The sequence below is a fragment of the Streptomyces sp. CAI-85 genome (assembly GCF_013363615.1).
Classification (GTDB): Bacteria; Actinomycetota; Actinomycetes; order Streptomycetales; family Streptomycetaceae; genus Streptomyces; species Streptomyces antibioticus_B.
On the sequence record NZ_JAANNX010000009.1, the window covers coordinates 1 to 57,671 of the forward strand.

Consider the following 57,671-nt stretch of genomic DNA (forward strand, 5'->3'; position numbering starts at 1 on the left):
GCGAGGGCTCCGGCTTCCAGTCGGCGATGTACCGGCGGATGGAGTTCCTGCTCGGCGAGAAGTCCGCGTCCATGCTCGTACCGCACCGCGGCGCGCCCCGGGTCCACGCGGAGCTGGAGAAGGCCCTGCACGAGCCCAGCCTCTACGACGAGGTGCTGCGGCTGCTGGCCCGCCGCGGGTCGGAGATCCCGTCGTCCGTCCTGGAGCGGGACGTCTCCCGGCGCTACGAGCCCTCGCCCGAGGTCGAGCGCGCGTGGACGGCCGTCTACTCCGGTGACGCGGACAGCGAGGTCGCCCGTCTCGGCGAGGCGCTGACCGACGTCGCCGAGCTGGTGTGGCGCTGGCGCAACGACCACCTCGTCGCCACGCGGCGTGCGATGGGCGCGAAGACCGGCACGGGCGGCTCCGCCGGGGTGGCCTGGCTGGAGAAGCGCGCGCGGAACAACGTCTTCCCCGAGCTGTGGACGGCGCGGTCCTATGTCTGACACCCCGCCCATCGTCTCTGTCACGTCTGCGTCCGATGCCGCGGACTTCGCCTTCAAGGCGCGCGAGCTGGACGCCGGTGACGCGCTGGCCGCCAAGCGCGCGGAGTTCCTCCTCGACGAGACCGTGTACCTCGACGGCAACTCGCTGGGCGCGCTGCCCGCCGCCGTCCCCGGCCGGATCGAGGACGTCGTCCGCCGCCAGTGGGGCGAGCTGCGCATCCGTTCCTGGACCGAGAGCGGCTGGTGGACGGCGCCCGAGCGGATCGGCGACCGGATCGCCCCGCTGGTGGGCGCCGGGGCCGGGCAGATCGTGGTCGGCGACTCCACGAGCGTCAACGTCTTCAAGGCGCTCGTGGGCGCGGTGCGCCTCGCGGACGCCGGCCGGGACGAGATCCTCGTCGACGCGACGACCTTCCCCACCGACGGGTACATCGCCGAGTCGGCGGCCCGGATGACCGGCCGTACGGTACGTCCGGTGACCCCGGCGGAGGTGCCCGCGGCGCTGTCCGACCGTACGGCGGCCGTGCTGCTCAACCACGTCGACTACCGCACCGGGCGGCTGCACGACCTGCCCGGCCTCACCGCCGCCGCGCACGAGGCGGGCGCCCTCGCCGTCTGGGACCTCTGCCACAGCGCGGGCGCGCTGCCCGTCGGCCTCGACGCGCACGGCGTGGACCTCGCGGTCGGCTGCACCTACAAGTACCTGAACGGCGGCCCGGGTTCACCGGCGTACCTGTATGTGCGCCGCGAGTTGCAGGACCGTTTCGACTCCCCGCTGCCCGGCTGGAACTCGCACGCCGAACCCTTCGGCATGCGGCCCGCCTTCCGGCCCGCCGAGGGCGCCCTGCGCGGCCGGGTCGGCACGCCGGACATCCTGTCGATGCTCGCCCTGGAGGCGGCGCTCGACGTCTGGGACGGGGTCTCCGTCGACACGGTCCGTGCCAAGTCCCTCGCGCTGACGGACTTCTTCCTGGAGTGCGTGGCCGCGTACGTCCCCGAGGGCCGCGTCGAGTCGCTCACCCCGGTACGGCACGAGGAGCGCGGCAGCCAGGTGGCGCTTCGCTGCGCGGACGCACGGGACGTCATGGAGCGGCTGATCGCGCGCGGGGTGGTCGGGGACTTCCGCCACCCGGACGTGCTGCGGTTCGGGTTCACGCCGCTGTACGTCGGTTTCGGGGACGTGGAGCGGGCGGCGCGGACGCTGGCGGCTGTGCTGTAGGCGGTGGAGGGGGAGTTGGGGGAGGGGGAGTTGGGGGGAGGGGGAGACGTTTCTGCCTGGTCGGGTCGACAAATCGGCAGAGCCGTCTCCCCTTCACCGTGCGTGACATCCGCATGTCCGCGCACGTCACGGGCCTGATACCGTCCCGGCCAACGGCCGGATCCGTACCCGGTCCGCCACCCCCGTCCCGTCCAAATCCGTTGAACCGCTGAGAGGTTGGAGCATGCCGGACGACGCCGTCGCTGCCCGGGCCACCGCCGAGGAGGAGTCGGCCTTCTCGCACCCGCCGGTCGGCCCCGACGCCACCGCCCCGTACGGCGACCACCCCGACCAGGTGATCGACTTCTACGCCCCGAAGGCCGAGGCCGGTCCGGGCGGTGCCGCGCCGCTCGTCGTCGTCCTGCACGGCGGGGCCTGGCGCGCGCCGTACGACCGGCGGCACGTCAGCCCGTTCGCGGACTTCCTCGCGCGGCGCGGGTTCGCCGTGGCCAACGTGGAGTACCGGCGCGGCCCGGCCGACGCAGCGCCCGCCGTCGCCGGGCGCTGGCCGGACACCTTCGACGACGTCGCCGCCGCTCTCGACGCGGTTCCGGCGCTGGTGGCGAAGGTCCTGCCCCAGGCCGACGCCCGGCGCGTGGTCGTCACCGGCCACTCGGCGGGCGGCCACCTCGCCCTGTGGGCGGCGGCCCGGCATGTGCTGCCGGCCGGTTCGGCCTGGCGGACCGACGGCCCCGTCCCCCTGCGGGGCGTGGTCGCCCTCGCCCCGATCGCGGACTTCGAGGTCGCGGAGAAACTGGACGTCTGCGGCGGCGCGGCCCGCCAACTCCTGGGCGGCGAGCAGCACTTCGAGGAACGCCGGCCGTACGCCGACCCCGCGCTGCTGCTCCCGACGGGCATCGCCACGACCCTGGTCCAGGGACGCACCGACCTGGTCGTACCGCAGGCGGTCGCCGAGGCGTACGCGGACGCGGCGGCGAAGGCGGGCGAGGTGGTCGGCCTGACCCTCCTGGAGGACGTCGGCCACTTCCCGCTGATCGACCCGGCGGCGGACGCGTGTGCGGTGGTGGCGGAGGAGATCGCGCAGTTGGCTTGGTGAGGGCGGCGGCAGGGGCCCGCGGACCCGGCCGAAGGGCGGGGGTCTGCGGGCTGTCCGTCGATGGTGTTCAGCGGCGGCTGTGCCGCCACGATTCCCAGAGCGGGCCGACGCCCACGGAAAGCAGTCCCACGCCGGCTGCGACCAACACGGAGCGGATGGTGACTGTCTGCTCGAAGGCGAACTGAACGGCGAGCAGGACCGCAACAACACTGATGAACGTGACGACTGCGTTTCGAGCCGTGCTCACGGGGTCTCCTTGCGTTTGGCTCGTCGGCGTCAGCATGCGACATTCTTCCACTCGGGCCATCCGATCACGACGCCGATCGGGGCGTAGGGGAGCCGGATCTGGACACAGCGGTTCTGGCTCGCGGCGCTCTTGAAGGTCTTCCGCACACTCTGGGCGCCGGCGCCCAGCGTCCCTCGGCAGATGGTGCGCACGGGCATGTTCCTGACCCGCTCCGGGACCTTCTGGCATGCTGCGACGACTGCGGACGCGGCGTCACTGTACGGAGCCACGGATGCCGTTTCCGAGCGGTTGAACTTCACATAGATGCCGCGGCCGAAGGAGACACTGGGGTCGGCGACCACAGGGAAGACGGTGTCGGCGGTGGTGTGGATCCGCTGGACCAGCGAGTTGCCGTCCAGTCGGTAGTCGGTGGGTACGTCCTTTCCGGCGGCGTCCTTCGCCCACGGTGCGGCGATGGCGCCGATGGCGACACTCGAGTCGGCATCGATCCGCTCGATGATCTCGTAACCGCCGTCGGCGGCCGGAACCAGTTCGGTTCCGGCCGGCAGGTTCAGGTCGAAGCGCTGGCTGGTGGAGGCGCCGGCATCCTTGAGGGTCACCAGGCTGCGGACGGCTCCGTTCACAGTGGGCTGGACCGCGAGGTCGGTGGACGGTGCGGCATCCGGGTACACGACGGTGCCGGCGCCGCTTTCGATGCCGGCGACGCTCCGGGTCGTCGGAAGCCCCACACCGAACGTGGTCCCGTCCGGCGCGGTCGCCTCGACCGTGCCGTCGGAGGCTGCCGGAACGGCGATCACGACGCGGCCGTCCGGCGTATTCGTGACGGTTCTGCCCGCCTCGTGCTCACGGCCGGCGACGGGTGCCGCCAGGTCGTGGGTACCGGTGATGCGTTCGACGATCGCAGCGGCCTGCACGGAGTCCGTGCTGTCTGCGGTGGCCGTCGTTGTCGTGCCCAGCACCAGCCATCCGCTTGCCGCAAGGGCAAGGCAACTCGTGGCTATTCGCTGATGTTTTTTCATAAAGGCCCCGATTTTGGACAGTTCGAAGACGCCGGGGCCGTCGGTATCCGCTTCCCGCGCGGGCTCGGGCTCCTGGCGTCCGGCCGTCACGTCTCCTGGTCAGAGAGAACGCACGGCTCTATTGATCATGGTCGATGTGATCAGATGCGTGCTGCGGTCGCTATGACGGAAGCCATAGTTCCGCCCGGACTTTCAGAAACCGGCCCACATCGCCCTGAGCCCTCGTCGCCGTCAGCCCCGTAGTACTTGAGGTGGACGCCGTGGAACCCCTCTCACTGGTGACGACCGCGGTACCCTCCTCCGCCTACCGTTTTCACCGTGACCGAGACGACGCAGACGCACATGACGCGACAGGACGACCCGTACGGCGCCTATCAGCCGAGGAGCCCGGAGAGCCGGGCGGCCATGGACGCCCTGCGCGGTATGCGACAGGACCTCTTCCTCGACGCCTTCGCCTACCGCCCGCTGCCCCGCAGGGAGCCCAAGGGCCCGGTCAGCGGCCGGCTCAAGGGCCGTAAGCGGGAGTACGCGACCTGGTCGCGGCACGCGCTGGTGGTGGCGGGCGCGCTGCTGACGATGATGGTCGCCTGGGGGGACGGCGGGGGCACCGGCTTCTCCACCATCATCGGTCTGGTCGCGGTGGCGCCGGTGCTGCTGACGCTGGTGCGGCCGGTGGGCGCGTTCTGGCTGTCGCTGGTGTCGACCGTGGTCGTCGCCGCCGTCGGCAGCTCGTACGGCGACTACCCCTGGCCGCCGCCGAGCTTCGTCTCGCATCTGCTGGTGCTCACGGTCGTCGCGATACGCACCCGGCCGCGCACGGCGGCCTGGATGTGGGTGCTGACCGCGTTCTACGGCTTCGTCGCCGAGACGGCGTTCAACAGCTACTACGGGTCGAACGCCGCGCCGATGCTGGTGCTCTCCGCGATCCTCCTGCTGGCGGTCACCGTGTGGCACATCCGGCGGCAGGCCGAGGAGGACGTGTCGGCCCAGCAGACGGTGACCGCGGTGGAGCGTTCGCGGCGGACGCTGCTGGAGGAGCGCACCACCATCGCCCGTGAGCTGCACGACGTGGTCGCGCACCACATGTCGGTGGTCGCCATCCAGGCCGAGGCCGCCCCCTACCGGGTGGAGAACCCGCCGGAGGAGCTGGAGCGGGCGTTCGCCATCATCCGGGAGAACGCGGTGGCGGCCCTCACCGAACTGCGCCGGGTCCTGGGCGTGGTCCGCGCCGAGGACTACGAGGCGCCGGACACCCCGCAGCCCACCCTGGCCGACCTGGAGGGCCTGCTCTCCAACGTCCGGGAGACGGGCCTGGCCGTGGAGAAGACGGTCACCGGGGCGGTCCGTGAGCTTCCCCAGGGTGTGGAGCTGTCGGCGTACCGGATCGTGCAGGAGGCCCTCAGCAACAGCCTGCGGCACGCGCCCGGAGCGGGGGCCCGGGTCGAGATCGGCTATGTGCTGGGCGGGCTGGGGCTGCGGATAGTCAACGATCCGCCGCCCAACCCGTCCCTGGTCAAGCCGTCGCCCGGCGCGGGGCACGGCATCACGGGGATGCGCGAGCGGGTCACCATGCTGAACGGCGAGATGACGGCGGAACCGACCCCGGCGGGCGGTTACGAGGTGACGGTGTTCCTGCCGGTTCCTCCCGTGAGCGAGGGTGGGGCATGACGATCCGGGTACTGATCGCGGACGACCAGATGATGGTGCGCGAGGGCTTCTCCGTCCTGCTGAACGCGATGCCGGACATCGAGGTCGTCGGCGAGGCGGTCAACGGCCGTGAGGCGGTGGAGCGGGTCCGGGAACTCTCCCCGGACGTGGTCCTGATGGACATCCGGATGCCGGAGCTGAACGGCATCGAGGCGACCCGGGAGATCGTGGCGGCGGACGGCGCGGCGAAGGTCCTGGTGCTGACCACCTTCGACCTCGACGAGTACGTCTACCAGGCGCTGCGGGCGGGCGCCTCCGGCTTCCTCCTCAAGGACGCCTCGGCCCGCCAACTGGCGGACGGAGTAAGGGTGGTGGCGTCCGGCGAGGCCCTCCTCGCGCCCTCCGTCACCCGGCGTCTGATCACCGAGTTCTCCAAGCTCGCGGAGGTCCCCCGGCTCGCCCCCGCCCAGGCGTCCTACGGCGACCTCACCGAACGCGAGACGGAGGTGCTGGTCCTGATCGCCCACGGCCTGTCGAACGTCGAGATCGCGGGCCGGCTGGTCGTCGCGGAGTCCACCATCAAGACCCACGTCAGCCGGATCCTGGTGAAACTGGGCCTGCGCGACCGCACCCAGGCAGCCGTCTTCGCCTACGAGGCCCGCCTGGTGACCCCGGGCTAGGTCGTGTCCGTCCCCCCGCCGGAGCCCGAGTGGTCCGGGGGCCTGCCCAGGTCGGGGGCGTTCCGGGCGTAGTCGTCGCCGTACAGCGCGCCCATCGCCCAGTGCCACGCCGAGTCGTGGAAGACGAGTCCGCGGCAGGTGGCGCCGGGGGGTTCGTACGGGTACCACTCCAGTGCCGCCGCCCGGGACTCGGACGGGGACATCCCGCCGTACCGGCCCATGATCCAGGCGTAGTCCCGGCGCTCGGCCTCCAACAGGGCCAGATACTCGCCCTCGTCCCACTCCCACCCCGTCATACGGACAGTGTGACAACGGGCGGTGCGGCGGGCGGGACCACCCTGGTCAGCGGGCCGTCGAGCGGCTAGCGTCCGGGCATGGCAGCAGTCGACGAGCTTCGTTTCGATCCCTGGGACCCGGCGTTCGTGGCCGACCCGTATCCGGCCTACGCCGAGCTGCGGGAGCGCGGGCGGGTGATCCGGTACGGGCCGACGGACCAGTGGCTGGTGCCGCATCACGCGGACGTGTCGGCGCTGCTGCGGGACCGGCGGCTGGGCCGGACCTATCAGCACCGGTTCACGCACGAGGACTTCGGACGGACCGCGCCGCCCGCCGAGCACGAGCCGTTCCACACGCTGAACGACCACGGGATGCTCGACCTGGAGCCCCCGGACCACACCCGGATCCGGCGGCTGGTGTCGAAGGCGTTCACGCCCCGTACGGTCGAGCGGCTCAAGCCGTATGTGGCCGGGCTCGCCGGGGACCTGGTCGACCGGCTGGTGGAGGCGGGCGGCGGCGATCTGCTCGCCGACGTCGCCGAGCCGCTGCCGGTCGCGGTGATCGCCGAGATGCTGGGCATCCCGGAGTCGGACCGGGCACCCCTGCGGCCCTGGTCGGCGGACATCTGCGGGATGTACGAGCTGAACCCCTCGGAGGAGACGGCGGCGCGGGCGGTGCGGGCGTCGGTCGAGTTCTCGGACTATCTGCGCGAGCTGATCGCGGCCCGCCGCAAGGAGCCGGGCGACGATCTGATGTCGGGCCTGATCGAGGCGCACGACGAGGGCGACCGGCTCACCGAGCAGGAGCTGATCTCCACGGCCGTGCTGCTGCTGAACGCGGGGCACGAGGCGACGGTCAACGCCACCGTCAACGGCTGGTGGGCGCTCTTCCGCAACCCCGACCAGCTCGCCGCCCTGCGCGCCGACCACACGCTGGTCCCCTCCGCCGTGGAGGAGCTGATGCGCTACGACACCCCGCTCCAGCTCTTCGAGCGCTGGGTGCTGGACGACATCGAGATCGACGGCACGACGATCCCGAGGGGCGCGGAGATCGCGATGCTCTTCGGGTCGGCCAACCACGACCCGGCCGTCTTCGACCGTCCCGAGCGGCTGGACCTCACCCGCGCCGACAACCCGCACATCTCCTTCAGCGCCGGTATCCACTACTGCATCGGCGCCCCGCTGGCCCGGATCGAGCTGGCCGCCTCGATGACGGCCCTCCTGGAGCGCGCCCCGGCCCTCGCCCTCGCCTCCGAACCCCTCCGCAAGCCGAACTTCGTGATCCGGGGACTGGAGGGCCTCGACGTCACCGTGTGAGCCAGGAAAGACCGTGTGAGCCAGGAAAAGAGCGAGGGCGGGCCTCAGGTCGTCATGTCCCGCCTCCGCAGGCCCGCCAGTCCGCCCGCCACCAGCAGCACCGCGAGCCCCGTCAGGACCAGCACCGGCGGCCATTCCATCGTCCCGCCGGGCAGTTTGGGCAGATGGCCGAAGGGTGACAGGTCCAGCACCGCCTGCGGGGCGTCCAGGGCCGGGCCGACCCAGCCGATCAGCAGGACCGCGCCCGCCACGCCCCACGCGGCGGGCGCGAGCCGCGGGACGGCCCCGTAGAGCAGGACCGTGACTCCGCCGATCACCCACACCGCGGGGAGCTGCACCAGACAGGCGCCCAGGACCGGGCCCGCCCGGTCGCCGAGGTCCCCGACCAGGCCGAGGCCGGTCAGGAAGCCGAGGCCGGCGAGCAGCATGATCAGGGCCGCGCCGCCGAAGGCGATCAGCAGATGGCCGGCGGCCCAGCGCAGCCGTCCGACCGCGTTCGCCAGCACCGGTTCGGCCCGCCCCGAGGTCTCCTCGCCGTGCAGCCGCAGCACCGAGCCCACGATGTAGAGCGCGGCGACGAGACCGAGCATGCCGATCATCGAGGCGAGGAAGGTGTCCGTGAGCCCCGCCTTCCCGCCCATCCGCTCGAAGATCTCGCGGGCCTTGTCGTTGTCGCGGACCAGGTCGGCGGCGCCGTCCGTGAGTCCGCCGTAGACCACGCCGGCCAGCAGGAAGCCGACGCTCCAGCCGGTCACCGCGCCCCGCTGGAGCCGCCAGGCGAGGGCGCCCGCCGAGCCCAGCCGGCCGGACGCCGGGCCCGGCCGGGTCGGCAGGAAGCTCATGCCGACGTCCCGGCGTCCGGCCAGCACATAGGCGACGGCGGCCTGGAGGGCGATGACGGCGGCGAACAGGCCCAGCACCCACCAGCGTTCGCCGGCGTAGGGCCGCAGGTTCTCCAGCCAGCCGAGCGGGGACAGCCAGGTCAGCGGCGAGGAGCCGTCCGCCCGCGCCGAGTCGCCCGCCGCGCGCAGCACGAACGCCGCGCCGAGCACCGCCGCCGTCAGCCCCCGGGCGAGCCGCGCGCTCTCGGTGAGCTGCGCGGCGATCGCGGCGGTCGTCGCGAACAGCACCCCCACCCCGGCGAGCCCCAGCCCGAACGCCGCCGCCCCCGCCGCACCCCGGCCGGCCAGACCCGCCGTCACCAGCAGCGCGAGCACGCCGTTCGCGACACCGGCCGCGAGCAGCGCCGCCGTCAACGAGGCCCTACGGCCGACCACACCGGAGGCGATCAGCTCCGCCCGGCCGCTCTCCTCCTCGTCCCGGGTGTGCCGTACGACGACCAGCAGGCCGGTCACGGCGGCCAGCGCGCCCGCGTACACCCCGACCCGCCAGGCGGTGAGCGCGCCCACGGAGTCGCCGAAGACCGGTCCGATCAGCGCGCGCAGGGAGGCGTTGGTGTCCATCTGGCGCAGCAGGTCCGCGCGGTCGGCGGGGCTGTCGTAGAGGCTCTCCAGGGTGCCCGGCATGGAGAGGACCATCAGGGCGTTGACCGCCACCCAGACCGGGATCATCAGCCGGTCGCGGCGGAGCGCGAAGCGCAGCAGGGTGCCGGTGCCGGTGAGCGCGGTCATCGGGCCGTCACCTCGTCGTCCCGGTAGTGGCGCAGGAAGAGTTCCTCCAGCGTCGGCGGGGTCGAGGTCAGCGACCGCACGCCGGAGGCGGTCAACGACCGCAGTACGGCGTCCAGTCGGTCGGTGTCGACCTGCAACCGCACCCGCTTTCCCTGGACGTCGAGGTCGTGCACCCCGGGCAGGTCGGTCAACCCGTTGGGTTCATGGGCGAGTTCGGCGGTCACGCTGGTCCGGGTGAGATGGCGCAGGTCGGCCAGGGAGCCCGTCTCGACGGTGCGGCCGTTGCGGATGATGCTGACCCGGTCGCACAACTCCTCGACCTCGCTGAGGATGTGGGAGGAGAGCAGCACCGTGCGCCCCTTCGCCCGCTCCTCCTCGACGCACGTCCGGAAGACCTCCTCCATCAACGGGTCGAGGCCCGAGGTCGGTTCGTCCAGGACGATCAGGTCGACGTCCGAGGCGAACGCGGCGACCAGCGCGACCTTCTGCCGGTTGCCCTTGGAGTAGGCGCGGCCCTTCTTCGTCGGGTCCAGCTCGAAGCGGGCGGTCAGTTCGGCGCGGCGGGCCGGGTCCAGGCCCCCGTGCAGCCTGCCGTACAGGTCGATGACCTCACCGCCGGAGAGGTTGCGCCACAGGGTGACGTCGCCGGGCACGTAGGCGATACGGCGGTGCAGGTCGACCGCGTCGGCCCAGGGGTCGCGGCCGAGGACCCGGGCGGTGCCGGCGTCGGCCCGCAGCAGGCCGAGCAGCACCCGGATGGCGGTGGACTTGCCGGCGCCGTTGGGTCCCAGGAAGCCGTGCACCTCACCGGCGGCGACCTCCAGGTCGAGGCCGTCGAGGGCGTGGGTGCGGCCGAAGGACTTGTGCAGTCCGGAGACGGTGATGGCCTTCGTCATGCTCCGAACGTACGCTTCTTTCAGAAAATTGTGAAGTTAAGGAAGTGCGTGAATCGAAGTTAGGATGAGGCGTATGAGCGAGAGCGGGCGGGACACGGAGGCGGTGTCGAGGTTCGTCGAGGGCTTCGCGGCCCAGCTCGTCGAGGCCGGGATGCAGCGGATGCCCGCCCGGGTGTTCGCCGCGCTGCTCTCCTCCGACGAGGGCGTGCTCAGCTCCGCCGAACTCGGCGAACAGTTGCGGATCAGCCCCGCGGCCGTCTCGGGCGCGGTGCGCTACCTCGCCCAGACCCACATGGTCTCCCGCGAGCGGGAACCCGGCTCCCGCCGTGAGCGCTACCGGGTGCGCGGCGACCAGTGGTACGAGGCCCTGACCAACCGTGAGGCGGTCATCAAGCGCTGGGAGGCCGCCCTGCGCGAGGGCGTGACCAGCCTCGGCCCCGAGACCCCCGCGGGCCGCCGGATGGCCGAGACGCTCGCCTTCTTCGAGTTCGTCGAGGGCGAGGTCGCGGCCATGATGGAACGCTGGCGCACCCACCGCGAGCAGCTCTTCGGCGAGGGCCAGGACGAGCCTGAGGGCCAGGACACGCCCTGAGGGCCAGGACGCGCCCTGAGGGCCAGGACGCGCCCTGAGGGCCAAGACGCGCCCTGAGAGCCAGGACGAGCCTTGAGGGCCAGGGGCTCACCGCCCCGGCAGCATCAGCCCCAGCGCCCCCTCCCGGACCGTCCACGTCCGTCGTCGTACCGGACCCGCCACCGACGCGTCCGCGTGGTAGCGGAAGTCCGCCCCGGAGACCGTCACGATGCGGCCCCTGGCCTCGATCGGGGCCGCGTCCGCGCCCAGCGACAGCGGCCGGACGATCACCTCCGCCGTGCCCGAGGCGCCCGGTGTCACCGAGACGGCCTCCACCGGCTGGTCCAGGTCGACCAGCGTCTCGCCGTCCACCTCGACCCGCAGCCGGGCGGGGCCGGGCGACGGCGGGGCCGCGGCGAGCCGCGACGGCCGGGCGGTCCGGGGGTGCGCGAGGGTGCGGACCAGGGAGTGCAGCCAGGGCCGCCCGTGCGGCCCGCCGCCGGAGAACGGGGAGCCGGAGGACGGGGAACCGGAGGACGCGGCGCCGGAGGAACCGGCGCCGGACGGATCCGCCACCGAGGCATCCGCCGGCAGCGGCGGGATCCGCAGCGCGCCGAGGACCACCCCGTCGCTGTCGTCCACCAGCACGTCGAGACGCCGCTCGGTGCCGTCCAGGACGGCCCGGGCCGCCGCCACCGCGCCCGTGGGCACCCCCAGCGCGTGCGCCACGCCCAGCACCGGGCCCACCGGCACCACCGACAGCACGCATCCGGCCAGTTCCCGCCGCCGGTGCAGCAGGGCGACCGTCCGCACCAGCGCACGGTCGTCACCGATCAGTACCGGCCGCCGCGAGCCCCGCCGCTGGAGCATCCGGGCGAACTCCTCGGGGCTCTCCGGCAGACACACCTTCGTACTCGCCGCACCCGCGCCGAGCACGTCTTTCGCGATCCGTACGGACTCCCCGTCCGTGCTCCGGGCGACCGGATCGATGATCACCAGTAGCTGGTCCGGCGTCGCGAAAGTCGCCACCTCGGTCCTGCCTCGCTTCCTCGGGTAGCATCTTTGTGCAAGAGCCCCTTGCGCTATTGCGCCAGGGGCTTCGTCTATTCCGGGGCATCCGGGTCCGACGGTGTGCGGCCGGCGACGGTCGCGGTGCGGCCAACGACGGTCGCCGAACTGCGGCCAACGACGGTCGCGGTGCACGCGGTGGTGTGAAAAGCCTCCGCGTACGCCCCTGACCTTGGACATGCCCCACCCGGAAGGGGTGTACGCGCGTGCCCGCACTTGTGCTGCTCGGTGCTCAGTGGGGTGACGAAGGCAAGGGAAAGGCCACCGATCTGCTCGGTGGCTCGGTGGACTACGTAGTGCGCTACCAGGGCGGCAACAACGCCGGCCACACGGTCGTCGTCGGTGACCAGAAGTACGCACTCCACCTCCTCCCTTCCGGGATCCTCTCCCCCGGCTGTACGCCGGTCATCGGAAACGGCGTCGTCGTCGACCCGTCGGTCCTGCTCTCCGAGCTGAGCGGTCTGAACGAGCGCGGAGTCGACACGTCGAAGCTGCTCATCAGCGGCAACGCGCACATCATCACGCCCTACAACGTCACTGTCGACAAGGTGACGGAACGCTTCCTCGGAAAGCGCAAGATCGGCACCACCGGCCGCGGCATCGGCCCGACCTACGCCGACAAGATCAACCGCGTCGGCATCCGGGTCCAGGACCTCTACGACGAGTCGATCCTGACCCAGAAGGTCGAGGCCGCGCTCGACGGCAAGAACCAGCTCCTGACCAAGCTGTACAACCGGCGCGCGATCGCCGTCGACCAGGTCGTCGAGGAACTGCTCGGTTACGCGGAGAAGCTCGCTCCGTACGTCACCGACACGGTCCTGGTCCTCAACCAGGCGCTGGACGACGACAAGGTCGTCCTCTTCGAGGGCGGTCAGGGCACGCTCCTCGACATCGACCACGGCACGTACCCCTTCGTCACCTCCTCGAACCCGACCGCGGGCGGCGCCTGCACGGGCGCGGGCGTGGGCCCGACGAAGATCAGCCGGGTCATCGGCATCCTGAAGGCGTACACGACCCGTGTCGGCTCGGGCCCGTTCCCGACCGAGCTGTTCGACGAGGACGGCGAGGCGCTGCGCCGCATCGGCGGCGAGCGGGGCGTCACCACCGGCCGGGACCGGCGCTGCGGCTGGTTCGACGCGGTCATCGCCCGCTACGCGACCCGGGTGAACGGCCTGACGGACTTCTTCCTCACCAAGCTCGACGTCCTCACCGGCTGGGAGCAGATCCCGGTCTGCGTGGCGTACGAGATCGACGGCAGGCGCGTCGAGGAACTCCCGTACTCGCAGTCCGACTTCCACCACGCGAAGCCGGTCTACGAGACCCTGCCGGGCTGGTCCGAGGACATCACGAAGGCGAAGTCGTTCTCCGACCTGCCGAAGAACGCGCAGAACTACGTCAAGGCACTGGAGGAGATGTCCGGCGCCCCGATCTCCGCGATCGGCGTGGGCCCGGGCCGGGACGAGACGATCGAGATCAACTCGTTCCTGTAGGGGGCCTGTAGGGGTGTGGCTGAGCCCGGCGGCGGTCCACGTCGCCGGGCTCAGCCATGAGTCGGGATCCCGCGTGCGGGCGGCACGAACGCACCGTGCCGTCCACACGAGCCGCAGTCGACTCTTGCCCTTCGTACGTCCGGAGACCGCGCGGTACCGTCGACGGCACAGCGAACGTCCACCGACCGGGAGCACACCGTGACCGCCCTGCCCGCGGACCCTCAGGCCGACGAGCCGCTCATTCCCATGCCCGCGCTCACCCCTGGCGCCCTGCGCACCGCTGTCGAGAGCCTGACTCCGAGCCGGATGCCGGCCTTTGTGAGTGATCTTGTCGATGCGACCACCAGCGCCCAGCAGCTTCAGTCGTTCGCACCGCTGCGCACGTTCGTCCACACCTGGGGTGTCTTCGTGGCGATCCAGCGGCGTCCCGCGCGCGCTGCCCGCCTGCGTCACCTGGAGGAGGTGGTCAGTGCCGGGCTGGAGGACCCGGCCGACGCCATCGCCGAGATCAGGAAGATCCATGCGGACGCCCGGGCCGAGGCCGGCCTGTGACCGACTGGAAGTGGGACTACAACCCGAGCGAGGAATACCTGACCGACGGCCTGCCCGTCGGTGTGATCGCCGAAGTGGAGCGGATCGCCATCGAACTGGCCGCGCTCGGCCGTGATGCCGAGACGGCTGGAAGCAGGCCCGAGGACAAGCCCGGAGGACTGCGGAACTTTCCCCTCTTCGGCGGACGTGGCTTCATCCAGTTCCTCGCGGTTCCCCGGCACGAGTGTGTGTACGTCTGCAACATCGTCTGGAACGGGTGAAGGAGATCAGGCCGGCCTCCACGAGCCCCGGCGCTGATCGAGAACGGTGTGGACGGGGGGCCTCTGCCCGGCGACCCGCGCCCGGCTTCCGCGTCCCCGGCGCAGGACAATCGAAAGATGAGCGTCCACCGGAACGCCCGATGCCGCGGTCCGTACGGCGGTGACGGTGACCAGGCCGACGGCACCGGCTGTGACGACCCCGCCGTCTTCGAGGTCGCGCGGTACCGGCTGCCCGCGTTGCGGGTCTGCGCGGTGCATCTGGGGCCCTGTCTGCTGCTGGCGGGCGGGGTGCTGTGGCCGCCGGAGATCCGGCTGATCGGCCGACCCTGACCCGCCCGTGCAACTGTTCGACACCTGGTGATCGTCTGTCCCCCCGACGGAAGGGGGCGCGGCGATGATCGTGACACGGCTCAAGGGGCTGGCGCTGCTCGCGCTGTCCGTGCTCGCCGCGCTGGGCTGCTGGGCGGCCTTCACCACCTGGCTGGTGTCGGACCGTGTCAGCTACCGGGCCTATGAGACGGCCCCGACCTGCCCCGACGGCGCGCCCGAGCGGCGCTACGAGGACTGTCTGCGGACGGTGACGTTCACCGTCGACGCCACGAAGGTCGACCGGGGGAAGCGGGGCGGACTCCGCGCGACCCTGTCCGGCACCCCCTACTGGGACGGTGTCGTGCTCTTCGGTGATCCCGGCCCGGTGCTGGAGGAGCTGCGGCCCGGGGACCGGATCACCGGCACGGTCTGGCGCGGCGAGGTCGTGTCGATCGCCGAGAGCGACGCCCGTGGCGTCCGCCAGCGCACCTCCGACGCCCCGCGCGACGAACCCCAGATGCCGGCCGCACTCGGTACCGGCCTCGGCCTGCTGGCCGCCCTGACGCTGGTGTTCGGCGGCGCGCGGCTGCCGGGACCGGGCCCGCACGCGTGGTTCGCCTGGCGGCCGTACGGCAAGCGGCTGCTGATCCTGACGGTGAGCGTGTCCGTCGCCCTGGGGCTCGTCGGTGTGTGGACCGGTCTGGTCTGGTGGCTGGTGCCGGCCGTCGAGGTGACGCTCGTCGCCCTCGGAGCCGTGCTGATCTACGGCTGGGACCGGCCGGAGGGAGATATGCGGCAAACCGGAATAACCTGAATCTGCCGCAATCTCCCGGAGAAGGTGAGTGCGATGCGCGTACTGCTCAAGGCGAGCATGGACACGGAGAAGGCGAACGAGGCGATCCGCAACGGCACCCTGGGCAAGCTGATGCAGGAGACGATGGAGCAGATCAAGCCCGAGGCCGCCTACTTCACCACCGACCACGGCCGGCGCACCGCCTTCATCGTCTTCGACCTGGAGGACCCCTCCAAGCTGCCGGTGATCAGTGAGCCGTTCTTCCTCAACCTCAACGCCGAGCTGACCTACAGCCCGGTGATGGACATGGCGGACGTGCAGAAGGGGCTCTCGGAGCTGGGGCGTTGAGTCGCACGGCCGGCCTCTAGCTGAACACGATCATCGATCCCTGGGCCAGGCTCCGGGTCGCCGCCGCGTGCAGTCCGAGCCAGACGTGCCGCTCGCGCGCGAAGGGGCTCGGGTCGTAGGGCGCCGGGACGGCGGGCTCCTCCAACTCCGTGGGCGCGGACGGCGCCTGCGGTGCGGAGGGCGGGTTCGCCGGATCGATCCCGATGGCCGGGGCGACGAACTCCAGCTCCCGCAGCAGGGCCTGCGCGGAGCCCAACGGGCCGCCGCCGGCGAGCAGTTCGTCGTTGGCCAGCGGCTGCGGGAAGTCCACCGGGACATACGCGCCCGCGTGGTCGTAGTGCCAGACCAGATGCGACTGCTGGGCCGTCGACTCGAACATCTCCAGGAGCTGTTCGTAGTCGCCGCCCAGCTCGTCCACGGGGGTCACCGGCAGTCCGCAGACCTGGAGCAGATAGACGCGGCGCAGGAAGTGCAGGGCGTCGTAGTCGAAGCCGGCCACCGGGGCGACCTCGCCGGACAGGCCCGGCATGTACTGGAACACCGGCACCGGGGGGAGCCCCGAGGCGGCCAGCACGTCGTTGTACTGCGCGAGTTCGTCGGCGAAGGGGTTGTCGGGGGTGTGGCACAACACGTCGACGAGCGGTACCAGCCACAGGTCACAGGCCAAAGAGAGCTCCTCACTCAGCGGGTCGGCGGCAGCGGGCCGGTGTCACCCGGTGTACCCCATGGTGCGTCGGACAGTCATCGGACGGTCAGGGAAGAGTAGTCGGTACGGCCCCTCTCAGCTCCGGTCGTGCAGGTCCCATACCCACACTCCGCCCACCCGCCCCCCGCGGCGGCCCACGAGCTCGTCGACCGTCTCGCGCAGCGCGTCCGCGTGCGGCTGCGGCCCGAGCACCAGCACCCCGGCCCGCCAGTACGCCAGGTCCGCCCGCGCCGCGGCCCGCGCGGCGTCGTCGATCACCGGGACGACGCCGGTCTGCCGGACGTCGTGCAGCAGACCGGCCGTGAACCGCATCGGGACGCCGTAGACACCGCTGCGGTCGCCGTCGCCGTAGGGGCCGTTGAAGTAGCCGCCGGGCATCCGGAAGCCCAGGCCGGTGGCGGTCTGCCAGTGCAGGGCCTCGGCGTCGGCGGGTTCGGCGAGCGGCACCGGGACCAGGGTCTCGCCGGCGCGGACGTACGACCGCCAGGTCCCGTCGGTGAAGAAGGCGGGCACCTCGGCGCGCGGCTCGGACCGCAGCGGGGCCGGGACGAGCGGGAGCAGCGCCAGGCAGACGACGGCGAGCCCGGCGTACCGGGTGCCGGGCCGCCGGACCTTCGGGAGCCGGTCGACGGCCAGGGCGAGCAGCATGCCGAGCGGCGGGGCGCAGACCAGCGCGACCCGGCTCTCGATGACCGACTCGAACAGCGGCCGGTCCGCCAGGAGTGCCCACGGTCCGGGGACCGTGACCTGCGTGAACGGGACGTGGACGGAGGAGCCCAGCGAGAGCACGGCGGCGGCCAGCGCGGTGAGGGCCAGCGCGACGACGACCGGTCGCCGCCGCAGCCGTACGGTGATCGCGAGGGCGAGCAGGGCCAGGGGCCAGCCGTAGAAGGCGTTCTGCTCGGTCGGGTTGAGGGAGAGGGCGTCGGCGCGGGCCGCGTCGCCCGCGAGCAGGGAGCGCTCGGCGAACGTGAGCAGCGCGCGCACGGTGTTGGCGGTGCCGGGGCCGTGCTCGATCCCGGTGTAGCTCTGCGGTCCCGAGAACTGCCAGGCCAGCGGGTAGACGACGAGCGGCAGACAGACGGCGGCGGCGACCGCGAGGCCGCGCAGCAGGGGGCGTACGGCGGTGCGCGCCAGGTCCGGGCGTACGGCGGCGTGGGCGAGGGCGAACAGCAGCATGCCCAGCGCGGCGAGCAGCAGGGCCTCCTCGCCCAGGAAGAGCTGGTAGGCCGTCATCAGGCCGAGGACGACCGCGTCCCGGGTCCGCGCCCCGTCGGCGCCGGCCAGGCGCAGGGCGCGTTCGACGATCGGCGGGATCATGAACAGGACGACGAAGTTGGGGTGCGCGTTGGCGTGACTGACCAGCGGGGGCGCGAACGCGGCGAGCGCGGCGCCCACGAAGGCGGCCGAGCGCCGCTCCACGAGTCGGCGCAGGATCAGCCGGTACCAGGCGACGGCGGTGGCGGCCAGGCCCAGCACCATCACCAGGCTGAGCGTGACGGCCGGGCCGAGGAGCAGGGTGACGGGCGTGAGGGGGACCGAGAGACCCGGCATGGTGGTGTTGGCCATCAGGTTCACCCCGTCGGGGAAGCCCTGGAGGCCGGTGAAGAGCGGGTTGCGCAGGTGCGCCACGTTGTCGGCGGTCACCGCGAAGAACCACTCCCACTGGTTCTGGTCCTGGAGGGAGTCGGTGAGATAGCGGTGGGCCGGGTCGAACACGCGCCCGGAGTACAGCGCGACGGACAGGACCAGGAAGAGGACGGCGGCCAGGGCGTCCGCGGGCCGTACGGAGTGCAGCCGCAGCCGTACCAGGTCGCGCAGGAACCGCGGGTAGTCCAGCGGGCGGACCTTGGAGCCGGGCCGGTGCGACCAGTGCACCGGGACCTCCGCGACCGGCCATCCGGCCCGCCGGAAGTGGCGCAGCACCTCCACGTCCACGGCCCAGCCGTCCAGCCGGGAGGCGGCGAACGCGGCGCGGGCCTTGTCGCCGTCGAACAGCTTGAAGCCGCACTGGGTGTCGCGGATGCCGCGCAGGGTGGTCCCGCGTATGAGGAAGTTCCCTGCCGTGCCGAGGAGTTCACGGATCCGGCGCTGGCGCGCGCCGAGCGTGGCGCCCGGCACCGCACGGGAGCCGATCGCCGCCGCGTGCCCCTCGGACAGCGCCCGCTCCAGATGCGCCAACTCCTCGACGGGCGCGGCGAGATCGGCGTCCATGACGAGGACCCGGCGGCCCCGGCTCGCGGCGATCCCGAGCCGCAGGGCGTGCCCCTTGCCCCGGTTCACCGGGTCGCCGACGAGCCGGACTTGGGGGTCGCGTCGGCCGGTGACCACCTCGCGGGTGCCGTCGGTGGAGCCGTCGTCGGCGACCACGATCTCCCAACTCCCGCCGGACTCCCCGAGATACCGGGTGACCGCGTCGAGCGTGGGCCCGATCCGCCGCTCCTCGTCATAGGCGGGGACGACGACGGAGAGGTCGGGGACGCCGGTGTCGGAGAGGTCCGGGACGCCGGTGCCGGAGGGGGCCGGTGGGGGGTCGGCCGGTGCGGTGTGGACCGGTGGAGGCTCGGCCGGTGCGGTGTGGGCCGGTTCGGGGCCGGGGAGGTCGCTCGCCCGCTGTTCCAGCGCGCCCTCCGCGCTCATCCGGCCGCCAGGCGCTCGATCAGCGCGACGGAGTCGGCGTTGTACGCGGCGAGCATCGCGCGGGCGGTGCCGGTGTCCTGGCGGTACAGGGCGTCCACGAGGTCGGTGTGCCCGGACCACAGATGGCCGCGCAGATCGCTCAGCCGGCGCAGATGCTGCACCGTGCACACCCAGGTCTGCACCCGCAGCCGGTGCAGGAAGTCGGCGAGGTAGGGGTTGCCGAACAGGGCGGACAGCTCGCGCCAGAAGCGCAGGTCGTAGCCGATCAGCACGGTGAGGTCGCCGGCGGTGGCGGCCCGCTGGGCCTCCTCGCCGCGCCGCCGCACCCCGGCGACGGCGGCCGCTATCCGGGGGTCGTCGGGGCGGTGGAAGCGTTCGCTGTCCTGCTCCATGCGCAGGAACATGCCCTCGATGATCAGGGCGCGGGCCTCGATCATGCCCCGGTAGTCGGCGACCGAGTACGCGTGCACCCGGAAGCCGCGGTGCTGGTCGGCCTCCAGCAGCCCCTGCGCCGAGAGGTCCACCAGCGCCTCGCGGACCGGGGTGGCGGAGACGCCGTACTGCTCGGCGATCTCCTTGACGGTGAACTCCTGCCCGGCCTGGAGCCGCCCCGCCAGCACCTCGTCGCGGAGCGCGTCGGCGATCTGCTGCCGCAGGGTGCTGCGCGTCACGGCGCCGTTGCCACTGCTGCCGGGCATGTTCGGGGTGTCTCCCTCGTACGGGTCGATGGCGTGCTCGCCGTTGTGTACGAGCACGCCACCTTACGCGTTCGAGGAATTCAAGAGCCGGTGCGAACGGGGCGCGAAACATGTGCCCCGCCTGTGACCGCGCTCGCGGCCCGCTGTCAGCCCTCCGTGTGCGCGTCGGCCGCCGTGAGGGCCGCGTCCAGGGCCGCCAGGCCCTCCTTCAGCTCGGCCTCGCCGGTGTTCAGCGGCGGCACGAAGTGGGTGCGGTTCATGTTCACGAACGGCCACACTCCGGCCTGCTTGGCGGCGGCGGCGAAGGCGGCCATGGGCGCGTTGGCCTCGCCGGACGCGTTGTACGGCACCAGCGGTTCGCGGGTCTCGCGGTTCTTGACCAGTTCGAGCGCCCAGAACATGCCGACGCCGCGCACCTCGCCGACGCTCGGGTGCCGTTCGGCGAGTTCCCGCAGGCCGGGCTCGACGACGGACGCGCCCAGGTCGCGGGCGTTCTCGACGACGCCCTCCTCCGCCATGACGTTGATCGTCGCGACGGCCGCGGCACAGGCCAGCGGGTGCCCGGAGTAGGTCAGCCCGCCCGGGTAGGCGCGCTTGCCGAAGGTCTCCGCGATCGCGCCGGAGATGGCGACGCCGCCGAGCGGGACGTATCCCGAGTTCACGCCCTTGGCGAAGGTCATCAGGTCCGGGACGACCCCGAAGAGGTCGGCGGCGAACCACTCACCGGTGCGCCCGAACCCGGCCATCACCTCGTCCAGGACGAAGACGATCCCGTACTTGTCGCAGATCTCCCGCACGCCCGCGAGATAGCCGGGCGGCGGGACCATGATCCCGGCCGTGCCGGGGACCGTCTCCAGGATGATCGCGGCGATCGTGGCGGGCCCCTCGAAGGCGATCGTCGTCTCCAGGTGCTCCAGCGCCCGCGCGCACTCCTGCTCCTCGGTCTCGGCGTAGAAGCGCGAGCGGTACAGGTACGGCGCCCAGAAGCGCACCACCCCGGCGGAGGCGCTGTCGGAGGGCCAGCGGCGGGGGTCGCCGGTGATGTTGACGGCCTGCTGCGTACCGCCGTGGTACGAGCGGTAGGCCGAGAGCACCTTGGGGCGGCCGGTGTGCAGCCGGGCCATGCGCACGGCGTGCTCGACGGCGTCGGCGCCGCCGTTGGTGAAGAAGATCTTGTCCAGGTCGCCGGGGGTCCGCTCGGCGATCAGCCGGGCGGCCTCGGAACGGGCCTCGACCGCGAAGGCGGGCGCGAAGGTGGTCAGACGCGCGGCCTGCTCCTGGATCGCGGCGACGACCTTCGGGTGCTGGTAGCCGATGTTGGTGTAGACGAGCCCGCTGGTGAGGTCGAGGTACCGCTTGCCCTCGTAGTCCCAGAAGTACGACCCCTCCGCGCCGGCCACGGCGAGCGGGTCGATGAGGTCCTGCGCTGACCAGGAGTGGAAGACGTGCGCGCGGTCGGCGGCCTTCACGGCCGCGCCGGCCCGGGGGTCGGTCTGAGGGGTCATGGCGCGAGCGTAGATGTCCGCGATGCGGAACCGGTATGGGCGTCCTGTCTGCGGTCGGGGCCTTTCCGCGACAGGTTGTCGGGCGTGGGGAAGCGGGAGGCAGGGATTGACAGCATGCTGCATAAGTGACAGCATCCTGTCATCTGAACGGTGGACTTTGGAGGAGCCATGAGCCGCAAGCCCGTGTATCTCGCCGTGTACGACACCTTCGCCGACTGGGAGACGGGGCACGCGACGGCGTACCTCGCGCGGGGCGGGTACGAGATCCGCACCGTCGGGGCGTCCACGGACCCGGTGACCAGCATCGGCGGGCTGCGCGTCCGGCCCGACCTGGCGCTGGACGACGTACGCCCCGAGGACGGCGCGCTGCTGATCCTCCCGGGCGCCGACCTGTGGGACACCTCGGACGACCTCGCGCCCTTCGCCCGCACGGCCCGCGCGTTCCTCGCCGCGGGCACGCCGGTCGCGGCGATCTGCGGGGCCACCGCGGGGCTCGCCCGCGAGGGGCTGCTCGACGACCGGGACCACACGAGCGCGGTCTCCTTCTACCTGGCCGCGACGGGCTACGACGGCGGCGGACGGTACGTCGAGAAGGACGCGGTCACCGACCGGGGCCTGATCACCGCGGGCCCCACCGAGCCGGTCGCGTTCGCCCGTGAGGTCCTCGGACTGCTCGGCGTGTACGAGGGCGAGGTGCTGGACGCCTGGTACCGGCTGTTCCACGACTCCGACCCGGAGGCGTACGCCGTCCTGGAGAAGGCCGGGGCGCGGTGAGCGGCCCGGAGCCCCAGGAGCTGCTGAGCGGCAGCGCGCTCGCGGTCTTCCGCCTCAACGGCCAGTTCCTCGCGGTCGCCGAGGAACTGGCCCGCCCGGCCGGCCTCACCGCCGCCTGGTGGCAGGTGCTCGGCGCGGTGCTGGGCGAGCCGCTGCCGGTGTCCGGGATCGCCCGCGCCATGGGCATCACCCGGCAGAGCGTCCAGCGCATCGCCGACCTCCTGGTCGACCGCGGCCTGGCCGAATACCACCCCAACCCGTCCCACCGCCGGGCCAAACTCCTGGCCCCCACCCCGGAGGGCCGCACAGCGATCACCCGCATCGACCCGGGCCACGCGGCCTTCGCGAGCCGCCTGAGCGAGACATACGGCGAGACGGACCTGGCGGCCCTGGTGGCGGGCCTGCACCGCCTGACCCGGGTCCTGGAGGAACTGGGCCTCCCGACACCTGCCGAGGCCGGGCCGGACACGCGGCGGTAGCCCGGCGTCAGTCGCGAGCGGGCTGGTGACGACGGTGGCTCCGCCGGGCCCGCTGGGGCCGTGGAGGGCTGCCACGGCGCCGCCATCGCCCGGCGCGGCTGCGGCGCCGCGGGGCCCGCGCGTCGGCGGGGGAGGGGGCGGGCCGGGCCCGGACGAGCGTGTGGCTCTCGGGGGTGGGTTGGCTGTCGACGGCAGGGGGGTTGCCCGGGTGTCCGGCGGGTGTCGGCCTGTTTCCCGTGCCGGGGCGGTGCCGGGCGTGTGGCTCTCGGGGGCCGGTCGGCTGCCGGCGGCGGGAGGGGTTGCCTGGTCGTTCGGCGGATGTCGGCCTGTTTCCCGGGCCGGGGCGGTGCAGGGCGTGTGGCTCTCGGGGGCCGGTCGGCTGTCGACGGCGGGAGGGGTTGCCTGGTCGTTCGGCGGATGTCGGCCTGTTTCCCGGGCCGGGGCGGTGCAGGGCGTGTGGCTCTCGGGGGCCGGTTGGCTGTCGGCGGCGGGAGGGGTTGCCTGGTCGTTCGGCGGATGTCGGCCTGTTTCCCGGGCCGGGGCGGTGCAGGGCGTGTGGCTCTCGGGGGCCGGTCGGCTGTCGACGGCGGGAGGGGTTGCCTGGTCGTTCGGCGGATGTCGGCCTGTTTCCCGGGCCGGGGCGGTGCAGGGCGTGTGGCTCTCGGGGGCCGGTTGGCTGCCGGTGGCGGGAGGGGTTGCCTGGTCGTCCGGCGGACGTTGGCCCGTTCCCTCTGCTGAGGCGATGCCGGGCGCGTGGCCGGGGCGCGGTACCGCTGCCCGAACGTGGCCCATGGCGCCTCGCGCCGATCGTCCGGGCACCCGGTGGGGCCTCGCCTCGGGCCGGTGGGCCGGGTTGTGCCGGGCCCCGGGCGCGTGGCCCTCGGGGGCTGGTCGGCAGTCGGCGGGCGTGGGGGAGAAGCCGGTCCACCGACGGACGTCGACCGGCCCTGTTACGTAATCGTGGACCCCGTGTCGCCCGACTCCCCGAAAAGGCCGATTATCCTCGCCCCGATCGCATGTGTGGGGAGAAGGTGAGGCGGCGATGGAGAAGCTGGGCCCGGGGGATCCGCAGCGGATCGGCGCCTATCGGCTGCTGGGCCGGCTCGGTGCCGGTGGAATGGGGCAGGTCTACCTCGCGCGTTCGGACCGGGGGCGGACCGTCGCGGTCAAGCTGGTGCGGCCGGAACTGGCGGCCCGGGAGGAGTTCCGGGCCCGGTTCCGACAGGAGGTGCGCAACGCCCAGCGGGTCGGCGGCTACTGGACCGCGCCCGTCCTCGACGCCGACACCGAGGCCGCCGTGCCCTGGGTCGCCACCGGCTATGTCGCGGGGCCGAGCCTCCAGCAGGTCGTCGGCACGGACTTCGGCCCGCTGCCCGAGCGTTCGGTGCGCATCCTCGGGGCGGGTCTCGCGCACGCCCTGACCAACATCCACGCCGCCGGGATCGTCCACCGCGACCTCAAGCCGTCCAACGTGATGCTCACCATCGAGGGCCCCCGCGTCATCGACTTCGGTGTCGCGCGGGCCCTGGAGTCGGTGTCCGAGAGCGGGCTGACCATGACCGGCGCGGTGATCGGCTCGCCCGGTTTCATGGCGCCCGAGCAGGTCCGCGGCGAGGCGGTCACCCCGGCCAGCGACGTCTTCTGCCTGGGCTCCGTCCTCGCCTACGCCGCCACCGGCACGCTCCCCTTCGGCGGCACCGAGAGCGGTGTGCACGCCCTGCTGTTCCGGGTCGCCGAGGAGGAACCGGCCCTCGAAGGTGTCCCCGGCGGCATAGCCGAGCTGGTCCGGGCCTGCCTGGCCAAGGACCCCGCGGACCGGCCCTCGCTCGCCTGGATCCTGGAGCGCACCGGCGTCCAGGACACCGTCACCGACGGCCACTCCCGCGACCCCTGGCTGCCGGGCGCGCTGGTCGCCCAGCTCGGCCGGCACGCCGTACAACTGCTGGACGCCGAGGACCCGGACGCCACGCCCGAGCACGGCGGACGGCAGGGCGACGACGCCTCCGGCGACCGGATCCGCACGATGGTCGCGCCCCGTCCGCCCCAGGCACCCGCCGCGCACCCGGCGTACGGCGGCGGCCCGCAGCAGCACCCGCAGCCGTCCGCCTTCCCCCAGCAGCACCAGCCGTCCGCCCCCTGGCCGACGACCCCGGCCCAGCACAACCCGTACACCTCGCCGAACGCCCACCACTCCTACACCCCGCACAACGCGTACGCCCCGCACCCCGGCCAGCCCGCCGCCCCCGGCCGGGGCGTGCAGCCGTTCGACCCCTTCGGCCCCGCCGCCCCGCACGTCCCCGGGTTCGAGGAGCCGGAGTCGCCGCGTCGCGGCCGGGGCACCGTCCTGCTCGTGGTGATCGCCGTGATCGTGGCGCTCGCGGCCGGCGGCTCGGTGTACGCCTACCTGAACGGCGACGACGGCGGGACCACGGCCACCCCGACCGGCACCCGCAGCTCGGCCGCGGCCGGTCCGGACAGCCCCGACCCCGCCGTCACGGACGAGGAGTCGGCGTCGCCGTCCCCGTCCGCCTCGAAGAAGGAGGACGGCACGGTCCCGGACGACTACCTCGGCGTCTGGACCGCCAGCATCGACAACGAGACCGGCAACAACACCCGCCGCCTCACCCTCACCCAGGGCGAGGTGGGCGACGCGGTCCTCACCCTGATCGCCGACGGCGACTCCTACCACTGCGAGTTCACGGCGAAGCTCGCCGCCGAGCCCACCGGCTCGGGCCCCCTGGAGATCGGCCCGTCCAAGGTCACCACCGGCCGCCCCCTGTCCTCCTGCACCCCGGGCGCCGCCACCCAGGTCAGCCTGCTCTCGGACGGCCGCCTCCAACGCGTCAACGAGGAGACCGGCGAGAAGCTCACCTACACCCGCCGCTGAACCGCTCGGCGCGGGCTCCGACGACAGCGGGAGGCGCCCTGCGTCGACGGTGCGGTGCGGTGCCGGTCGGCCACGCCCGCGGAGGGTCGTTCAGCGCGGCTCCGGGGCCGTTGGCGGGGCATGTTGGAGCGGGCGTCGGCCCCCGGCGGCAGCGGGAAGCGCCCCGTCCCGGCGGCGCGATCGGCCACGCCCGCCGGGGTCCGGAGTCGGAGGGGTGTTCAGCGGGGCTCCGGTGGCCGTCGGCGCGGCATGTCCGGCTTGGCGCCGGGCCCCCGGGCGGCGCGGTCGGCTGCACCCGCCGGTGAGCCCAGGCGACCGGGGCGGCGAGTCGCTCAGCGGGGCTCCGGTGGCCGTCGGCGCGGCATGTCCGGCTTGGCGCCGGGCCCCCGGGCGGCGCGGTCGGCTGCACCCGCCGGTGAGCCCAGGCGACCGGGGCGGCGAGTCGCTCAGCGGGGCTCCGGTGGCCGTCGGCGCGGCATGTCCGGCTTGGCGCCGGGCCCCCGGGCGGCGCGGTCGGCTGCACCCGCCGGTGAGCCCAGGCGACCGGGGCGGCGAGTCGCTCAGCGGGGCTCCGGTGGCCGCTGGCGCGGCATGTTCGGCCTGGCGTTCGCCCCCGGTGGTAGCGGGAAGCGGCTCTGCCCGCCGGGGCCCTCCGCTCGGCCACCGAAGCCGTTCGCCGACTGGATGGCGAGTGGGGCCGAACCGGTTCTGAACTCGACCATCCAGTCCGCCGTCTCCGCGCGCACCAGCTCGGTCATGTCCTCGGAGAACCTGCGCAGCACCCCCAGGCACCGCTCCGCCGCCTCGCTCGCCGTTCCCTCCGCCGGGCCCAGCACCTCCCGCACCCCCTCCGACGCCCAGTCGAACTGGAGCACCTGGAGCCTGCGCTGCACCGCCTGCGCCGTCGCCACGTCCCGCATCCACCCGGACGTCACCCCGAAGAACCGGTCCACCCCCACACACGCCACCGCCACCAGCAGCGCCAGATACCCCCACGGCGCGGACCCGCTCAGCACCCCGGTCAGATCCAGCAGCGGCAGCGCCGCCCCGGTCACCGCCCCCGCCGCCGCCCCGCCGCGCAGCACCCGCGCGCCCCGCCGCTTCCACACCCGGTCGGAGAGATACCAGGCCGCCGTCTGGAGCGCCCCGCGCTCCACCCACCGGTACAGCTCGTCCAGCCGCTCCGCGGGCTCGCCCCAGTCCCCGAGCGGCAGCGTCCGCCCCGTCAGATCGCCCGGCCGCGCCCCGGCCGCGCCCTCACCGCCCCGCCCGTCCTGAGGCGGGCCCTCGGGCTGCATCTCCGGCTGCTGCGCCACCCGGCACTCCCAACTGATCCCGACTGATCCCGACTGATCCGACTGATCCCGGCCGATCTCACCCTGTCCCGAACGGAACGCGAACCGAACGCGAACCGACCGCGAGCCGGACACAGCCGACCGTCACCGATCACGGACGGTGACGCCGCGTGGGACTCCCGTGACGTCCGATGACACCGATACTGCTGATGCTCCGGATCCTTCCTACCGCCCAATGGGTGGCGAAGAGGAAGGTTTCGCCTGCTTTCCGCCCGGAAGTGGGCCTTGATCAGGTATACGCCGCCTGGTGAACTCACTCGAAAGAGTGCTGGGGCGACACCCGCACAGAGCACGTAGGCTCGTGCCAGGCGGGAAAACCCGCCCCCGACGGCGGTACGGAACAGGAGCTGATCGTGATTCCCGGTGGTGGCCAGCCCAATATGCAGCAGCTCCTCCAGCAGGCCCAGAAGATGCAGCAGGACCTGGCCCGCGCCCAGGAGGAACTGGCGAACACCGAGGTCGACGGCCAGGCGGGCGGCGGTCTGGTGCGGGCCACGGTCACCGGCTCCGGCGAACTGCGCGGGCTGCGGATCGACCCCAAGGCGGTGGACCCGGAGGACACCGAGACCCTCGCCGACCTGATCGTCGCCGCCGTCCAGGCGGCCAACGAGAACGCGCAGACCCTCCAGCAGCAGAAGCTCGGCCCGCTCGCCCAGGGCCTCGGCGGCGGCGGTATTCCCGGGCTGCCTTTCTAAGACCGGCCTCCCCCAACTACCGTACGTTCTCAACGAACCCAGGAAGGACGGCAGTCCGTTGTACGAAGGCGTGGTCCAGGACCTCATCGACGAACTGGGGCGGCTGCCCGGCGTCGGTCCCAAGAGCGCGCAGCGGATCGCCTTCCACATCCTCCAGGCGGAGCCCACCGACGTACGGCGTCTCGCGCAGGCCCTGATGGAGGTCAAGGCGAAGGTCCGCTTCTGCGCCACCTGCGGCAATGTCGCGCAGGAGGAGCTGTGCGGGATCTGCCGCGACCCGCGCCGCGACCCCACGGTCATCTGTGTCGTGGAGGAGCCGAAGGACGTCGTCGCGATCGAGCGGACCCGTGAGTTCCGCGGCAAGTACCACGTGCTGGGGGGCGCGATCAGCCCGATCGAGGGTGTCGGACCCGACGATCTGCGGATACGGGAACTTCTCGCGCGGTTGGCCGACGGTTCGGTCACGGAGCTGATCCTGGCCACCGATCCGAACCTGGAGGGCGAGGCCACGGCGACGTACCTCGCCCGCATGATCAAGCCCATGGGCCTGAAGGTCACCCGCCTGGCCAGCGGCCTCCCGGTGGGTGGCGACCTGGAATACGCGGACGAGGTCACTCTGGGCCGCGCCTTCGAGGGGAGACGACTCCTAGATGTCTGACGCCACGCTGCACGCGACCGAGCAGAACCCGGACGACTTCGCGGTCCAGATCGCGGACCAGGTGGAGAGCTTCCTGGTCGCGGTGACGGAGGTAGCGAAGGGCGACGAACCGGGCTCCGCCGTGCCCTTCCTCCTGCTGGAGGTCTCCCAGCTCCTGCTGGCCGGCGGCCGCCTCGGCGCCCACGAGGACATCCTCCCCGACGAGCGCTACGAGCCCGACCCCGGCTTCGAGCCGGACGTGGACGAACTGCGCGAGAACCTCGCCCGGCTGCTGGACCCGGTCGACATCTACTCCGAGGTCTTCGACCCCTACGAGCCCCGCCGGGCCCCCGTGCCGGCCCGGATCTCCGACGACCTCGCCGACGTCATCGCCGACCTGCGCCACGGCATGGTCCACTACAAGGCCGGCCGCACCACCGAGGCGCTGTGGTGGTGGCAGTTCTCCTACTTCTCCAACTGGGGCTCCACCGCCTCGGCCACCCTGCGCGCCCTGCACTCGGTCCTGGCCCACATCCGCCTGGACCAGCCCCTCCAGGAACTCGACGGCCTCGACACCGACCAGGCCACGATGGGCGACGAAACCCTGGAATTCGAGGCGGGCCAGGTCATGGCGAAGGAGATCGGCGGCCAGTTGGGCATCCGCTCCTGACGGATCCCACCGTTCCCCGTCACTGCCGATCACCTCTTCGCTACCGGGACTATTCGCAGTGCACCGGGCTTCAGCCCGGTGGTGAAGCGAATCTGAGTAGCTGTTGTCGTTCCGATCTTGAGGGGTGTGTGTCGAACGGGAGTCTCGATCGGGTGATCGCAGCTGGTCGCGGGCATGAAGGCAGGGCCTCTTGGTAGCTCGGGGTTGCGAAGCCAACCGAGATCCAGGAGACCCTGTTGCCGCAGTTGTACGTGCTCACGCCGGTGGAGTTCAACTCGGCTGCACCGACGTGTGATTGTGTCGCTCACCGGTTCGGAAACGCGGCCGATCACCCGGAACGTGTTCGGCGGTATCCCTCGGACATGACGGACGCGGAGTGGGCCGTGGTCCGGCCGCTGCTGCCCGTGCCGGGCTGGCTGCGGGGTCGGGGCGGACAGCCGGAGGCTTACTGCCACCGGGCAATACTCGATGCGACCCGCTACCTCGTCGACAACGGCATCAAGTGGCGGGCCATGTCGGCCGACTTCCCGCCGTGGGACCGCGTCTACGCGTTCTTCCGCCGCTGGCGCGACCACGCCCTGGTCAAAGAGTTCCACGACCGGCTGCGATCGAGGATCCGCGAGAGGAACGGACGCAACACGGAGCCGACAGCCGGGGTGATCGACTCGCAGTCCGTCAAGGCGGACGCGGTCGTAGGCGCCGACAGTCGCGGCTTCGACGGCGGCAAGCTGATCAATGGCCGCAAGCGGCACGTCGTGGTCGACACGCTCGGCCTGCTGCTGGGCGTGATGGTCACCGCCGCGGACACCGGAGACCGTGCCGCCGCCCGGGTCCTGCTCGGGCAGGTCGCCGACGTGCACCACCGGCTGGAGCTGGTCTGGGCCGACGGCGGCTACACCGGCAATCTCGTCGAGCGCTGCCTCACCGCGCTCGCCCTGGTTCTTGCGATCGTCAAGCGCAGCGACAACATGCGCGGCTTCGTGGTCCTGCCCAAGCGGTGGATCGTCGAGCGCCTCTTCGCCCACCCTGATGCGCACCCGCCGCCTCGCACGCGACTACGAACGCCGCACCACCAGCGCCGAGGCGATGATCTACTGGTCGATGACCTTGCTCATGACCCGCCGCCTGGCCCGGCCACACCCGCAGCCAGCGTGAACCGGCCCGGCTGCCCCTCGGCCAGCCAGCCGCGCGCGACCAGACGTTTCGCCTTCGACCGCAACGCCTCCACCTTGGCCGGCACTGCGTCCAGACCGAACAACACGGCCAACTCCTGGCAGGTCAGCGGCCCTTGATGGAGCCGGTCCCGGTCGGCGAGCGCCCCAAGGATGCGCTGGTAGTCCACCGACAGCACCGACCAGGCCAGCCCCTCACGCCACACCGGCACCTGCGACCTCGCCCTCGCCGCCTGCCGGGACGTCGAGCCCGCGACCGTGCCGGGGACGACCTCCTCGACAGCGATGCTGCCGCCGTCCGGAGCCAGGACCGTGCCCACTCGCCTGCGGGCGATCGCCCACTCCTGCCATTCCTCCTCGGCCGCGGCCAGCTCGGCCTGGATGCGATCGGCTTCCTCACGCAACCCCTCGACACGACGACGAGCAGCGAGCTCGTGCTGTTCCAGCAGTCCGACCACCGACGGCATCCGCGACCTCCCGGGGAGCGACGACACGACACGCCACCACTCCCACCGAATCGCCGACCCTATGCCTGACCAGCGAAAACATCGCCCTCAGATTCGGAACGACAACAGCTTCTGAGAGCTGCTCTGACCTCAGCTGTGTGCACGGATCCGCACTGTCCACCTCGGCCAAGGTCAGAGCGGCCGGTTCTGCTGCTCGATGTACTGCTTCACGATGCTGAGCGGCGCGCCGCCGACGGAGCCGGCGAAGTACGAGCCGGACCAGAGTCGTTGTGCCCGCCAGTAGTGGCGGACCAGGTCAGGGAACTCCTGGCGGAGCCTGCGGGAGGACACGCCTTTGAGGGAGTTCACCAGCCTGGACACGGCGACCTTCGGCGGGAAGTTCACGAGCAGGTGGACGTGGTTGTTCTCGCCATTGAACTCGACCAGCTCGGCCTCGAAGTCCTCACACACGGCCCGCATGATCTCCTCGCACCGCGTCAGATGCCGGTCGGCGAAGACCTTGTGCCGGTACTTCGTCACAAAAACCAAGTGGACATGCATGCGGAAGACACAGTGACGACCAGTGCGAACGTTCTCATCGATACCCATAAACCAACTGTGTATCATGATCCGCGTGCAGCTTCGGTACAGCTTCCGCTTGTACCCGAGCGCCGGTCAGCGCATGGCGTTGGCGAGGGCGTTCGGGTGCGCGCGGGTGGTCTACAACGACGCCCTCAGGGCTCGGGAGACCGCCCGCAGCGAAGGCATGCCGTTCCCCAAGACCGGCGATCTGTCGAAGGCGCTGATCACCGAGGCGAAGAACACCCCGGAACGGGCCTGGCTCGGCGAGGTCTCGGCGGTGATCCTCCAGCAGTCGCTTCGCGACCTGGACACCGCGTACCGGAACTTCTTCGACGGCCTCAAGGGCAAGCGCCCGCGCATGGGAGCACCGCGGTTCAAGTCGAAGCGGGACACCCGGCAGTCGGTCCGGTTCACCGCGAACGCCCGCTGGTCGATCACGACCGGCGAGAAGCTGCGCCTGCCGAAGATCGGCGACCTGAAGGTGAAGTGGTCGCGGACGCTGCCCTCCGTGCCGTCGACAGTGACGGTGGTCAAGGACAGTGCGGGCCGGTACTTCGCGAGCTTCGTCGTCGAGACCGGCCCGGAGGAAGTCCTCCCCGAGACCACACCCGAGGTGGGCGTCGACCTCGGTCTCGGGCACTTCGCCGTCCTCTCGGATGGCACGAAGGTCGACAGCCCGCGCTTCCTGCGCCGGGCCGAGAAGCGACTGAAGAAGGCACAGCGTGCCCTCTCCCGCAAGGAGAAGGGCTCGAGCAACCGGAACAAGGCCCGGATCAAGGTCGCCCGCGCACACGCGCAGGTGGCCGACGCGCGCCGCGAGTTCCACCACCAGCTCTCCACGAAGCTGATCCGCGAGAACCAAGCGGTCGCCGTGGAGGACCTGGCGGTGAAGGGACTCGCCCGCACGCGCCTGGCGAAGTCCGTCCACGACGCCGGATGGTCGGCGTTCGTGTCCATGCTGGAGTACAAGGCCGCCCGGTACGGGCGCACCTTCGTGAAGATCGGCCGGTTCGAGCCGACCTCCCAGGTGTGCTCGCGGTGCGGTGTCAAGGACGGCCCCAAGCCGCTGAACGTCCGCGTATGGACGTGCCAGGCGTGCGGGGCGGTCCTCGACCGGGACATCAACGCGGCGGTCAACGTCGCCAAGGCCGCCGGACTGGCGGTGTCAGCCTGTGGAGCGCAGGTAAGACCGGGACTCGTCCCGGCACCGCGCAGCGAGGCAGGAACCCACCCGAAGCCCTCACCCGTCCGGTGGGAGCAGGCGGGAATCCCCGGCCTTTAGGCCGGGGAGGATGTCAAATTCGGTAGCGGAGGTGGATGCCGTGACCGGTGACAACAACCAGCCGCCCGCCGCGTGGCGTTACAGCGGCGACCAGCTGAAGCGCTGGCGGACGAAGGCGGACGTCACCCGGGAGAAGCTGGCGTCTGCCGCCAACTACTCTCCGGAGACGATCGGGTCGATGGAACGCGGCGTGCGTCGCCCGACTCCCCGTGTACTGGACATCGCGGACGCACTGTGCGACGCGGACGGGATGTTGAGTGCGGCGAAGAAGTTCCTGGACCGCGAGAGGTTCCCGGCGCGAGCCCAGGACTTCATGGAGCGGGAGCGGGAGGCGACCTGCATCTGGTCGTACGAAGTCACGTACATCCCGGGCCTGTTGCAGACCAGGGAATACGCGCGCGCTCATCGACAACCACGTTCCGCTGCTGGACGAGGAGACGGTCGAGGAGCGCATCGCGGCCCGCATGGAACGACAGGCCGTCCTCGCCGAGCGGAAGCCGCCGGTCGGTCTGAGCTTCGTGCTCTACGAGGCTGCGCTGCGCTGCCCGTTGGTGGACGGCGAGCAGTTGCGTCGACTGCTGGAAGCGGCCCGACCTCGCAATGTCGTGGTGCAGGTGCTGCCGTTCGACCGTGTCGTTCCGGCGGCGCTGCTGGGGCCCATGGTGCTCCTGGAGACCCGGGACTACGACCGATTCGCTTTCACCGAAGGGTCGTTCGCCAGCGAGCTTTCGTCCGATCCAGGGGTTGTCAGCCGCGTGACCGAGCGACTTAGCATGATCCGTACGCAGGCCCTCGACCCGGACGAGTCGGCCCGTTTCATCGAGCGGATGGTGGATCAACGTGAGTGAACGCCTGAAGTGGTTCAAGTCCAGCTACAGCGACAGCGAGGGCGGCAACTGTGTCGAGGTCGCCCTGGACTGGTTCAAGTCCACGTACAGCGACGACGAGGACGGCGCCTGCGTCGAGGTCGCCCTCTCCGCCGATGTCCACGTCCGTGACTCCAAGGTCGCCGACGGCCCCGCGCTGAGGGTCGCCGCGTCCACCTGGGAGGCGTTCCTCGCCGGCACCCGGCTCGGGGCCTGAGGCCCGCCCGGCGGCCCAAACTCCGTGAAGTAAATCCTTCGGTCCATAGGACCTCGTCGAGTACCAGGGAAGCGATTTTTTGCGTCTCGGTGGCTGCTCGGCGATGGGTCGGCCGGTGGTGTTGGTGAGGAAGCGTGTCATCCGCGCGCCGCCGGCATGAGCATTGGGGTATGGGTCCGCAGACACCCGCCGACCTTGCATGGTTTGCCAGTGACGCCGCGGGAGAGGCGGACGCAAGGCACTGCGATACCAGCAGCATATTTACGCCATTCAACATCTGACCTGCAGCAAGGACGGGCTGCGTCCGTTTCTGATCGGGCCGAATCGCACATGCTCAGATGTGCGCAGCCGATGGAGTGTGCGGCCTGCAGCACACGTTGGCGCCGGGACAGCAACCCGCCAAACGCACCAATAGGTGTCGCGTACATGACGTGCAGTGCTTACCGTAGGACGGCTCGTGCGGTGAGGGTGAGGCCAAGAGGCTGAAGGGCCTCTCGAAGTGCGCTGGGGAGGGCGCATGCAGTCACGGGGCGGGTTCTTACGCGCGGCCAGAGGGAGCCGGAGGCGTCTGGTTGCTGTGGGAACGCTGGTGCTCGCGCTGGCTGCTGGTTCCGTGTCGGCGCAGGCCGTGCAGCCTCGACCGTCTGTCTCCCCCTCGGTTCCGGCCGGGCAACTCCAGGATCCGCAGGACCAGTCGGCGCAGCCCGCACCGGCAACGGCGGGCTCGGAGACGGCCGTCGGGCCGACCACGAGCAACGCTGTCTACGCCTACGATGCGGCGGGCCGACTCGTGGGGGTGACCGATCCTGTCGGGGAGACGGCTCGTTACCGCTACGACCAGGCGGGCAACCGGCTCGGGATCGACCGGTTCTCCTCCAGCACGCTGTCCGTGCTGTCCGTGGTGCCCGTGCGTGCCAAGGCCGGCGCCACGGTCACCCTGTCAGGCACCGGTTTCTCCACGACGCCGTCGGCCAATGCTGTGACGTTCGGCTCAAAAAGTGCCGTGGTGGGGCATGCCTCGGCCACCCGTCTTGTGGTGACGGTCCCCGACGGTGCCGCCGAAGGCCCTGTGTCCGTAGCGGTTGGTGCTTCCACCGCAAAGTCCACCGAGGCTTTCAGCCTGGCCTCTCCCGGTCCCTCGATCACCTCTGTGCAGCCCCCGGCCGGCCCGGCCGGTACGGAGGTCGTCCTTGCCGGATCCGGGTTCGCCGCCACGGCTTCCGACAATCTGGTGCGCTTCAACGGGGACACTTTGGCCGAATCAGTGCGGGCCACGTCCACGACCCTCACGGTGAAGGTTCCGGAGGGAACGACGACCGGGCGGATCACGGTGCAGACACCGGACGGGAAGACGACCTCGCCCGCCGACTTCACAGTGCCGCTCTCGGAAGACGCGGCATCGTTCGAGACGACGGTCCGCACCTCGGTGGCCGACGGGCCGGCGGTATCCGTCGCCGTCACCACGCCCGGCAAGCGCGGCCTGGTGCTGTTCGACGCCGAACAGGGCCAGCACATCTCCGTGGGATTCGCCCAGGCCACCTTCACCTCGTCAGCAGCAGTCCAGTTGATCGACCCGCGCGGCGACGCAGTGGGCTCCACCGGCTACATCTCCGCCGGGGCAAGCGACTACGAGGCGGACGGCCTGACGGCGTCCGGGACGTACTCCCTCGTGATCGACCCTCTGGCGGACGGCACCGGTGCCGTGACCGTGACCGTGTCCGAGCCAGATGGAGGGGAACTGCATTTCACCGACGCCCCGGCCGCCACCGTGATGAGCCGGATGGGCCAGGACGGACGGTGGACACTCGCGGCCGCCAAAGGCGACTCCTTCAGCCTGGGCGTCGACACTGCCGCGATGACCGACGGGCTTGCCGTTCGCCTGTACTCCCCCAGCGGCGATCAGGTCGACAGTCTCTACGTCTCCAAGGCCTTCACCGGCTCGCTGGACATCGATGCCCTGCCCTCCGCCGGCGTGTACAGCCTGTATCTCGATCCGGCCAACGGCGCGACCGGCACCGCCACCGTGACTGTGTCGCACTACGCACAGGCCACGGGGCTCGACCCCGACAAGAACGCCGTAGAACTGGGAATCAGCCGGCCGGGACAGGACGGCACGCTGTCCTTCAGCGCACTAGCCGGGCAGAAGCTCTCCCTCGGCGTCACCTCGACCGGCTTCCCGTCATACGTCAACTACCAGGTGTTCGCCCCCGACGGCAGCAAAACCGACAGCTTCATCGTGTCCGCTGGCGCGACCGCCGAATGGGACAGCGCCACCCTCACCCAGAGCGGAACGTACCGGCTGAAGGTCACCCCCGACCGCATCGGCACCGGCACGCTGGCAACGACGCTGTCCCGGACCGTGGCCATGGGGCAACTGTCCAGTACCAGTGCGTCGGTCGCCGCGCAGATCACCCGTCTCGGCCAGAACGCCGAGGCGACGTTCAACGCCTCGGCAGGAGACGACCTGTCACTCGGCATCAGCGAAAACACGTTCACCACAACCGTCCTGTTCGACGTGATCGCCCCGTCCGGCACCAAAGTTGTCAGCACCGCCGCGATGTCATCCACCGCCGGACGCACCCAGGGACTGTCGGACCTGCCCGAGACCGGTACGTACACCGTGGTCTTCGATCCCGTGAACGGCGTCCAGGGTGGCATGAAGCTGACGCTCTCCGCCGATCTCACGGTCGACGTTGCCGTCGACGGCAACGCAGCGCCGTTCACAGTCAGCCGTCCCGGCCAGCGCATCCGAGCCCGCTTCACCGCCCCCGCCGCCGACTTCCTCGGGGTGGGGGTCACCGGCAACACCATCGACCAGCTCTCGTACCTCTACCTGGTCGGCCCGGCAGGCGGAAACGGCTCCTACGTCACCGTCCTGTCCAGCAACACCGCGCAGGCAGCCCCCCTGACGGGGCTGACACCAGGCTCGTCCTACACACTGCTGCTCGAACCTCAGAACGCGGCCACCGGCGGTGTGACCGTGTGGCTCTCCAGCCCCGCCAACGCCGGCTCGCTGTCGCAGACCGCCCGTACGGGAACCATCACCCGGCCCGGACAGCAGTTGGAGTACACACTGACCGCCACCGCAGGCAGCGGCGCGTCGGTGATGTTCACGGGCACCACCCTTACCGGATCCACACCCATCAAATTGCTCAGCCCCGGATCCAGCACACCCACCACCCTCGGCTACCTCTCCACCACCGACGTGGACCTCAGAGCACCCCTGGCTGCGGGAACACACCGGCTGATACTGCAGCCGAGCCAGCCGGTCACCGGCAGCGCCACCGCCACCCTGATCCCCGATACGGACGGCGGAGCCCTCACCGTTGACGGCGGCACCAAGTCCGCCGCTCTGAACACCGCAGGACAGAACGCTCACTTCACCTTCACCGGCACGGCCGGACAGAAGCTCACCCTCGGACTGGGCACCCCGCCCTACGCGTGGTATCTGTCGGTGTCCACCCCGGACGGAACATGGCTGGTCAACGCCGCCTACATGGCCACCACAACGACGTCCTATGTGCTGCCGGCGCTCCCCGCGACCGGCACCTACACCGTCACCGTGGCCCCCACCCTGTCAAAGACCGGCACCTACAGCATGGGGCTGTCCACCACGCCGGCCGTCAGCACGGCACAGACCGAGGACGCCGCCCGCCAGGAAACCTCGTCCGCACGCAAGAACAGCCATGATCTCCGAGACCGCGACAGCACAGGAAGTAGTGTCGGCGGCATCGTTCCGGACGGTGCCGACGCATGGCAGCCGGACAAGCAGAATCTCACGGGCCGGGACTGGGTCACCCGGCGCGGCACCGCGCCGAAGTCTCCGGCGAAGCTGCGGGCGCCGCCAGGAAGGACGGCGCTGACCGGGCACGTCCTGAAACTGGACGGCACCCCGCTGGCCAAGGTGACAGTGGGGGTCGGGGCCACCCGCACGCGCACGGATGCCCAGGGACGGTTCCTGCTCACCGGGATCAGCCCGCAGGCGACCACCCTCGTGGTCGACGGCGCCACCGCCAACACAGCTTCGCGCAGCTACGGCCGGTTCGACATCCGTGTCCGGCCCAAGGCCGGTGCCTCGGTCGATCTCGGCTTCCCGGTCTGGATGACGCCGCTGGACACCAAGCATGCCGTCACCTTCGACGCTCCGGCGAAGAAGGACGTGGTGCTGACCACGCCGCAGATCCCCGGGCTCGAAGTGCGTATCCCCAAGGGCTCGGTGGTCCGTGACGAGAACGGCAAAGTCGTCACCCGGCTCGGCATCACCGCGATCCCCATCGACCGTGCGCCCTTCCCGCTGCCGAAGAACGGGGTCGTGCCCGTCTACTTCACCGTGCAGCCCGGCGGCACGTATGTGTTTCCCGAAGGCGCCCAGATCGTCTACCCGAACTACACACACGAACCTCCCGGGACCCGGGTCGACTTCATGGACTACGACCCCAAGGACAAAGGCTGGTACGTCTACGGGCACGGCCAGGTCAGCGCCGACGGCACCCAGGTCGTCCCGGACGACGGCACCCGGGTGTGGGCCTTCCACGGCGCGATGTTCAACACCTCGCTGCTCCCGCCGTGGCTGACATCGTGGCTCGACGACACTCTGGACTGGCTCTCCGGTGACCCGGTGGAACTCTCGACAGGCCTGCTCAGCGACTCCCGCACAGACCTGGCCGTCAACGACCCCCTCACCCCCATCGAGGTCACCCGAACGTACTGGCAGGGCGATACCGAAAGCCGTGCCTTCGGTATCGGCCGCGATCTCGTCTACAACGCGTTCCTGCATTCCCAGGAGCAGTACAAGCAGGTCGACCTGTATCTTCCCGGCGGACAGAAAGTGCACTATGTCCGCACGTCGGCCGGCACCGGTTACAGCGATGCTGTCTTCCGCCCGTCCACCGCTTCGGGCCGCTTCCGAGGCACGGTGATCGACTGGAACAACAAGTCGGGCTGGGACCTGACTTTCCCTGACGGCACGGTGTGGACGTTCCCGCAGTACGCCCCGCTCAAGGAGATCCACGACCGCTACGGCAACACTCTCACCCTCACTCGTGCCGACGGAACCCGCGGTGCTCTCACCCGCCTCATCGGCTCCAGCGGGCGGTGGATCACCCTGGCCTACGACACCAAGGGCCGTGTCACCCAGGCCCGCGACAACTCCGGCCGCAGCGTCTCCTACACCTACGACACCGCCGGGCGCCTGGAGACCGTTACCGACCCGGCAGGCAACGTCAGTTCCTACACCTACGACGGAACCTCCAACCGGATCGCCACGGCGAAGGATGCCCGCGGCATCGTCTACATGACCAACTCCTTCGACACCAGCGGGAGAGTCAAGCAGCAGACCCTCACTGAGGGACAGACCTACTCCTTCGCCTACACCACGACCGGCGCGAACGAGATCACGGCCACCGAGGTGACCCAGCCCGGCGGCGCCGTACGCCGGGTGGAGTTCAGCCAGGGCTACGGCACCTCCGACACCCAGGCCTACGGAACGAACCTGGCCCGCAAGACCGTCTACGAACGTGGCACCGAACGCCGCGTCGACGCGGTGACCGATCCCTACGGGCGGCGTACCGAGCTGTCCTACGACAGCACAGGCCACATCACCAGCTCCGTTGAACTGGCTGGGACCACTCATGCCCGCGCTTCCGGCACGGTGGTCTACGACGGCCCCTACGACCAGCCAAGCAGCATCACCGACGCACTCGGCCACACCACACAGTTCACGTACGACACCAACGGCAACCTGACGAAGACCACCGACCCCGAAGGCCGCGAGACCAGCTACACGTACAACAGCGCCGGACAGGTCAAAACAGTCACCGACGCCTCGCACGCGGTCACGACCTACACCTACACCAACGGCAACCTCACGGCGGTCACCGACGCCGAAGGCCGCACCTCCACCCAGTTCACGGATGCCGCAGGCAGGCCGATCACGCTGACCGACGAGTCCGGCTCAGCAACTACCGTGACGTACGACAAGCTCAACCAGACCCGTACGGTCACCGACCCGCTGGGCCACACCGCCAAACTCGACTACGACGCCAACGGCAACCTCACCACCCTCACGGACGCCCGCGGCAACACCACCACCTGGGCCTACGACGACGCCGACCGACCGAAGTCGGCGACCGATCCACTCGGCGCGCAGGCACTGTTCGCCTACGACGCGGCCGGTTTCCTCAGGACGGCGACCAATCGGTCCGGCACGTCAGCCGTGGCCGAGTACGACCTGCTGGGCCGACCCAAGCGCACCCAGTACGGCGTGGACGCCCTGGGGCAGGCGGAGTCCACCGTCACCCATGCGTACTACGACAATGACCTGCCCAAGCAGATCAGCGACAGCCAGGCCGGCAACCAGTCCTTCACCTACGACGTCTACGACCGCCTCGTGTCCACCACAGGCCCCACCGGCACGGTCGGCTATGAGTACGACGCCGGGGACAGACGCTCCCAGATGACCGCAGCCGGGTCCACCACCACGTACGGCTACGACACCTCGGACATCCTCACCTCCATCAAGTCCGGTGCCCAGCAGGTCTCCTTCGGCCTGGACGCGACAGGCCGGGAGAAGACCGCTTCTCTGCCCGGCGGCGTCACCCGCACCACCGGCTACGACACCACCGGCGTCATCACATCCATCGCCTACGCCCAAGGCGCAACAGCCATCGGCAACCTGGCCTACACGCGCGACCAGCGTGCCTTGCAGACCGGCCTGACCGGTTCGCTGGCGAAGGTGGCCCTGCCGGCCGCGGAGAGCGGCACACAGTTCGGCAAGGACAACCGCATCACCAGCTACGACAGCCGCACCTTCACCTACGACGCGAGCGGCCAACTCAAGAACGACGGTCTGCGCACCTACACCTGGAACGCGCGCGGCGAACTGACCGGCCTGGCCAAGGCCGCAACCACCTCGTCATTCGGCTACGACGCACTCGGTGGGCGCATCTCGAAGACCATCGGCGGTACCGCCAGGCGGTACCTCACCGACGGTTCCAACCCGCTGGTGGAGCAGGACGGGTCGGGAGCGACCGCGGCCACCGTGGCCACCTCGGGCCTGGACGAATTCCTGTCCCGCACCGAGGACGGAAAGACCCAGGTCTACCTGACCGATGCCCTCGGCAGCGTGGTCGGCCTGGCCGGCAGTGACGGCACCGTCGCCACCACTTACGCCTACGACCCGAACGGCACCTCCACTGCTTTCGGCGCTGCATCGACGAACCCCTACACCTTCACCGGCCGCGAGGACGACGGCACCGGCCTGCTGTACTACCGCGACCGCTACTACGACCCCCAGACCGGCCGGTTTATCTCCCAGGACCCCAGCGGCCAGGCCGGCGGTACCAACCTCTACCAGTACGCCCTGTCCTCCCCCACGACCTACACCGACCCCTCCGGCAACAGCCCCATGATCGCCGGCTGTGTCATCGGCGGCCTGATGGACGGCGGTCTGGACTGGGTCACCCAGCGCCTCTCGGGCCGCAAGGTCAACTGGGGCCAGGTCGGCCAGTCCGCCGCCATCGGCTGCCTGTCCGGCATGCTCGGCGAAGGCCTCGGCGCCGCGCTCGGAGGCAGGGCAGGCTCCCGTGTGGCAGGGTGCGCGGCCCCCAACAGCTTCACCGGCAGCACCCCGGTCCTGATGGCCGACGGCACCCGCAAACCCATCAAGGACGTCACCATCGGCGACACCGTGATCGCCTCCGACCCCGAGACCGGGGAGACCGGCCCCCGCAAGGTCACCGCCCTGATCAAGGGAGACGGGGACAAACAGCTCGTCGACATCACCGTGGACACCGACGGGCCCAGCGGAGCCAGGACCGGCACCATCACCGCCACCGACGGCCACCCCTTCTGGATCCCGCGACTCCACGAGTGGATGGAGGCCGGCGACCTCAAGGCAGGTCAGTGGCTGCAGACCAGTTCCGGCACCTGGGTCCAGGTCACCGCCGTCCGCCACCACACCGAGCAGGCCTCGGTCTACAACCTGACCGTCGAGGACCTGCACACCTACTACGTCCTGGCGGCGGGCACCGCGGTCCTCGTCCACAACGACAACCCGCTCGTCTGCCCCTTGAGGGTCTACACCGACCTCCTCAGAATGGGTCCGGGACCCAACAGCGGCGCGACCAGCGTCCTGTGGACCCCGTCCGGCAACATGTACTTCAACTTCAGCCAGTCCAGGTCGGTGGCGGAAGCGAGCAACTGGCCCCTGGTCCTGCGGCGGGTGTACAACCAGCTCGGTCATCACCGGGGGTGCGCCGAGATCGGCTGCATGCTTGACGCCCTCAACGCAGGCGAAACGATCAAGGGGAGCCGTAGCCTCGCGATGGTGCACAAACCGTTCGACCACCTGCGCAACAGGGAGCTGATCCCAGCCTGCGACCAGTGCAGGAGCATCATGGACCGGCTAGGCATCACCGACACCCTCGGAGGCGGGTGACCCATCATGGGAACGATCTTGAAGGGGCTCCAGCGTATTCCCTGGGGCACCCTCGAAGTGCCCAGGGGCTCGGCAAGGGACATCCCCGGTCTGCTGTCCAAGGCGGCCTGGGCGGACCGCGAGAACGGCGATCTGGCCCTGGACCGCCTGGCCGATCTCGTCTGCGAGCTGGGTTTCGTCATCTCCGAGGCCACCGCTCCGACCGTGCCGTTCCTGCTGGAGCTGGCCGGGGCTCCGCAGGTGGCCTGCAAGGCCGAGACGTTGAAGCTCTTGCTCAACATCTACTCCTCGCAGGAGTGGAGCCGTTCCGCAGCGGGTGCACTGCCCAAGTACGCCGACAACTACACCCACAAGGTCCAGTGGGAGAACGACGCGCACCGCGCGGTGCTGGACGGCCGTCACATCATCGAAGGCCTGGCCGACTCCGTGGATCCCGACGTCGCCGAGGCCGCCACCAAGCTGTTGGAGGCGTTCGCCGCGGAGGAGGGCCGGTGACGCTCCGCCCGGTCCGGGCCGAGCGGGGGCATGGTCGGTGACCGTGACAAGCAGGCGGGGTGTCCTGCGCGCCTCCATTGCCGCCGCCGCAGTCGGCACCGGCGGCCTCACCGTGGCAGCCGTCACCTCCATGCGCGGCACATCCAGTCACCACAGCCCCGGAGCGGCGCATCTGCGCGATGTGGCCCCACTGCCGTATACACAGGTCATCGCTCTCGACCTCGTGCGGGGGAAAGGTGGCCGCGCTCACGCGCTGCACGCCGCGCAGCAGGTGGTCGCGGCGTTGGATGGCGGTGGGATCGCTGCCTGGTTGGCGCTGGGCGAAGGGGCCATCGCGGAGCCGAACGCCAGGCCGCGGCAACTGCTGAGGATGCCCGTCTTCTCCGGCGACGTACTGGATCCGAAGCAGTCGCATGGGGATCTGTTGCTTCAGATCACCGGGACGTCGACCAGTGCGGTGCGGGACGCTGCCGAGCGAGCCGTTCGCGGGCTGGCGCGGTGGCGGGTCCGCTGGCGTCTTGACGGTGTGCGTCCGGAAAACCGCACGGAGGACGGCCGAGGGCTGGCTCGCAACCCGTTCCACTTCACCGAGGGATACGGCAACCCCGCCACCTCCGCCGAGGTCACCGAACGCGCCGTCGTCACAGCGGACCAGGGCGAGCCGGCCTGGGCGATCGGGGGCAGCTACCAGGTAGTACGCATTATCCGGCTGGCCACCGGCTTCTGGGACCGCGACACCGTCCACGATCAGGAGCGCATCATCGGGCGGCGCAGGGACGGCCGTTGGCTGGACGGCACGCCCAGCGCCGAACGGCCGGTCTTCGCCGCCGATCCGCACGGCACCACCACACCGCTCGATTCCCACGTCCGCAGGGCCGCCCCCGACCGCCGCCATCCCCCGCCCCTGGTTCGGCGCGGCTACAACTACCGCCGTGGTACCGACGACCAGGGCCTGATCTTCTCCTGCTTCCAACGCGACTTGGCGGAAGGCTTCGAGGCTGTGCAGAAGCGGCTGGAGGGGGAGGCGATGGCCAAGTACGCCCTGACCGTCGGCGGCGGTTACTTTTTCGTCCCTCCACCCGGCGGCAAGTGGCTCAGCGCATTCACTTGAAGACTCGCATCGTCATGCCTACACGCACACCGCTGCGCCTCAGTGTGGGTTTGAGGGAAAGCGAACCGGCGGCAGCACGGTCCCTCACAACTCGCAGACACCAGCCAGTCGTACGCGGTGCAGGTGCTCGGCCAGGCCAGGGCGGCCTGGACCAAGAGTGAGTCCATGATGTTCACCACGGGCCAACTGGGAGTCCCGGTGATGCTGATGGTCGTCCATGACGGCCAGGCTGCGGCCGATCCCGACGCGCAGAACACGATCATGCGAGGGACCCCGGGGGTCTGAGCCCCGAACGCGTGGCCTTGTCCGGGCGGGATTTCGATAGGGGGTCTGGTCACCGAGACCGGTGATAGGGATCGACATAGGGCTCCAGCGACTGCCGGATCTCGTCCCGGACGGGGCTCATGAGCGGGCCGGGAGCGTAGTACCGGGCACGGGCCTTGCCGTGGGGGACGAGCCACCCGCGAGTGACGAGTTCGCGGATGTCGCGGATGGCCTGCTGGTCGCTGAGGTCGGCGTCCTGCTGGTAGACGGTGCGGCGGACCTTGGCGTCGGAGAAGGCCGGGAGCAGTGCGTAGACGACACGCTCGTCCAGGCCGGTCTTCTCGACGGCTTCGACCAGGTGGGTCCAAGCGCGGGACATCACTTCGAAACGCCGTTGGGCCTGCTGGGCCTGGCGGTGGTGCGCGGACAGGCAGAACCGGATCCAGGGGTGGGTGTCCCGTTCAGGGCTCCAGCGGGGACCGCCCACGTCCTCAAGGACCTGATAGTAGGCGTAGGTGTTCTGGCCGCGTCCGAGCCACTCCTCGATCGAGGAGAACTCGGGCGGCATCAGCGCCTCGCGGGAGAAGACCAACGTGGACAGGGCGCGGGACATGCGCCCGTTGCCGTCCTTCCAGGGATGGATCTTGACGAGGTTGAGGTGGGCCATCGAGGCGCGGACATGCACTGGCGCATCGCGATCGCCGTCGTTGAGCCAGTCGATGAACTCCCGCATCAGCACGGGGACTTCCGCGTGGTCGGGGGCGGTGTAGGCGGGTACCAAGGGGTCGTCGGGGCTGGTGACGTGGACAGGGCCGTCCCGCCAGCGGCCGGGTCGCTTGTCGAGGTGGTGGCCCTGGAGCATGAAGTGCAGGCCGTTGAGCAGGCCGGCGTCGTACCGGAAATCGTCACCGGCGTCGGCGAGGGCCTGGATGTAGATCGTGCCTCGCTGGTAGCCCTCAAGCTCTGCGCGGGTCCGGTCCCCGGTCTCCAGGGGTTCTTCGCCGGACATCAGGGCTTCCACGTCGTCGACCGTCGCGGCGTATCCCTCGATCGTGTTCGACCCCGCGATGGCGCGTGCGGTGAGGTTGCGGCGTAGTTGGCGCGTCCAGCGGGGAGTGGCCCGCAGCATGTGGCGCAGGGCGCGGCGCATGGCCTCGACCTCATCGAGCACCCGCAGATCGTCGGCGTCCAAACGTGGAGTCGAGTACAGCATGAAGCAATGACACGATGATTGTGTCATTGAGTCAAGGCGAGTTGAGACCTAGCGCACAGTCTCACTCGCTCATCGCTGGGCAGGGGGATCAGCGGGCGGGTGTCCGGCACATCTCACGATGCGGTACTCGGGGGGTGGAATCCGGACGCTCGTTAGACTGAGCCGACCGCGGTACAACGGCGTATGTGCGGAAAAGGGACGAACTGAGCGAGGAGCGCACGTGGGCCTTGTCGTGCAGAAGTACGGAGGCTCCTCCGTAGCCGATGCCGAGGGCATCAAGCGCGTCGCCAAGCGAATCGTGGAAGCGAAGAAGAACGGCCACCAGGTGGTCGTCGTCGTTTCCGCGATGGGCGACACGACGGACGAGCTGATCGATCTCGCCGAGCAGGTGTCACCGATGCCTGCCGGACGTGAGTTCGACATGCTGCTGACCGCCGGAGAGCGGATCTCCATGGCGCTGCTGGCCATGGCGATCAAAAACCTGGGCCACGAGGCCCAGAGCTTCACCGGCAGCCAGGCAGGCGTCATCACCGACTCGGTCCACAACAAAGCCCGGATCATCGATGTCACGCCGGGCCGCATCCGGGAGTCGCTGGACCGGGGCAACATCGCCATCGTCGCCGGCTTCCAGGGCGTCAGCCAGGACAAGAAGGACATCACCACGCTCGGCCGCGGTGGCAGTGACACCACGGCCGTCGCCCTCGCCGCCGCCCTCGACGCCGAGGTCTGCGAGATCTACACCGACGTCGACGGTGTGTTCACCGCCGACCCGCGGGTGGTCAAGAAGGCCCGGAAGATCGACTGGATCGCCTTCGAGGACATGCTGGAGCTGGCCGCGTCCGGCTCCAAGGTGCTGCTCCACCGCTGTGTGGAGTACGCCCGCCGTTACAACATCCCGATCCATGTGCGGTCCAGCTTCAGCGGGCTTCAGGGCACGTGGGTCAGCAGTGAGCCACGCATTCAAAAGACACAGCAGCGAGGGGATCAGAAGGTGGAGCAGGCCATCATCTCCGGTGTCGCGCACGACACCTCCGAGGCCAAGGTCACGGTCGTCGGCGTGCCGGACAAGCCGGGCGAGGCCGCCGCGATCTTCCGGACGATCTCGGACGCCGAGATCAACATCGACATGATCGTGCAGAACGTGTCCGCCGCCTCCACCGGCCTCACGGACATCTCCTTCACCCTCCCCAAGGCCGAGGGCCGCAAGGCCATCGACGCCCTGGAGAAGAACAAGGCCGGCATCGGCTTCGACTCCCTGCGCTACGACGACCAGATCGGCAAGATCTCCCTGGTCGGCGCCGGGATGAAGACCAACCCGGGCGTCACGGCCGACTTCTTCACCGCCCTGTCGGACGCGGGCGTGAACATCGAGCTGATCTCGACCTCCGAGATCCGCATCTCGGTCGTCACCCGCGCCGACGACGTCAACGAGGCCGTGCGCGCCGTGCACACCGCCTTCGGACTGGACTCCGACAGCGACGAGGCCGTCGTCTACGGAGGCACCGGACGTTGACCCCGGGGACGTCGGACGCGCGGACGTCCCGGCCGACGCTCGCGGTCGTGGGAGCGACCGGAGCCGTCGGCACGGTCCTGCTCCGGATCCTGTCCCAGCGGGCGGACATCTGGGGCGAGATCCGTCTCGTCGCCTCACCGCGCTCGGCCGGCCGCAAGCTGGCCGTGCGCGGCACGGAGACCGAGGTGCTGGCCCTGTCGGAGGACGTCTTCGACGGGGTCGACATCGCGCTGTTCGACGTACCGGACGAGATCGCCGCGCAGTGGGCCCCGGTCGCCGCGGCCCGGGGCGCGGTCGTCGTGGACAACTCCGGGGCGTTCCGGATGGACCCGGACGTGCCGCTGGTCGTCCCCGAGGTCAATCCGCACGCCGTGCACGCGCGGCCGCGCGGGATCGTCGCCAACCCCAACTGCACCACCCTGTCGATGATCGTCGCCCTGGGCGCGCTGCACGCCTCGTACGGGCTGCGCGAGCTGGTGGTGTCGTCGTACCAGGCGGTCAGCGGGGCCGGGCGGGCCGGGGTGGAGACCCTGCGGCAGCAGATGGCGCTGGTCGCGGGCACCGAACTGGGCACCCACCCCGGTGACGTGCGGCGGGCGGTCGGCGACAACACGGGGCCGTTCCCGGAGCCGGTCGCGCTGAACGTCGTCCCGTGGGCCGGGACGGCGTGCGAGGGCGGCTGGTCGTCGGAGGAGATGAAGGTGCGGGACGAGTCCCGCAAGATCCTCGGACTGCCCAAGCTGCCGGTGGCCGTGACCTGTGTACGGGTCCCGGTCGTCACCACGCACTCCCTGACCGTGCACGCCCGCTTCCAGGACGAGGTCACCGTCGCCGGGGCCCGCGAGGTCCTCGCCACCGCGCCCGGGGTCGTCCTCTTCGACAACCCGGAGGCGGGGGAGTTCCCGACGCCCGCCGACGTGGTGGGCACCGACCCGACCTGGGTGGGCCGGGTGCGCCGGGCGCTGGACGATCCGACGGCCCTGGAACTGTTCGTCTGCGGGGACAATCTGCGCAAGGGCGCCGCGCTGAACGCCGCGCAGATCGCCGAGCTGGTGGCGGCGGAACGGGTCTGAGGACGGGTGTGACAGCGGGTGTGAGCCGGTCGATGGCGCTGATCACTTGTATCGGACACCTTTGACCACCGAAGATTGGCGCTCAAGCATTTCCCTCCCCGTTCTCCGCAACCGTGCGCCGGGCGGGGAGCGTCTTTGCCGTCACCCTTCGGGTGGCGCAGGGGTGTGCACGATCACGGCGGGGACGCGGTGGTCCGGGCGTGGGGGCGCTCGTACATATGCGGTATATGCCATATAGGGGAAGAGCGGGACGGATGAGAACGGTGCCGGTTTCGCGGTGCGCCGCGAAAGGGACGGCAGACGCGTACAACCCCTTCGGGGGGACGCGTGTCCAACTGGCGTGGCAGAGGTACTCGACTTCCCAGCGGCGACCCGCGGCACGGCTCTACGGCCGCCCCGCGTCGCCCTCCGCCCCCGCGTGCCAGGGGCACCCGGCGGCATGCCGGTGATCGCGCCCATGCCCGCCGCGCGGCCCGCCCGCATCCCCAGTCAGCGTGACGGCGCCGAGGAGTCCGTGGCCGCCGGGACGACCGTCGACCACCTCACCGAGACCTACCGGGCGCACTACCGCTCGCTGCTCGGCCTCGCCGCCCTCCTTCTCGACGACACCGCCTCCTGCGAGGACGTCGTCCAGGAGGCGTTCATCCGTGTCCACTCCGCGCGCAAGCGGGTCCGTGACCCGGAGAAGACGCTCGCCTATCTGCGCCAGACCGTCGTCAACCTCTCCCGCTCCGCCCTGCGCCGCCGCATCCTCGGACTGAAGCTGCTGTCCAAGCCGATGCCGGACATGGCCAGCGCGGAGGAGGGCGCCTACGACCAGTTGGAGCGCGACTCGCTGATCAAGGCGATGAAGGGCCTCCAGCGCCGCCAGCGCGAGGTCCTCGTACTGCGCTACTTCGCGGACATGACGGAGGCCCAGGTCGCCCAGACCCTCGGCATCTCCCTCGGCTCGGTCAAGGCGTACGGCTCCCGCGGCATCGCGGCCCTGCGCATAGCCATGGAGGCCCCGGCGTGAGCGACCATCCCGAGGGACGCGACACCCCCGAGCCTCCCGAACCGCACGACTCCGACACCACCGGGTCCACGTCGGCACCGCTCGACGGTCCCGACTCTGACGCGCGCTCCGCATCGCCCACGGGGCCCCGCCCCGAGCCGTCGGGCGCGTCGCCCACCGAGCCGTCGGCCGGCTCGCGCCCCGGCGCGCCGGGTGCGGCCGATTCCGCCGGGCGGCCCGCTCCGTTCGCCGGATTCGCGTCGGTGCCCGGCCCGTCCGTCCCGTCCCCCCGACAGCCGAAGCCCTCGCACGCTGGGAACTCAACCGTGAACCACCACCTCGACGACCAGGGCCCCGAAGGGCTCGACTCGGACGAGCTGGCACTGCGCCGGATGCTGCACCAGGCGGTCCAGGAGATGGAACCGCGCGACGGGACGCTGGACCAGCTCCGCCGTGCCGTCCCCGCCCGCCGGGCCCGTAAGCGGCAGGCCGCCGTCGGTATGGCCGCCGCGGCCCTCTTCGTCGGCACCGCCGTACCGGCCGTGCTGCACGTGTCGGGCGCGGGCGGTTCCGACGCCAACCCTTCCATCGCCGGCCAGGCATCCCAGGCGCAGGGGGGCGCGAGTCAGGGCAAGGGCCCGGACGGCGGCTCCTCGGGCAGGGCCGGCGACTCCTCCGGTACGACCGGTGAGCAGAACCCGGGTGGCGCCACCGACACCGGGCAGACCAAGGGCACGGACAGCACCGGCGCCGGCAGCGGCACCGACCCCGACGCCACCTCGGCCGCGTCCGCACCGGCGTGCACACCGGCCCAGCTCGGCTCCGGCGGATCCACGGTCGCCGTCCCCGACGCGGGCGGTGTCGTCTACGGCAGCTTCCGCGTCAGCAACGTCTCCACCACCGGCTGCACGGTCGGCGGTGCCGTCTCCCTGACGACCGCCGCCCTGGGCGCGGCCGACGCCGCGAAGATCAGCGTAGTGACGCACGCCTCGGGGGACGCGGCGGCCGCCCTGCCCGACCCCTCCCTGTACGTGGGCCCGTACCTGCTGGCACCGGGCTCCGCCTACGACGTGAAGTTCGCCTTCGTGCCCTCCGAGACCTGCCCGAGCACGGGCGGCACCACCGGGGGCGGCACCGGCGGCGCGTCCTCCCCCTCGCCCTCGCCGACCGAACCGGTCAGCACCACCGGCGACACCGGCACCGGCACCACGGCCCAGCTCTTCACCGAGGACGGCCCGGCCGACGGCAGCGTCGTCGTCACCCACACGGCCGAGGGCGGCGGCCCGTCGGTCTCCGCGACCGTGCCGGGCGCCTGCGCGGGCACGGTCTACCGGACGGGCGTACTCGCCTCGTCCTGAGCCTCGTCCTGGGCCTTCTCGGAAACGGCGGTCGTGACGGCCGGGGCGGGGCTCTCCGCGGGAGCGATCCCGAGAGCCGCGTCCCGGGCGAACTCCACCTCGCGGCGCAGCAGCCGGAACCACATGAACACCACGAACCCGGCGAACACGAACCACTCGCCCGTGTAGCCCAGGTTCTGGAACGCCTTCAGATCGAGCCCGGTGCCCGGTGTCGTGCCCGCCGGGACGGTCGTCATCCCCCGGTCGGCGGTGGCCAGGGTCACCCAGGCGTCGTAGACGTCGTACGGCACGAGGTTGACGAGGGACGCGGCGCTGATCGCCGCCGTCTGGCCGTCGGGGAGGCCGCCGCGGGCGCTCACGCCGTTGTCGCCGGGCTGTTCGGACGCCTGGAGCGCGCCGGTGACGGTGACCTCGCCGGCCGGTGCCGCGGGGATCTTCGCCCCCTCGGGGCCGCCCGGCAGCCAGCCGCGCACGACCGGCAGCACCTCGCCGCCGTCGGTGCGCAGCAGGCCGAGGACGTAGAAACCGCTGCGGCCGTCCACCTCGCGGTCGGGCACCACGAGCTGCCCGGCGTACCGGCCCGAGGCCGTGACCTGCTTGCCCGCGGTCGCCTTGTCCACCGGGAGCAGTTCGGCGAGCGGCCGGGCCGGGTCCGTACGGGCGGCCTCGGCGCGTTCCTTCGCGACGCGCGAGTCGTCGACCCGCGACTCGAACCGGCTGAGCTGCCAGGAACCCATGAACACGCAGAAGGGGATGGCCAGCAGCACGAAGACGTTGATCCCCCACCAGCGGGGCGTCAGCAGGAACCGGTACACGCCCCCCACGGTACGGGGCGGCCGGGTGCGGCCGGGTGGCGGGGGTGAGAGCTTGGTGCGAACTCGTCCACAGGCTGGGTGCGACGTGGATCGTTTGTCGGCGCGGGCGGGCAGTATGGGGCCATGACTGAGAGCAACGGGTCCGCCGCGCCGGAGCGGACCGAGGAGATGCCGGCCTGGGAGAAGCGCTTCCGGGCGCCCCGGGTGTCCCTGCCCGACTGGGCGGAGGACGCGCCGGACCGCTCCCTGTTCGTGTCCAACGCGACGGGGACGTATGAGCTGTATGCCTGGGAGCGCGCCACCGGGGAGCAGCGTCAGGTGACGAACCGGGCGAACGGCACGACGGACGGCGTGCTCTCGCCGGACGGCGCGTGGATCTGGTGGTTCGACGACAAGGACGGCGACGAGTTCGGCGTCTGGCGCCGCCAGCCCTTCGAGGGCGGTGAGGACGAACTGGCCACGCCGGGCCTCGACCCCTCCTACCCGGCGGGCCTCGCCCTCGGCCGGGACGGGCGGACGGCCGTGGTGGGCCGCTCCACCGACGAGGACGGCACGACGATCCATGTCGCGCGGACCGGCGAGCCGCCGTTCGAGCTGTACCGCCACCGGGAGTCGGCGGGCGTCGGCGACCTCTCCCACGACGGTCGGCTGATCGCCGTCGAGCACACCGAGCACGGCGACGCGATGCACTCCGCGCTGCGCGTCCTGCGCCCGGACGGCACCACGGTCGCCGAGCTGGACGACACCGAGGGCGGCACCCGGGAACTGGGCCTGGAGGTGCTGGGCTTCGCGCCCGTGGACGGCGACACCCGGCTGCTCATCGGGCATCAGCGGCGGGGCCGCTGGGAGCCCCTGGTGTGGGACGTGGCGTCGGGCACCCAGACGGACCTGGCGCTCGACCTGCCGGGCGACGTCAGCGCCGAGTGGTACCCGGACGGCTCGGGCCTGCTGATCGTGCACAGCTTCGAGGCGCGCAGCGAGCTGTTCCGCTACGACTTCTCGGGCGGCGGCCTGGAGAAGGTGCCGACCCCCGCGGGCACGGTGTCGGGGGCGACGGCCCGGCCGGACGGCAGCGTGGAGTACCTGTGGTCCTCCGCCGCCCAGCCGCCCACCGTGCGCTCCACGGCGGGCGGTACGGTCCTCGACCCGCCCGGCATGAAGTCGCCCGGCTCGGTGCCGGTGGAGGACGTGTGGGTGGAGGGCCCCGGCGGCCGTATCCACGCCCTCGTGCAGAAGCCGGCCGGCGCGACCGGTCCGCTGCCCACCGTGTTCGACATCCACGGCGGCCCGACCTGGCACGACAGCGACGCGTTCGCGGCGGCGCCGGCGGCCTGGGTGGACCACGGCTACGCGGTGATCCGGGTCAACTACCGCGGCTCCACCGGGTACGGCCGGGCCTGGACGGACGCGCTGAAGGTGCGGGTCGGCCTGATCGAGCTGGAGGACATCGAGGCGGTACGGCAGTGGGCGGTCTCCTCCGGCCTCGCCGACCCCGCCCGGCTGATCCTCACCGGCGGCTCCTGGGGCGGCTACCTCACCCTCCTCGGCCTGGGCCTCCAGCCCGACGCGTGGGCGCTGGGCATCGCGGCGGTCCCGGTCGCCGACTACGTCACGGCCTACCACGACGAGATGGAGGCCCTGAAGGCGATGGACCGCACCCTTCTCGGCGGCACCCCCGAGGAGGTCCCCGACCGCTTCGAGGCGTCCTCCCCCCTCACCTACGTCGACCGGGTCACCGCCCCGGTCTACATCTCCGCCGGCGTCAACGACCCCCGCTGCCCCATCCGCCAGATCGACAACTACGTCAAACGCCTGGAACAGCGCGGCGCCGAACACGAGGTCTACCGCTACGACGCGGGTCACGGCTCCCTGGTCGTCGACGAACGCATCAAACAGGTCCGCCTGGAACTCGACTTCGCCGAACGCCATCTGGGGGTGTCGGGGAGGTAGGTCACGGGCGACCCCGGGCGGGCCCCGGCGCCCCGGAGCCGACTGCCCCGGGGCCGGCCTCGGCCGTCGGGGCGGCACGGTGGCTCCGGTGGTTCGGCGGGGCGAGCGGCGCCGGGCGGGCCCCGGTGCCCGGCGCCAGGGCCTTTCTTTCGGATCTGGCCGGCTCCGAGTGCCGGTGCGTCTCGGCGCGCCCCCCGGCAAGATCCGAAAGAGAGGCCCTAGCCGTCCCGGAGCCCCGTTCCGGCAGCTCCGGAGGCTCTGGCGCGGCCGCGGCGCCCGGTACTTGCGCGCTCCCCGACGTCTGGCTGAGGGAGCGCCCACCGCCGGTCGGCCCCGCCGCCCCGTGGGCCGCGTCGGGGCTGTGGGTGCGAGGCCGTGCCACCCGGTGCTTCCGGCGCTCCCCGAGGTCTCGCCGAGGGAGCGCCCGTCGCGGGTCGGCCTGGCCGGGGCCGTGGGCGCGAGGTCGTACTGCCCGGTGCTTCCGGCGCTCCTGGAGGTCTCGCTGAGGGCGCCTCCGCCGCCGGTCGGTCCGGCCGCTTCGCGGGGCCGCGCCGGGGCCGTGGGCGCGAGGTCGTACTGCCCGGTGCTTCCGGCGCTCCTGGAGGTCTCGCTGAGGGCGCCTCCGCCGCCGGTCGGTCCGGCCGCTCGGCGGGGCCCTGCCGGGGCGGTGGGTGCGAGGTCGTACTGCCCGGTGCTTCCGGCACTGCCCGAGGTCTCGCTGAGGGCGCCTCCGCCGCCGGTCGGTCCGGCCGCTCGGCGGGGTCCTGCCGGGGCGGTGGGTGCGCGGTCGTATTGCCCGGTGCTTCCGGCGCTCCCCGAGGTCTCGGCGAGGGCGTCCCCGTCGCCGGTCGGACCGGCCGCTCCGCTGGGCCGCGCCGGGGCCGTGGTGCGCGGTCGTATCGCCCGGAACTACGCGCGGCCGGCGCCCCGGCCCCGGCGGCCCAGGAGTTCTGCGAGGCCCCGGCGGGTGGCGGCCAGGACCACTCGGTCCTCGTCGCGGAGGACGTAGGTGTCGGGGAGCTGCCAGATCAGGCCCGAGCCGCCGTGTCCCTCCTCGCCCGTGTCCAGGGCGAGGACGCGCCAGCGGCCCGCGCGGAACGCCTCGCCGACCGTGCGGCCGGTGAGCTGGGCGTGTTCGCCGACGACCAGCGCGGCGAAGAGGAGGACCCGGCGTTCCACCGGGATCGCCCCCAGGATCTGCCGGCCCATCATCGCCCCGGCGAAGGACGGCGCCGCCAGGTGCGACACGCTCCGGCTGCGGGTCAGCGCCTGCGGGTGCGCGGCCCGCAGGGTGCGGTACACCGCCGTCGCGAAGTCGTCGTCGTACAGCCGCAGCACCACCCGCAGATCGGGCCGCAGCGTACGGGCGTACAGCGCGGCCTCCAGGTTCGTGGTGTCGGAGCTGGTCACCGCGAGCAGCGCGTGCGCGCGGTGGATCTTCGCCGCCTCCAGGACCCCCTCCTGCGTGACGTCCCCCAGCACCACCGGCACCCGCAGCCGCCGCGCCACCGCGACCCCGCGTGCCTCCGGCCCGGCCTCGACGCACACCACCGGGATCTCCAGCTCCCGCAGCCGGATCAGCACCCGGGTGCCGATCTTCCCCAGCCCGAGCAGCACGACATGCCCGCTCAGCCCGCGCGGCGGCCGCCGTACCGCCGCCGGTCCGCGGAAGGTGCCCAGTGCCTCCAGGACCGCCGCCAGCAGCACCGGCAGCAGCAGCAACCCCATGAGCCCGGTGAGGAGTTGCAGCACCTGCCGGGCCGTGGAGGCCCCGACCGCCGGTTCGTTGATCGCGAACAGGTCCAGCAGCGTCAGATACAGCGCCCCCAGCGGATGCACCCCGGTCACCAGCCCCAGCGCCACCGCCAGCGCGAGCACACACCCCACGAGCCCGGCCAGCGACCACCGCAGCCGCCGTGAGAACAGCGAGGCGAACGGCACCACCCCGCCCCGCCGCCCGGACGGCAGCGCGGACCCCGCCGAGTACGACACCTGCTCCAGCACCACCGAACCGCGCCGCCCGGCCGCCGCCCGCTCCGCCGCCGCGTCCGGCAGCAACTGGGGCCCCTGGTCGCCGCTGTCCTCCGAACCGTCCGCGTAGGCGGGGTCGTTGCCCGGCGCGGAGAGCAGCGCGAGCGTGGCGAGACCGTCCGGTACGGCGCTCTCCCCGGGCCCGGGCGCGGGGCGTTCCACCGCCCGCAGCATCAGCCCGTCCGTCTGCACGACCCGGGTCGTCCCGACGACGGCGGCCGCGGCCAGCGCGGGCGCGGCGGTCACCGAGTCGGACAGTACGGTCGTGGACGCGTCCCCGATCCCGGCCCCCGGCTCGTCGCCGTAGACCAACGTGGCCGCCTGGTCGAGGAGTTCGGAGATGTGCGCACCCAACCGCCGGTTGTAGAGCCGCAGGACGAGCCGCAGCCTCGGGTTGAGCCGGCGGGCGGTGAGCGCGGCACGGATGTTGGTCTCGTCGTCGTCGTACACGAGCGCCAGCGCCGCCGCCCGCCCCACCCCCGCCTCGGCGAGCACCGCCTCGGTGGCCTCGACCGCCTCCAACGTCCTCTCCCCGCCGCCCGGTTCACCCCCGGAGGGCGAGGTGCCGTTGCCGCCGCCCGCCCGGCCGACGGCCGCGCTCACCATCCGGTCGAGCAGCGCCGCGGACACCGAACGGGCCCGCCCCACCACCGGCGGCCGCGCCACCCGGTCGGCGGGCGGTACGACGAGGGTGACCTGCTCCTCGTAGACTCCCCGCAGTTCGGCGGCGAGCCGGTGCGCGAGTCCGTCGTCGCCGCACACCACCATGTGCGCTCCGGCGCCGCCCGGCGCCCGGCCCTGATTCGGAAGGCTCCCCACGAGGGAGAAGACTGCCTCACCCGGCCGGCAGGTTCCACGCCGGAGGTGAACATGCGGTGTGCAACGACCGTATGCAGGGGGAGCCAGGGCGACAGACGAAAGCGACAGACAGGCGGAGGTGTTCAGGACGTGGCCGTCACCGACAAGGCCCCGCGCCACGACCCGCCGCGCGACAAGACCCCGCGCGACAAGACCCCGCGCGACAAGACCCCGCGCGACAAGACCCCGCGCGACGAGCCCCCGGCACCGCCGCGGTTGTCCTCCCCGCTCGTCCTCACCCTCGTCCTGGTCCTCCTCGTCCTGCTCCAGAGCCCCGTCCGCCGCGCCCTGTCCGCCCCCGTGATGCAGAGCTGGACCACGGTGTTCGTGGCGGTCGTGCTCCAGGCCCTGCCCTTCCTGGTGCTCGGCGTCCTGCTGTCGGCGGCCATCGCGGTCTACGTCCCGCCGTCCTTCTTCGCCCGCGCGCTCCCCTCCCGCCCCGCGCTCGCCGTACCGGTCGCCGGGGTCGCGGGCGCGGTGCTGCCCGGCTGCGAGTGCGCCTCGGTCCCGGTGGCCGGCGCCCTGGTCCGCCGGGGCGTGACCCCCGCCGCCGCGCTCGCCTTCCTGCTCTCCGCCCCCGCCATCAACCCGATCGTGCTGACGGCGACCGCGGTGGCCTTCCCGCGCAACCCCGAGATGGTCGTGGCCCGGTTCGCCGCCAGCCTCCTCGTGGCCTGCGCGATGGGCTGGCTGTGGCAGCGGGTGGGCCGCACCGACTGGATGCGGCCCCCGGCGCACGCGCACCACGAGGGGCAGACCAAGGGCGCCGCGTTCTGGGACGCGGTCCGTCACGACGTGATGCACGCGGGCGGCTTCCTGGTGGTGGGCGCGACGGCGGCGGCCACCCTGAAGGCCGTCGCCCCGGAGAGCTGGCTGCGCACGGCCGCCGACAACCCGGTGATCGCGGTCCTCGCCCTGTCCGTCCTCGCCGTCGTCCTGTCCATCTGCTCGGAGGCGGACGCGTTCGTCGCCGCGTCCCTCACCCAGTTCTCGCTGACCGCCCGGCTGGCGTTCCTCGTCGTGGGCCCGATGATCGACCTCAAGCTGTTCGCGATGCAGGCGGGCACCTTCGGCCGCGCCTTCGCCCTGCGCTTCGCGCCCATGACCTTCGTGCTGGCCGTCGCGTCCGCCGTCCTGACGGGAGCGGTCCTGCTGTGAACCGACAGTCCCAGGCCGCCGTCCTGTTCCTGCTCGGCGCGGCCCTGCTGCACGCCGGCACCACCGACCTCTACCTGCGCTACGTCAAGTCCGGCCTGCGCCCGCTGGTGCTGGCCGCCGGGGCCGTCCTGATCGTCACGGCGCTGGCGACGGTCCGGTACGAACGCCGCCGCGCCAAGGCGCAGGGGGCGGAGGGGGCCCACGTCCACCCCGAACCCCGCGTCTCCTGGCTGCTCGTCCTCCCGCTGCTCGCCCTGATCCTCGTCGCCCCGCCCGCCCTCGGCTCCTACAGCGCGACCCGCACCGGCACGGCCCTCCAGGAACCCCTGGCCTACCCGCCGCTCCCCGCCACCGGCCCGCTGAGCCTGAGCCTCGTCGACTACGCGGGCCGTGCCGTCTACGACCACGGCCGCACCCTCGCGGGCCGCGAGGTCGAGGTCACCGGGTTCGTCGCCCTCGACCACGACGGCACCCCGTACCTGATCCGGATGGCCCTCAACTGCTGCGCCGCGGACGCCCAGCCGGTCAAGGTCGCCCTCACCGGCCGTATCCCGCCCGTGCTCCAGCCGGACACCTGGCTCACCGTCACCGGCACCTACACCCCGCGCCGCACCGAGGACCCGGTCAACGGCGGACCGATCCCGTTCCTGAAGGTGACCGCCGCCGAGCCGGTGAAGGCACCCCGGGACCCGTACGACGAGTCCTGGAACAACTGAGCGCCCCTTGACCTGCCCGTACGCGCGGCCGCCGGGTACTGTCGGCCTCGCCGGCACCATGATCGGCGACCAGGCTGAGGGGATCCGGGTCCCGCGAGGGACCGACGGGGGAGTGGGGGCTGCTGTCATGACACTGAACGCTCGGGGACGCGGGGCCACCTCGGTGGCGGT

48 protein-coding genes and 2 pseudogenes (1 of these 50 running past the window's edge) are annotated in these 57,671 nt (G+C 71.5%); 34 read left to right on the plus strand and 16 right to left on the minus strand.

What is annotated here, in order from left to right; genetic code table 11:
* From G6W55_RS13815 to G6W55_RS13825, 3 genes are all read left to right on the plus strand, one after another.
* On the plus strand, positions 1–485 hold a 485-nt coding region (locus tag G6W55_RS13815; protein WP_254876242.1), incomplete at its 5' end, for a tryptophan 2,3-dioxygenase family protein.
* Positions 478–1,704, plus strand: a complete 1,227-nt coding sequence (gene kynU, locus G6W55_RS13820; RefSeq protein ID WP_175521130.1) for a kynureninase — start codon at positions 478–480, stop codon at positions 1,702–1,704. The genes G6W55_RS13815 and kynU, both read left to right, overlap by 8 nt.
* Before the next feature lie 223 nt (positions 1,705–1,927).
* On the plus strand, positions 1,928–2,800 hold the full coding sequence (locus G6W55_RS13825) for an alpha/beta hydrolase (protein WP_175521131.1): 873 nt from the start codon (positions 1,928–1,930) through the stop codon (positions 2,798–2,800).
* Between the two features lie 67 nt (positions 2,801–2,867).
* Here G6W55_RS13825 and G6W55_RS13830 read toward each other — a convergent pair whose 3' ends face one another.
* Both G6W55_RS13830 and G6W55_RS13835 read right to left on the minus strand, forming a co-directional pair.
* Positions 2,868–3,047, minus strand: a complete 180-nt coding sequence (locus G6W55_RS13830; protein ID WP_175521132.1) for a hypothetical protein — start codon at positions 3,045–3,047, stop codon at positions 2,868–2,870.
* 29 nt (positions 3,048–3,076) lie between these two features.
* Positions 3,077–4,156 (minus strand): hypothetical protein, encoded by a 1,080-nt coding sequence (locus G6W55_RS13835; RefSeq protein WP_175521133.1) that lies wholly within the window; start codon positions 4,154–4,156, stop codon positions 3,077–3,079.
* Between the two features lie 228 nt (positions 4,157–4,384).
* Between G6W55_RS13835 and G6W55_RS13840 the strand changes: the two genes are divergently transcribed.
* Both G6W55_RS13840 and G6W55_RS13845 read left to right on the plus strand, forming a co-directional pair.
* On the plus strand, positions 4,385–5,734 hold the full coding sequence (locus tag G6W55_RS13840) for a histidine kinase (RefSeq protein WP_309243710.1): 1,350 nt from the start codon (positions 4,385–4,387) through the stop codon (positions 5,732–5,734).
* A complete protein-coding gene (locus G6W55_RS13845) occupies positions 5,731–6,393 on the plus strand; it encodes a response regulator transcription factor (RefSeq protein WP_175521134.1) in 663 nt (220 codons plus the stop codon). Before G6W55_RS13840 ends, G6W55_RS13845 begins: the two co-directional genes overlap by 4 nt.
* On the opposite strand, the gene G6W55_RS13850 is transcribed toward G6W55_RS13845, so the two are convergent.
* Complete coding sequence (locus tag G6W55_RS13850; protein WP_175521135.1) at positions 6,390–6,689, minus strand: hypothetical protein; 300 nt, start codon at positions 6,687–6,689, stop codon at positions 6,390–6,392. The two genes, G6W55_RS13845 and G6W55_RS13850, sit on opposite strands and share 4 nt — an antisense overlap.
* A gap of 78 nt (positions 6,690–6,767) precedes the next feature.
* Between G6W55_RS13850 and G6W55_RS13855 the strand changes: the two genes are divergently transcribed.
* The gene (locus G6W55_RS13855) at positions 6,768–7,985 is read left to right on the plus strand and encodes a cytochrome P450 (RefSeq protein WP_175521136.1); all 1,218 of its coding nucleotides are present in this window, start codon (positions 6,768–6,770) and stop codon (positions 7,983–7,985) included.
* A gap of 44 nt (positions 7,986–8,029) precedes the next feature.
* On the opposite strand, the gene G6W55_RS13860 is transcribed toward G6W55_RS13855, so the two are convergent.
* Together G6W55_RS13860 and G6W55_RS13865 are read right to left on the minus strand one after the other, a co-directional pair.
* Positions 8,030–9,616 carry an ABC transporter permease gene (locus G6W55_RS13860; protein WP_175521137.1) on the minus strand — a complete coding sequence of 529 codons (1,587 nt, stop codon included), beginning with the start codon at positions 9,614–9,616 and terminating at the stop codon, positions 8,030–8,032.
* Positions 9,613–10,512, minus strand: coding sequence for an ABC transporter ATP-binding protein (locus tag G6W55_RS13865; protein WP_175521138.1), 900 nt, complete (start codon positions 10,510–10,512; stop codon positions 9,613–9,615). The genes G6W55_RS13860 and G6W55_RS13865 overlap by 4 nt, the downstream gene beginning before the upstream one ends.
* A 73-nt stretch (positions 10,513–10,585) precedes the next feature.
* On the opposite strand from G6W55_RS13865, the gene G6W55_RS13870 reads away from it, so the two are divergent.
* Positions 10,586–11,104: a GbsR/MarR family transcriptional regulator gene (locus G6W55_RS13870; RefSeq protein WP_175521139.1), complete on the plus strand. Its 519-nt coding sequence runs from the start codon at positions 10,586–10,588 to the stop codon at positions 11,102–11,104.
* 87 nt (positions 11,105–11,191) lie between these two features.
* Here G6W55_RS13870 and G6W55_RS13875 read toward each other — a convergent pair whose 3' ends face one another.
* On the minus strand, positions 11,192–12,112 hold the full coding sequence (locus tag G6W55_RS13875; protein WP_175521140.1) for a diacylglycerol kinase: 921 nt from the start codon (positions 12,110–12,112) through the stop codon (positions 11,192–11,194).
* 245 nt (positions 12,113–12,357) lie between these two features.
* Here G6W55_RS13875 and G6W55_RS13880 point away from each other — a divergent pair, with 245 nt between their 5' ends.
* The 6 genes from G6W55_RS13880 (at position 12,358) to G6W55_RS13905 (ending at position 15,903) form a co-directional block, all read left to right on the plus strand.
* Complete coding sequence (locus tag G6W55_RS13880; protein ID WP_175521141.1) at positions 12,358–13,641, plus strand: adenylosuccinate synthase; 1,284 nt, start codon at positions 12,358–12,360, stop codon at positions 13,639–13,641.
* Positions 13,642–13,839: 198 nt separating this feature from the next.
* Positions 13,840–14,193 (plus strand): DUF6247 family protein, encoded by a 354-nt coding sequence (locus G6W55_RS13885; protein ID WP_309243711.1) that lies wholly within the window; start codon positions 13,840–13,842, stop codon positions 14,191–14,193.
* On the plus strand, positions 14,190–14,453 hold the full coding sequence (locus tag G6W55_RS13890; protein WP_175521142.1) for a hypothetical protein: 264 nt from the start codon (positions 14,190–14,192) through the stop codon (positions 14,451–14,453). Before G6W55_RS13885 ends, G6W55_RS13890 begins: the two co-directional genes overlap by 4 nt.
* A 117-nt stretch (positions 14,454–14,570) precedes the next feature.
* A complete protein-coding gene (locus G6W55_RS13895; RefSeq protein WP_175521143.1) occupies positions 14,571–14,783 on the plus strand; it encodes a hypothetical protein in 213 nt (70 codons plus the stop codon).
* Between the two features lie 64 nt (positions 14,784–14,847).
* The gene (locus G6W55_RS13900) at positions 14,848–15,576 is read left to right on the plus strand and encodes a hypothetical protein (protein ID WP_175521144.1); all 729 of its coding nucleotides are present in this window, start codon (positions 14,848–14,850) and stop codon (positions 15,574–15,576) included.
* 33 nt (positions 15,577–15,609) lie between these two features.
* Positions 15,610–15,903 (plus strand): DUF3303 family protein, encoded by a 294-nt coding sequence (locus G6W55_RS13905; protein WP_030782017.1) that lies wholly within the window; start codon positions 15,610–15,612, stop codon positions 15,901–15,903.
* Between the two features lie 16 nt (positions 15,904–15,919).
* Here G6W55_RS13905 and G6W55_RS13910 read toward each other — a convergent pair whose 3' ends face one another.
* The 4 genes from G6W55_RS13910 to G6W55_RS13925 all read right to left on the minus strand — a co-directional run bounded on the left by G6W55_RS13910 (position 15,920) and on the right by G6W55_RS13925 (position 21,452).
* Positions 15,920–16,570 carry a hypothetical protein gene (locus G6W55_RS13910; protein ID WP_030782020.1) on the minus strand — a complete coding sequence of 217 codons (651 nt, stop codon included), beginning with the start codon at positions 16,568–16,570 and terminating at the stop codon, positions 15,920–15,922.
* Positions 16,571–16,684: 114 nt separating this feature from the next.
* Positions 16,685–19,249, minus strand: a complete 2,565-nt coding sequence (locus G6W55_RS13915; RefSeq protein WP_175521145.1) for a dolichyl-phosphate beta-glucosyltransferase — start codon at positions 19,247–19,249, stop codon at positions 16,685–16,687.
* Positions 19,246–19,947, minus strand: a complete 702-nt coding sequence (locus G6W55_RS13920) for a GntR family transcriptional regulator (RefSeq protein WP_175521268.1) — start codon at positions 19,945–19,947, stop codon at positions 19,246–19,248. Before G6W55_RS13920 ends, G6W55_RS13915 begins: the two co-directional genes overlap by 4 nt.
* A gap of 146 nt (positions 19,948–20,093) precedes the next feature.
* The gene (locus tag G6W55_RS13925; RefSeq protein ID WP_175521146.1) at positions 20,094–21,452 is read right to left on the minus strand and encodes an aspartate aminotransferase family protein; all 1,359 of its coding nucleotides are present in this window, start codon (positions 21,450–21,452) and stop codon (positions 20,094–20,096) included.
* A gap of 168 nt (positions 21,453–21,620) precedes the next feature.
* Between G6W55_RS13925 and G6W55_RS13930 the strand changes: the two genes are divergently transcribed.
* The 3 genes from G6W55_RS13930 (at position 21,621) to G6W55_RS13940 (ending at position 25,592) form a co-directional block, all read left to right on the plus strand.
* Positions 21,621–22,226 carry a type 1 glutamine amidotransferase family protein gene (locus tag G6W55_RS13930; protein WP_175521147.1) on the plus strand — a complete coding sequence of 202 codons (606 nt, stop codon included), beginning with the start codon at positions 21,621–21,623 and terminating at the stop codon, positions 22,224–22,226.
* Positions 22,223–22,705, plus strand: coding sequence for a MarR family winged helix-turn-helix transcriptional regulator (locus G6W55_RS13935; protein WP_175521148.1), 483 nt, complete (start codon positions 22,223–22,225; stop codon positions 22,703–22,705). Before G6W55_RS13930 ends, G6W55_RS13935 begins: the two co-directional genes overlap by 4 nt.
* A gap of 1,042 nt (positions 22,706–23,747) precedes the next feature.
* Complete coding sequence (locus G6W55_RS13940; protein WP_175521149.1) at positions 23,748–25,592, plus strand: protein kinase; 1,845 nt, start codon at positions 23,748–23,750, stop codon at positions 25,590–25,592.
* A gap of 560 nt (positions 25,593–26,152) precedes the next feature.
* Here G6W55_RS13940 and G6W55_RS13945 read toward each other — a convergent pair.
* The gene (locus tag G6W55_RS13945; protein ID WP_175521269.1) at positions 26,153–26,890 is read right to left on the minus strand and encodes an SLATT domain-containing protein; all 738 of its coding nucleotides are present in this window, start codon (positions 26,888–26,890) and stop codon (positions 26,153–26,155) included.
* 410 nt (positions 26,891–27,300) lie between these two features.
* Here G6W55_RS13945 and G6W55_RS13950 point away from each other — a divergent pair, with 410 nt between their 5' ends.
* The 4 genes and pseudogenes from G6W55_RS13950 to G6W55_RS13965 all read left to right on the plus strand — a co-directional run.
* Positions 27,301–27,642, plus strand: a complete 342-nt coding sequence (locus G6W55_RS13950) for a YbaB/EbfC family nucleoid-associated protein (protein WP_175521150.1) — start codon at positions 27,301–27,303, stop codon at positions 27,640–27,642.
* A gap of 58 nt (positions 27,643–27,700) precedes the next feature.
* The gene (gene recR, locus G6W55_RS13955) at positions 27,701–28,300 is read left to right on the plus strand and encodes a recombination mediator RecR (RefSeq protein WP_175521151.1); all 600 of its coding nucleotides are present in this window, start codon (positions 27,701–27,703) and stop codon (positions 28,298–28,300) included.
* Positions 28,293–28,949 carry a DUF5063 domain-containing protein gene (locus G6W55_RS13960; protein ID WP_175521152.1) on the plus strand — a complete coding sequence of 219 codons (657 nt, stop codon included), beginning with the start codon at positions 28,293–28,295 and terminating at the stop codon, positions 28,947–28,949. The genes recR and G6W55_RS13960 overlap by 8 nt, the downstream gene beginning before the upstream one ends.
* Positions 28,950–29,311: 362 nt before the next feature.
* Positions 29,312–29,914 (plus strand): annotated as a pseudogene (locus G6W55_RS13965) (IS5 family transposase); the annotation flags it as partial.
* A gap of 146 nt (positions 29,915–30,060) precedes the next feature.
* Here G6W55_RS13965 and G6W55_RS13970 read toward each other — a convergent pair.
* A complete protein-coding gene (locus tag G6W55_RS13970; protein WP_254876249.1) occupies positions 30,061–30,588 on the minus strand; it encodes a hypothetical protein in 528 nt (175 codons plus the stop codon).
* 171 nt (positions 30,589–30,759) lie between these two features.
* On the minus strand, positions 30,760–31,176 hold the full coding sequence (gene tnpA, locus G6W55_RS13975) for an IS200/IS605 family transposase (protein ID WP_175521154.1): 417 nt from the start codon (positions 31,174–31,176) through the stop codon (positions 30,760–30,762).
* A 25-nt stretch (positions 31,177–31,201) separates the two neighbouring features.
* Between tnpA and G6W55_RS13980 the strand changes: the two genes are divergently transcribed.
* The 6 genes and pseudogenes from G6W55_RS13980 (at position 31,202) to G6W55_RS14005 (ending at position 43,557) form a co-directional block, all read left to right on the plus strand.
* Positions 31,202–32,431, plus strand: a complete 1,230-nt coding sequence (locus tag G6W55_RS13980) for an RNA-guided endonuclease TnpB family protein (protein WP_175521155.1) — start codon at positions 31,202–31,204, stop codon at positions 32,429–32,431.
* A 10-nt stretch (positions 32,432–32,441) separates the two neighbouring features.
* Positions 32,442–33,279: pseudogene (locus G6W55_RS13985) on the plus strand (helix-turn-helix domain-containing protein).
* Positions 33,272–33,514 carry a DUF397 domain-containing protein gene (locus tag G6W55_RS13990; protein WP_175521156.1) on the plus strand — a complete coding sequence of 81 codons (243 nt, stop codon included), beginning with the start codon at positions 33,272–33,274 and terminating at the stop codon, positions 33,512–33,514. Before G6W55_RS13985 ends, G6W55_RS13990 begins: the two are co-directional and overlap by 8 nt.
* Positions 33,515–34,031: 517 nt before the next feature.
* Positions 34,032–41,951 (plus strand): RHS repeat-associated core domain-containing protein, encoded by a 7,920-nt coding sequence (locus tag G6W55_RS38315; RefSeq protein WP_254876243.1) that lies wholly within the window; start codon positions 34,032–34,034, stop codon positions 41,949–41,951.
* Between the two features lie 6 nt (positions 41,952–41,957).
* Positions 41,958–42,446 carry a hypothetical protein gene (locus G6W55_RS14000; protein ID WP_175521157.1) on the plus strand — a complete coding sequence of 163 codons (489 nt, stop codon included), beginning with the start codon at positions 41,958–41,960 and terminating at the stop codon, positions 42,444–42,446.
* Between the two features lie 37 nt (positions 42,447–42,483).
* Positions 42,484–43,557 carry a Dyp-type peroxidase gene (locus tag G6W55_RS14005; protein WP_309243712.1) on the plus strand — a complete coding sequence of 358 codons (1,074 nt, stop codon included), beginning with the start codon at positions 42,484–42,486 and terminating at the stop codon, positions 43,555–43,557.
* Between the two features lie 334 nt (positions 43,558–43,891).
* Here the strand turns inward: G6W55_RS14005 and G6W55_RS14010 are convergent, their stop codons facing one another.
* The gene (locus G6W55_RS14010; RefSeq protein WP_244368233.1) at positions 43,892–45,034 is read right to left on the minus strand and encodes a Fic family protein; all 1,143 of its coding nucleotides are present in this window, start codon (positions 45,032–45,034) and stop codon (positions 43,892–43,894) included.
* 220 nt (positions 45,035–45,254) lie between these two features.
* Between G6W55_RS14010 and G6W55_RS14015 the strand changes: the two genes are divergently transcribed.
* From G6W55_RS14015 to G6W55_RS14030, 4 genes are all read left to right on the plus strand, one after another.
* The gene (locus G6W55_RS14015; protein WP_175521158.1) at positions 45,255–46,547 is read left to right on the plus strand and encodes an aspartate kinase; all 1,293 of its coding nucleotides are present in this window, start codon (positions 45,255–45,257) and stop codon (positions 46,545–46,547) included.
* Positions 46,544–47,620 carry an aspartate-semialdehyde dehydrogenase gene (locus tag G6W55_RS14020; protein ID WP_175521159.1) on the plus strand — a complete coding sequence of 359 codons (1,077 nt, stop codon included), beginning with the start codon at positions 46,544–46,546 and terminating at the stop codon, positions 47,618–47,620. The genes G6W55_RS14015 and G6W55_RS14020 overlap by 4 nt, the downstream gene beginning before the upstream one ends.
* Positions 47,621–48,059: 439 nt before the next feature.
* Positions 48,060–48,635, plus strand: a complete 576-nt coding sequence (locus G6W55_RS14025) for a SigE family RNA polymerase sigma factor (RefSeq protein WP_175521160.1) — start codon at positions 48,060–48,062, stop codon at positions 48,633–48,635.
* Positions 48,636–48,940: 305 nt separating this feature from the next.
* Positions 48,941–49,972, plus strand: a complete 1,032-nt coding sequence (locus G6W55_RS14030) for a hypothetical protein (RefSeq protein WP_175521161.1) — start codon at positions 48,941–48,943, stop codon at positions 49,970–49,972.
* Here G6W55_RS14030 and G6W55_RS14035 read toward each other — a convergent pair.
* Entirely contained in the window at positions 49,942–50,787 is an 846-nt protein-coding gene (locus G6W55_RS14035; RefSeq protein WP_175521162.1) for an SURF1 family protein, read from the minus strand. The genes G6W55_RS14030 and G6W55_RS14035 overlap by 31 nt on opposite strands.
* Before the next feature lie 123 nt (positions 50,788–50,910).
* On the opposite strand from G6W55_RS14035, the gene G6W55_RS14040 reads away from it, so the two are divergent.
* Entirely contained in the window at positions 50,911–52,737 is a 1,827-nt protein-coding gene (locus G6W55_RS14040) for a prolyl oligopeptidase family serine peptidase (RefSeq protein ID WP_175521163.1), read from the plus strand.
* Between the two features lie 909 nt (positions 52,738–53,646).
* On the opposite strand, the gene G6W55_RS14045 is transcribed toward G6W55_RS14040, so the two are convergent.
* Positions 53,647–55,536: an NAD(P)-binding protein gene (locus tag G6W55_RS14045; protein WP_175521272.1), complete on the minus strand. Its 1,890-nt coding sequence runs from the start codon at positions 55,534–55,536 to the stop codon at positions 53,647–53,649.
* Positions 55,537–55,716: 180 nt separating this feature from the next.
* Between G6W55_RS14045 and G6W55_RS14050 the strand changes: the two genes are divergently transcribed.
* From G6W55_RS14050 to G6W55_RS14060, 3 genes are all read left to right on the plus strand, one after another.
* A complete protein-coding gene (locus G6W55_RS14050) occupies positions 55,717–56,784 on the plus strand; it encodes a permease (RefSeq protein WP_175521164.1) in 1,068 nt (355 codons plus the stop codon).
* Positions 56,781–57,500, plus strand: coding sequence for a TIGR03943 family putative permease subunit (locus G6W55_RS14055; protein WP_175521165.1), 720 nt, complete (start codon positions 56,781–56,783; stop codon positions 57,498–57,500). Before G6W55_RS14050 ends, G6W55_RS14055 begins: the two co-directional genes overlap by 4 nt.
* Positions 57,501–57,627: 127 nt before the next feature.
* On the plus strand, positions 57,628–57,671 hold the 5' portion of the coding sequence (locus tag G6W55_RS14060) for a hypothetical protein (protein WP_175521166.1). 1,933 nt of this gene lie beyond the right edge of the window; the window shows 44 of its 1,977 coding nt (coding positions 1–44); its start codon is at positions 57,628–57,630; its stop codon lies off the right edge, out of view.

Coding starts and splice junctions, on each gene's coding strand:
- G6W55_RS13850 (WP_175521135.1), bottom strand. CDS start 6,689: ATGACGGGGTGGGAGTGGGACGAGGGCGAGTATCTGGCCCTGTTGGAG.
- G6W55_RS13925 (WP_175521146.1), bottom strand. CDS start 21,452: ATGACCCCTCAGACCGACCCCCGGGCCGGCGCGGCCGTGAAGGCCGCC.
- G6W55_RS13860 (WP_175521137.1), bottom strand. CDS start 9,616: ATGACCGCGCTCACCGGCACCGGCACCCTGCTGCGCTTCGCGCTCCGC.
- G6W55_RS13845 (WP_175521134.1), top strand. CDS start 5,731: ATGACGATCCGGGTACTGATCGCGGACGACCAGATGATGGTGCGCGAG.
- G6W55_RS38315 (WP_254876243.1), top strand. CDS start 34,032: ATGCAGTCACGGGGCGGGTTCTTACGCGCGGCCAGAGGGAGCCGGAGG.
- G6W55_RS13915 (WP_175521145.1), bottom strand. CDS start 19,249: ATGAGCGCGGAGGGCGCGCTGGAACAGCGGGCGAGCGACCTCCCCGGC.
- G6W55_RS13895 (WP_175521143.1), top strand. CDS start 14,571: ATGAGCGTCCACCGGAACGCCCGATGCCGCGGTCCGTACGGCGGTGAC.
- G6W55_RS13920 (WP_175521268.1), bottom strand. CDS start 19,947: ATGCCCGGCAGCAGTGGCAACGGCGCCGTGACGCGCAGCACCCTGCGG.
- G6W55_RS14000 (WP_175521157.1), top strand. CDS start 41,958: ATGGGAACGATCTTGAAGGGGCTCCAGCGTATTCCCTGGGGCACCCTC.
- G6W55_RS14040 (WP_175521163.1), top strand. CDS start 50,911: ATGACTGAGAGCAACGGGTCCGCCGCGCCGGAGCGGACCGAGGAGATG.
- G6W55_RS13940 (WP_175521149.1), top strand. CDS start 23,748: ATGGAGAAGCTGGGCCCGGGGGATCCGCAGCGGATCGGCGCCTATCGG.
- G6W55_RS13930 (WP_175521147.1), top strand. CDS start 21,621: ATGAGCCGCAAGCCCGTGTATCTCGCCGTGTACGACACCTTCGCCGAC.
- G6W55_RS13900 (WP_175521144.1), top strand. CDS start 14,848: ATGATCGTGACACGGCTCAAGGGGCTGGCGCTGCTCGCGCTGTCCGTG.
- G6W55_RS13855 (WP_175521136.1), top strand. CDS start 6,768: ATGGCAGCAGTCGACGAGCTTCGTTTCGATCCCTGGGACCCGGCGTTC.
- G6W55_RS13970 (WP_254876249.1), bottom strand. CDS start 30,588: ATGCCGTCGGTGGTCGGACTGCTGGAACAGCACGAGCTCGCTGCTCGT.
- G6W55_RS13825 (WP_175521131.1), top strand. CDS start 1,928: ATGCCGGACGACGCCGTCGCTGCCCGGGCCACCGCCGAGGAGGAGTCG.
- G6W55_RS14045 (WP_175521272.1), bottom strand. CDS start 55,536: ATGGTGGTGTGCGGCGACGACGGACTCGCGCACCGGCTCGCCGCCGAA.
- tnpA (WP_175521154.1), bottom strand. CDS start 31,176: ATGGGTATCGATGAGAACGTTCGCACTGGTCGTCACTGTGTCTTCCGC.
- G6W55_RS13945 (WP_175521269.1), bottom strand. CDS start 26,890: ATGCAGCCCGAGGGCCCGCCTCAGGACGGGCGGGGCGGTGAGGGCGCG.
- G6W55_RS13870 (WP_175521139.1), top strand. CDS start 10,586: ATGAGCGAGAGCGGGCGGGACACGGAGGCGGTGTCGAGGTTCGTCGAG.
- G6W55_RS13960 (WP_175521152.1), top strand. CDS start 28,293: ATGTCTGACGCCACGCTGCACGCGACCGAGCAGAACCCGGACGACTTC.
- G6W55_RS13865 (WP_175521138.1), bottom strand. CDS start 10,512: ATGACGAAGGCCATCACCGTCTCCGGACTGCACAAGTCCTTCGGCCGC.
- kynU (WP_175521130.1), top strand. CDS start 478: ATGTCTGACACCCCGCCCATCGTCTCTGTCACGTCTGCGTCCGATGCC.
- G6W55_RS14010 (WP_244368233.1), bottom strand. CDS start 45,034: ATGCTGTACTCGACTCCACGTTTGGACGCCGACGATCTGCGGGTGCTC.
- G6W55_RS14025 (WP_175521160.1), top strand. CDS start 48,060: ATGCCGGTGATCGCGCCCATGCCCGCCGCGCGGCCCGCCCGCATCCCC.
- G6W55_RS13905 (WP_030782017.1), top strand. CDS start 15,610: ATGCGCGTACTGCTCAAGGCGAGCATGGACACGGAGAAGGCGAACGAG.